This is a genomic window from Pseudomonas sp. RIT-To-2 (genome assembly GCF_029623465.1).
Taxonomy (GTDB): Bacteria; Pseudomonadota; Gammaproteobacteria; order Pseudomonadales; family Pseudomonadaceae; genus Aquipseudomonas; species Aquipseudomonas silvicola.
The window spans coordinates 1-55,703 of sequence record NZ_JAPYKM010000013.1; the positions used below are offsets into that span (position 1 = coordinate 1).

Below are 55,703 nucleotides of genomic sequence, written 5' to 3' on the forward strand. Positions count from 1 at the left end.
CCTCTGTGGGACCGGGCGACAGCTCGGGAAGCGGGCGCCGCGGTGCGTCAGGTGGAACGCGGCGTGGCCTTCCCGAGCTTCGCCCGGTCCCACAAGGTAATTCCCACCACCGCCGCCATCCTCGGTAGGACCGGGCGACAGCTCGGGAAGCGGGCGCCGCGGTGCGTCAGGTGCAACGCGGCGTGGCCTTCCCGAGCTTCGCCCGGTCCCACAAGGTAATTCCCACCACCGCCGCCAGCCTCTGTGGGACCGGGCGACAGCTCGGGAAACGGGCGCTGTGGTGCGTCAGGTGCAACGCGGCGTGGCCTTCCCGAGCTTCGCCCGGTCCCACAAGGTAATTCCCACCACCGCCGCCATCCTCTGTGGGACCGGGCGACAGCTCGGGAAGCGGGCGCTGTGGCACGTCAGGTGGAACGCGGCGTGGCCTTCCCGAGCTTCGCCCGGTCCCACAAGGTAATTCCCACCACCGCCGCCATCCTCTGTGGGACCGGGCGACAGCTCGGGAAGCGGGCGCTGCGGTGCGTCAGGTGGAACGCGGCGTGGCCTTCCCGAGCTTCGCCCTGTCCCACAAGGTAATTCCCACCACCGCCGCCAGCCTCTGTGGGACCGGGCGACAGCTCGGGAAACGGGCGCTGCGGTGCGTCAGGGAGAACGCGGCGTGGCCTTCCCGAGCTTCGCCCGGTCCCACAAGGATTCCAACCGCCGCCATCCTGTGGGACCGGGCGACAGCTCGGGAAGCGGGCGCTGCGGTGCGTCAGGTGGAACGCGGCGTGGCCTTCCCGAGCTTCGCCCGGTCCTACCGCGAAACCCGCACGCGGCATCAGCCGTGTGGGACCGGGTGCTGCGGTTCGTCAGACGCTCAGCAACCGCTCGCGCAACTTGGCGATTTCGTCGCGCATCTGCGCCGCGGCTTCGAACTCCAGGTCGCGGGCCAACTGGTACATCTTCTCTTCCAACTGGCGAATACGCTTGGTGATCTCGCTCGGCGACCGCAGTTCGTTTTCGTACTTGGCGTTTTCCTCGGCGGCCTTGGCCATGCCCTTGCGCTTCTTGCTGCGCGAACCCGGCACGGTAGCGCCTTCCATGATGTCGGCGACGTCCTTGAACACCCCCTGCGGGGTAATGCCGTTGGCCTCGTTGAACGCCACCTGCTTCTCGCGGCGCCGCTCGGTCTCACCGATGGCCCGCTCCATGGAACCGGTCATGCGGTCGGCATACAGAATCGCCCGGCCGTTCAGGTTGCGCGCAGCCCGGCCAATGGTCTGGATCAACGAGCGCTCGGAACGCAGGAAGCCTTCCTTGTCGGCATCCAGAATGGTCACCAGCGACACTTCGGGCATGTCCAGGCCCTCACGCAGCAGGTTGATGCCCACCAGTACGTCGAAGGTGCCCAGGCGCAGGTCGCGGATGATCTCCACGCGCTCCACGGTATCGATGTCCGAGTGCAGGTAGCGCACCTTGACGTCGTGGTCGGCCAGGTAGTCGGTCAAATCTTCGGCCATGCGCTTGGTCAGCACCGTGACCAGTACCCGCTCTTCCTTGGCCACCTGCTTGCGGATCTCCGACAGCAAGTCGTCCACCTGGGTCAGGGCCGGGCGCACTTCCACCTGCGGGTCCACCAGGCCGGTAGGCCGCACCACCTGCTCGATCACGCGGCCCGCGTGCTCGCCTTCGTACGGGCCGGGCGTGGCCGACACGAAGATGGTCTGCGGGCTGACACTCTCCCACTCGTCGAAGCGCATGGGCCGGTTATCCAGCGCCGAAGGCAGCCGGAAGCCGTATTCCACCAGGGTCTCCTTGCGCGAGCGGTCGCCTTTGTACATGGCGCCGACCTGGGGAACGCTGACGTGGGATTCATCAATCACCAGCAGCGCGTCGGGCGGCAGGTAGTCGTACAGCGTCGGCGGCGGTGCGCCCGCCGGGCGGCCCGACAGGTAGCGGGAGTAGTTTTCGATACCGTTGCAGTAACCCAGCTCCAGGATCATCTCCAGGTCGAAGCGGGTGCGCTGCTCCAGGCGCTGGGCCTCTACCAGCTTGTCCTTGCCACGCAGGTACTCCAGGCGCTCCTGCAACTCCACCTTGATGCCCTCGATGGCGTCCAGCAGGGTTTCCCGGGGCGTCACGTAGTGGCTCTTCGGGTAAAAGGTGAAACGCGGCAGCTTGCGGATGACTTCGCCGGTCAACGGGTCGAAGGCCGACAGGCTCTCCACTTCATCGTCGAACAGCTCGATGCGGATGGCTTCCAGGTCCGATTCGGCCGGGTACACATCGATCACGTCACCGCGCACACGGAACGTCGCACGGGCGAAATCCATCTCGTTGCGGGTGTACTGCAGATCGGCCAGGCGGCGCAGCAGCGCGCGCTGGTCAAGCTTGTCGCCACGGTCCACATGCAGGACCATTTTCAGGTAAGTCTCTGGACTGCCCAGGCCGTAGATACACGACACGGTGGTGACGATGATGGCGTCCTTGCGCTCCAGCAACGCCTTGGTCGCCGACAACCGCATCTGCTCGATGTGGTCGTTGATGGATGCATCCTTCTCGATGAAGGTGTCCGACGACGGCACGTATGCCTCGGGCTGGTAGTAGTCGTAGTAGGAAACGAAGTACTCCACGGCGTTATTGGGAAAGAACGCCTTGAACTCGCCATACAGTTGCGCGGCCAACGTCTTGTTCGGTGCCAGCACCAGCGTCGGGCGCTGCACCTGGTTGATCACGTTGGCGATGCTGAAGGTCTTGCCCGAGCCAGTCACGCCCAGCAGAGTCTGGTGCGCGAGGCCGGCCTCGATACCTTCGACCATCTGGCGAATGGCTTCCGGCTGGTCGCCGGCGGGCTGGAAACGGGTGACGAGCTGGAACTCGGACATGACGAACCTCTTGGTCATCCGCCAGATCAAGCCTGCGGACGGAAACGATCACAGAGCGAAACCACGCCTGTATTTATAGACAGTACTTATACCTGAAGTAGGGCCTTGCTGCGCCGGTTTCAAGACGATGCCTACAAGGTTATTGGACCGCGCCTACTTGAAAATGACTAACGGTCGGAAAAAAAACCTCATTTGCCAGGGAAAACCTGCAGCAACCTGTCGCAGGCCCCAGAAAGGATCTCTATACTGACTCCCCGTTTGTGCACCGCTCTAGTGCATGTCTGGAGCTGTGCACCCCCCTCACTCTCCAATCAGAGCTACGGTAAAAATGAGCCTGTTTTCCGCTGTCGAATTGGCACCCCGCGATCCTATCCTGGGCCTCAACGAAGCCTTCAACGCTGACACCCGTACCGACAAGATCAACCTGGGCGTAGGCGTTTACAGCAACGAAGAGGGGCGAATTCCCCTGCTGCGCGCCGTCGTCGAAGCCGAGACCGCCCGCGTTGCCCAGCACGCAGCCCGTGGCTACCTGCCGATCGACGGCATCGCGGCCTACGACCAGGCCGTGCAGAAACTGCTGTTCGGCGCCCAGTCGCCACTGCTGGCCGAAGGCCGCGTGGTCACCGTGCAGGCCGTTGGTGGCACTGGCGCACTGAAAATCGGTGCCGACTTCCTCAAGCAGCTCTCGCCCAACGCCACCGTGGCCATCAGCGACCCGAGCTGGGAAAACCACCGCGCGCTGTTCGAAACGGCCGGTTTCCCAGTGCAGAACTATCGCTACTACGATGCCGCCACCAATGGCGTGAACCGTGCCGGCCTGTTCGAAGACCTGAACGCACTGCCCAACGGTTCCATCGTGGTGCTGCATGCCTGCTGCCACAACCCGACCGGCGTGGACCTGACCCCGCAAGACTGGAAACAGGTCCTGGAAACCGTCAAGGCCAAGGGCCACGTGCCATTCCTGGACATGGCCTACCAGGGCTTTGGTGATGGCATCGACGAAGACGCCGCCGCCGTGCGCCTGTTCGCCGAATCGGGCCTGACCTTCTTCGTCTCCAGCTCGTTCTCCAAGTCGTTCTCGCTGTATGGCGAGCGCGTTGGCGCGCTGTCGATCGTCACCGAGTCAAAAGACGAAAGCACCCGCGTCCTGTCCCAGGTCAAGCGCGTGATCCGCACCAACTACTCCAACCCGCCTACCCACGGCGCCATGATCGTCGCTACCGTGCTCAACAGCCCGGAACTGCGCGCCCAATGGGAAGCCGAACTGGCCGAAATGCGCCTGCGCATTCGCGGCATGCGCAACCAGATGGTCGAAGGCCTGGCTGCCGCCGGCGCCAACCGTGACTTCGGTTTCGTGGGCCTGCAGCGTGGCATGTTCTCCTACTCGGGCCTGACCGCCGAACAGGCCCAGCGCCTGCGCAGCGACTTCGGCATCTACGCCCTGGACACCGGCCGCATCTGCGTGGCCGCACTGAACCAGAGCAACATCGACCGAGTGATCAAGGCGATTGTTGCTGTCCTGTGATCCGATTTTTTTGCGGGAGGTCACTGAAAGGTTGACTTCCCCTTTTGAATCAGTAACATAGGCAGCAGATTCCGCGATAGCTCAGTCGGTAGAGCAAATGACTGTTAATCATTGGGTCCCAGGTTCGAGTCCTGGTCGCGGAGCCAAACATCACGAAGCCCCTCTTTCAGAGGGGCTTTGTCGTTTCTGGGGCATGGCCCCACCTTGGCCTGAGCCCATCTGTCATTTGGGTGCGTAAGGCTCCAACACCGGCTGCCCCTCGTCCTTCAGCACCCACACCAACAGCTTGGCCGGCCGGCTGGCGCTGGCATTGCGCGACACCAGATGCACGGTGCCAGCGGGTTCGTACCAGTATTGCCCGGCCTTGTAGGTCACCGGTGGCTGCCCTTGCAGCTGCGACACCACACTGCCTTCGAGCACGTATGCCATGACCGAACCGGGGTGGCTATGGGCGGCGGAGGCTTGGCCCGGGGCGTAGGTCACCGTCAACATCATGGCCTGTTTGCCAGGGGCGTTGGGCAGCGCCTGCTGCTGCAGAACCTCAACGTTGTCATGCCCCGCCTCATGGGCGCCGGCCAGGGGGCTGGCGCACAGGATGGCAAGGGTGAGCGCGGTGATGGCTTTCATCTTCGGAACCTCGAGTGGAGAATGAGGTTGAAGTTAGGCCCAATCACCCCGAGGGCAAAGAGCCAATGAAGCGGAAGATCAGGTAGCCATTGTGGCCGAGTGCATGGCAGCGAACCCTCAATCGGCGGGGCATGGGCCGATGGGGAAGAACTGGCCGCTGCTCCACACACCTAGCCAGCGCTGCCCTTGCCGTTCATGCACCACGGCCAGCTCCACCAACTGGTAGAAGACGTTGCGGTGCACCAGCGCTTCCAGGTTGCTGCGTACCAATACGTACGGGGCAGGCTCCTGGGTGTCGGGGTCGATCTCGACCCGCAGGGGGTGGTCGGCGTCAGCTGTCACGCTGTCTTCGACGTTGGTGACGAAGCGTAGCACCTGAGCCTCGCCCTGCCCTTGCACGTCCAGGGTCACTGCTACGAATGGCGCGTCGTCGACGGTGATGCCGACCCTTTCCACCGGGGTCACCAACACGTAATCGTCGCCATCACGCCGCAAGATAGTGGAGAACAGCCGCACCATCGGCTTGCGGCCTATCGGCGTGCCCAGGTAGTACCAGGTACCGTCCCGGGCGATGCGCATGTCGATGTGGCCGCAGAAGTCGGGGTTCCACAGGTGCACGGGCGGCAGACCCTTTTCGCTCTTGGGGATCTGGGCCAGCAGATCATTGGCCTTGCCTGTGCCACTCATGGGGTGCTCCTGTACGACGTTAGGGGCGGCTCATGCCCAGGAGGATACGAGCGTAATCCTCCAAGGGTGGCTGGAGCAAATCTTCCGGCTTCTGGTTGTGGATCGAGAACAGACCGCCGCGCATGCGAATGGTGGCGCTGTCGATCAGGTAGCGGGTGTTGGTTTCGATCAGCATGACCTGGATGATGCCGTTGTCCACGCCCTGGCGGTCGACCGCTTCCTGGTCGGACCATTCATCGAAGTTGCCGATGCGGTCGTCCGCAGCGGCGAAGCGGGTGTACAGCAGGTAGCTGGCACCGGCGCTGCGGGCTTCACCCAGTGCTTGCTCCAGGCCCAGCGGGGCACGGGCGCGACGGACCATGGGGAAGTACTGGATGAAACCGTCGAAGGCAGCTTCAGCCACGACATTGGGCTTTGGGTAAGCACTGCCCGGCGGGGCGAAGGCCCCCTGGCCGATGTAGATGAACGAATCGGGCTGCAGGCGGAAATTGTTCAGGCGCCGGGTGTTGCTGTGGTTCAGCACACCGGCGTCGCTCAACTGTTCGCGGGTGGCTTCACCCATGTCACTGACACTCATGCAGCCGCTCAGCGCCAACAGGGCGAGCAGCAGGACCAGGCTACGCATCTTTCCTCCAGAGGCCGGTGACGGAAAACCGGCGAATAGGCGCGTGATGCAGCTTTTGCGCCAGAATGAGGAAAGGCAAGGGTGAATCACAGGCCAGCCGCTGAGGGGGACTCGCCCGTGGCAACCCCGGAGCCTCAACCGCCGGTCGGCTCGCTGTCGCGTTTGCGCTTGTTGCCCATGCGCACGCCGATGTCCATCAGGAATTGGAAGAAGCCTTCCTGGTCTTCCAGCACGTTGCTCCAGAACGGCGAGTGGTACAGCGCCACGGCGCCGTGTACCAGAGCCCACGAGGCGCAGTAATGGAAGTACGGCGGTACGTCTTCGAGCTTGCCCTCGCTGATGCGGCCCTTGATGAGCAAGGTCAGGCGTTCGAAGTTCGAGGCGCGGATCTTGTGCAGCTCCTCGACCATTTCCGGCACCTGATTGCCCTTGACCACCTTCTCTTCCAGGCGGTCGAACAGCCGGTAACGCTGGGGGTCGCGCATGCGGAATTCGAAGTAGGCGCGCGACAGCGCTTCCTTGTCGCGGTCAACGTCGGCCGAGTGCAGCAATTCGTTCAAATCGCGCTCGTAGTCGAGCATCAGGCGCAGATAGATCTCCGCCTTGGACTTGAAGTGCTTGTAGATCGTGCCTTTGCCGATACCCACGGCGTCCGCGATCATCTCGACGGTGACACTGTCTTCACCCTGGTCGAGGAACAGCTTGAGCGCGGTGTCGAGGATTTCCTGCTCACGGCGACGAAATTCACGGACCTTGCGAGGTTCTTTCTGCATAAGATGAACTGGATCGAAATCGAAGCCCGGTATTATGCCTAAATCGCAGCAAATTGCACGCAAGTTCCAACCCGTTTACTGAGGATTGGCCAAAGCGCGGCAGGCTTGACCATCAAGTTTTTGACGCGCCGCCGGCCATCCTCGCCAAGCGGACTCAATGAACGGCGACGTATTCCAAATCTGTTTAAAAAATAATCAATCACAGGTGGAATAGTGTGAAAGGTAGCCAATACTTGAAGTGTCGGCGCGCTCATACCCCCCCAAGTGACACGCCGATAAAGGTGTCAAGGGAACGCACGCCTTTGTTTTACTCCTAATGGTCTTAACCCGGATTCACCCCCCAGAACCCGGGTTTTTTTTGCCTGTGATTCCGGCGAGCCCTGCCCCTACAGGTGGGCCAGGGGAAACAGACGCTTGAAGTTGGCAGTGGTCTGTTCGGCCAGTTGCTCATAGCTCTCGCCACGGACCAGCGCCAGGAATTCGGCGACTTCGCGCACGTACTGGGGCAGGTTGGGCTTGCCGCGGTACGGGATAGGCGCCAGGTAGGGCGAGTCGGTTTCCACCAGCAGACGATCGGCGGGCACTTGGCGCGCCACATCGCGCAGGGCCTCGGCGTTGCGGAAGGTGACAATGCCGGACAGGGAAATGTAATAGCCCATGTCCAGGGCCGCCTTGGCCATGTCCCAGTCTTCAGTGAAACAGTGCAGCACGCCGGCCTGGGGCAGTTGCGCTTCGCGCAGCAACTCGAGGGTGTCGGCGCGAGCGCCGCGGGTGTGGATGATCACCGGTTTGCCGGTGGCCTTGGCCGCTTGCAGATGCAGGCGGAACGAGGCCTGCTGCAGCTCGGCCGCTTCCGGCTCGTAGTGGTAGTCCAGGCCGGTTTCGCCGATGGCCACCACGCGGGGGTGGTCCAGTTCGTCCAGCAGCCACTGCAGCGCCGGGGCTTCACCGGGCTTGAGGTCAAGGGGGTGGATACCGACCGAGCAGTCCACGTCGCTGTAGCGCTCGGCCAGGGCCTTGACGGCGCCGGCGTTGTCGGCGCTGACGCCGATGCACAGGAAGTGCCCTACCCCGCGGTCACGGGCTGCCTGCAGGGCCGCATCAAGGGAACCGTCGTGCTGGGCCAGGTCCAGACGATCGAGGTGGCAGTGGGAATCGACAAGCATGGGCATTGGGCAACTTACATCGTATGGGTGGGGCGGTCGGACTTGATGGCGCCCGCCAGGTAGGTTTCGATCTTGTTGCGCGCAGTGTTGTCACCATCGTTGAACTGCACGCCGACGCCCGCGGCACGGTTGCCCTGGGCGCCCTTGGGGGTGATCCAGGCCACACGGCCGGCCACCGGGATCTTTTCCGGCTCATCCATCAGGTTCAGCAGCATGAACAACTCATCACCCAGCTTGTAGCTCTTGGTGGTGGGAATGAACAGCCCGCCGTTCTTGATGAAGGGCATGTACGCTGCGTAGAGCACCGACTTGTCCTTGATGGTCAGGGACAGGATGCCGTTGCGCGGGCCGGGACTGACTGGCTGATTCATGAGTACTCCTTGATTGCGCCTGGTTGCAAGGGCCCGCCTGGGCGCGCCCCGCCACGCTTTTTCATGCCTGGCCGGGCAGACCCGCCCAGGACACCAGCAACGCTTCGAGCAACAGCACACGGTTGAGGTTAGCCTTGGACAGCACCTTCTGGCGCTGAGCGAGAATCCAGTCCTGCACCGCCAGTACCTTGCCCTGCCCACTCTTCTGCGCCAGGTACTGCACCACCTTGCGCATGTCCTGCAAGCCTAACCCCTCCTCATCCTGCGTCAACTGGTAACGCAGGATCAGGTTGGACCAGTCGCAGAACCAGTCGAACAGCAGCAACAACGGGATGGCGTTCCAGCTTTCGGCCAACTGGGTGGGCGAGGCCTGCTGCTTGAGCAGTTTCTTCACGCCCTCGACCACCAGTGCCCGCTGTTCGACCACGCCCTGGGCCTGCAAGCTGACCGCCACCAGGGGCGACCCCGCGGCCAGGGTCAGCAGGTCCTCGCGCTGTTCGTCACTGCTATCCGGCAGTGCCGTGCCCAGCCACGCCAGGCTCATGGCGTGGCTGGGCAGCGGACAGGCCTGCTGCACGCAGCGGCTCTTGATGGTCGGCAGCAAACGGCTGGGCTGATGGCTGACCAGCAGCAGCACGGTATTGCCAGACGGCTCTTCGAGGCTTTTGAGCAAGGCGTTGGCAGCGTTGATGTTCATCGCCTCCACCGGCTCGATCAGTACTACCTTGCGCCCGCCCAACTGCGCGGTCTGCACCACGAAACCGACCAGGTCGCGTACCTGGTCGACCTTGATGGCCTTGTCGGCCTCTTCCGGCTCCAGAATGTAATTGTCCGGATGGCTGCCCGCGGCCAGCAGGTGGCAGGATTTGCACTGGCCACAGGCCGCCAGACCCACCGGGTGCTGGCACAGCAGCAACGCCATCAGGCGCTCGGCCAGGGCGCGCTTGCCGATACCCTGGGGGCCATGCAGCAAATAGGCGTGGGCGTGCTGGCTACGGCCGGCCAGGTGCTGCCAGAGGCTGTCTTGCCACGGGTAGGCCTCAGCCACGGCAGCGTGCCTCGATGGCCGGCAGCAGGCCGTCCAGTTGCTGCTGTACTTCGGCCAGGGTCAGCGCCGCGTTGACCAGGGTGTAGCGCTCTGGCGCAGCCTGGGCACGGGCCAGGTAGGTGTTGCGCACAGCCTCGAAGAAGGCGCGCCCTTCCTGTTCGAAACGGTCCAGGCGGCCGCGGGCGGTGGCGCGAGCCAGGCCGACTTCCACCGGCAGGTCGAACACCAGGGTCAGGTCGGGGCGCAGGCTGCCCTGAACGAAATCTTCGAGGCTGGCGATGCGCGCCTGGCTGAGGCCGCGGCCGCCGCCCTGGTAGGCGTAGGTGGCGTCCGTGAAACGGTCGCACAGCACCACCGCGCCGCGCGCCAGCGCCGGGCGAATCACTTCGCTCAGGTGCTGGGCGCGGGCAGCGAACACCAGCAGCAGCTCGGTGTCGGCGTGCATGGCTTCGTCGCTGGGGGCCAGCAGCAATTCGCGAATGCGCTCGGCCAGCGGCGTGCCGCCGGGTTCACGGGTCAGCACCACGTCCAGCCCGGCAGCGCGCAGGCGTTCGGCCAGGTACTCGCGGTTGGTGCTCTTGCCCGCGCCTTCGGGCCCTTCTAGGGTGATGAATAAACCGGTCACTGGCTGTCCTTCTGAGAATCATGGGGCGCATCGGCGCTGTTGTCCGTGGCCGTGTCAGGGCTGCCCGGGGGCTGAGTGCCCTGCTCCTGGCCCGGCTGCGGTGCCGGCAGCGGCACGGGCGCGGGGCTGGAGCGGTAGTCGGCGCGGCGCTTGAGCTGAAATTCGCGCACGGCGTTGTTATGGGCTTCCAGGTCATCGGAAAACACATGACTGCCGTCGCCACGGGCGACGAAATACAGGCTGGTGCCGCTGGCTGGGTTCAGGGCCGCGTGCAGCGCCTCGCGACCGACCATGGCGATCGGCGTCGGCGGCAGCCCGGCGTTGGTGTAGGTGTTGTAGGGCGTGGCCTCGTGAAGGTCGGCGCGGGTCAGCTTGCCGGTGTAGCGTTCGCCCATGCCGTAGATCACGGTGGGGTCGGTCTGCAACAGCATCCCGGTCTGCAGACGGCGCACGAACACACCGGCGATCTCGGCGCGTTCCTGCGGCACACCGGTTTCCTTTTCCACCAGGGACGCCATGATCAGCGCCTGGTAGGGCTCGGTGTACGGGGCCTCGGGGGCGCGGTCGGTCCACTCCTTGGCCAGCACTTCGTCCAGGCGGCTGTAGGCCTGGCCCAGCAAGTCGGCGTCGGTCACGCCGCGCACGTACTTGTAGGTGTCAGGGAAGAAACGCCCTTCGGGGAACACGCCTTCGTGGCCCAGGCGGGTCATGACTTCGGCGTCGCTGAGGCCGGCCAGGGTGTGCTTGAGCTTTTCCTGCTTGTCCAAAGCGGCGCGCACCTGGCGGAAGTTCCAGCCTTCCACCAGGGTCAGGTTGTACTGCACCACTTCACCGCGCTTCCATACGCCCAGCAGGTCCTGCAGGGTCATGCCGGGCGTCAGGCGGTACTCGCCGCTGTGCAGCGGTTGGCCGGCCAGGTTGAAACGCCAGTACAGGCGCAGCCACAGAGCATCACGCAACGTGCCCTTGGCCTGCATGCGGTTGAAGGTACCGGTCGGGGTGGAGCCGGCGGGCACATCCAGCAGCTCTTCCTGGCTGACGTTCAGGGTTTGCTCAAGTGCGCTGTGCACCTTCCAGGCAGCGGCACCCAGGGTAAGGCCTGCCAGAATCACCAGGGTTTCCAGCAGCACCAAGAATTTACGTCTCACGAATCACACATCCAATACTGCGCGGGCAAGGCTCTGCAGTTTACGGGTGAGCGGCCCGGCAGACCAGTTCAGGGAAACAAAAGCATACACAGGCCAGATCCCGTACACGCTGTTGCAGACAAAGACCTCGTCAGCGCGCTCGAGGTCGGCCGGCCACAGGTCGCGCACCTGCACGCTGATGCCCAGGCGTTCGGCCTGGGCCAGCAGTTCGGCACGCATCACGCCCGCCACGCCACAGCGGCTCAGGTCGGCGGTCAGCAGGTGGCCGTCGTGCACCAGAAACAGGTTGCTGAAAACACCTTCGATCAACCGACCGGAGGTATCGCGCATCAGGCCTTCGGCAAAATCCGGGCTGCTCCATTCGCCGCGCGCCAGCACCTGCTCCAGACGGTTGAGGTGCTTGAGGCCGGCGAGCAACGGCTGCTCGGCCAGGCGGGTCTGGCAGTCGAACAGGCGAACGCCCTGCTCGGCATAGGAAACGGGGTAGGCAACGGGCGGGTTGCCCAGCACCAGGCGCCGGGGTGGCGCCAGGGGATCGGCGGCGTAACCCCGCTGGCTATCGCCGCGGGTGACGACGAGCTTGAGCACGCCTTCACCCAGCTGCGCGGCCGCGGCCAGCAGTTCGCCCTCCACCAGGCCGACATCCAGGGCAATCGCAAGGCGCGCACCACCTTCCGCCAGGCGGTGCAGGTGACGCGCCAGCAGAACCGGCTTGCCCGACGTGACAGCGATGGTTTCGAACAACCCATCGCCGTAGGCCAGCCCCCGGTTCTTCACCGCGAGGGTGTCGGCCGGCTGGCCGTCGACCCAACTGAACATCAACCGTTGAACCGGCGGAACACCAGCGAGCCGTTGGTACCACCAAAGCCGAACGAGTTGGACAGCACCACATCGATGGGCATGTTGCGCGCCTGATGCGGGACGAAGTCCAGGTCGCAGCCTTCATCGGGCTCGTCCAGGTTGATGGTGGGCGGCGCGACCTGGCTGTTGATGGCCAGGACACTGAAGATCGCTTCCACCGCGCCCGCGGCACCCAGCAGGTGACCGGTCATCGATTTGGTCGAACTGACCGCCAGCTGGTAGGCGTGGTCGCCGAACACCGACTTGATCGCCGACGCTTCCGCCAGGTCGCCGGCCGAAGTCGAGGTGCCGTGGGCATTGATGTACTGCACGTCGCTGCCATTGACACCGGCATCGCGCAGGGCGTTGGCCATGCAGCGTGCCGCGCCGGCGCCATCTTCGGGCGGCGAGGTCATGTGGTAGGCGTCGCCGCTCATGCCAAAACCGATCAGCTCGGCGTAGATGGTCGCGCCACGGGCCTTGGCATGCTCCAGCTCTTCGAGCACCAGCGCGCCGGCGCCGTCGGACAATACGAAGCCATCACGGCCCTTGTCCCACGGGCGGCTGGCCCGGGTAGGCTCGTCATTGCGGGTGGACAGCGCGCGCGAGGCACCGAAGCCGCCCATGCCCAGGCCACAGGCCGCCATCTCGGCGCCGCCGGCGATCATCACGTCGGCTTCGCCGTAAGCGATGTTGCGCGCAGCCATGCCGATGCAGTGGGTGCCGGTAGTGCACGCCGTGGCGATGGCATAGTTAGGCCCCTGCACACCCAGGTGGATGGACAGGAAACCGGAAATCATGTTGATGATCGAACCCGGCACGAAGAACGGCGAAATCCGACGGGGCCCGGAGGCGTGCAGGATCTTGCAGGTTTCCTCGATGTTGGTCAGCCCGCCGATACCCGAGCCCATGGCCACGCCAATGCGCTCACGGTTGGCATCGGTCACTTCCAGGCCGGCGTTACGCACGGCTTGAAAACCGGCCGCCAGGCCGTACTGAATGAACAGGTCGAGCTTGCGGGCTTCCTTGACCGACAGGTACTCCTCGACGTTGAAGCCTTTGACCGAGCCGCCAAAACGGGTGGAGTAGGCAGAAAGGTCGGTATGCTCGATCAGACCAATGCCACTGCGGCCAGCCAGAATGCCCTGCCAACTGCTCGGCACGTCCGTGCCCAGTGGCGACAGCATACCCATACCGGTGACCACGACGCGTCTACGCGACACAGCGCTCTCCTTATTCTAGGAACAACTCTTTACGTCTCATCTAAAGAAAAAACCGCACGCCAGCAATGGCAGTGCGGTTTTTCCATGCAAGAAGCTGCGATTACACAGTCTTAAGCCTGGTGGCTGGTGACGTAATCGATAGCGGCTTGAACAGTAGTGATTTTCTCAGCTTCTTCGTCAGGGATTTCAGTCTCGAATTCCTCTTCCAGAGCCATCACCAGCTCAACGGTGTCAAGGGAATCGGCACCCAGATCTTCAACGAAGGAAGCAGTGTTCACGACTTCTTCTTCTTTAACGCCCAGTTGCTCGGCGACGATTTTCTTGACGCGTTCTTCGATGGTGCTCATACCTTGTTTTCACTCCTAAATGGACATAAGTCAGGCAGCTGGCCGGTGTGTAAGTTTATAGGAAGGCTTCGGCATTTCAAGCTGAAAGCGTCACCACCCGATCACACCTGCCCGCTGTCTAGAATTTGGTTGCAGCTTTATAACGGATTTTAGACAGCACGTATGACATTTTTTTGAAGCAATCCGTCACATTTCACTTACATGTACATGCCGCCGTTCACCGGGATAGTAGCACCGGTGACATAGGCTGCACCTTCCGAGGCCAGGAAAGCCACCACTTTCGCGATTTCTTCGGCCTGGCCCAGGCGACCCAGGGGAATCTGGGTCTGCAAGGCTTCACGCTGCGCTTCGGGCAGTTCACGGGTCATGTCGGTGTCGATGAAGCCAGGGGCCACCGAGTTGACCGTGATCGCACGCGAGCCGACTTCACGGGCCAGCGCGCGGCTGAAGCCCTCCAGGCCCGCCTTGGCGGCAGCGTAGTTGACCTGGCCGACGTTGCCCATGGCACCGACGACCGAACCAATGCTGATGATACGACCCCAGCGTGCCTTGGTCATGCCGCGCAGCACGCCCTTGGACAGCCGGTACAGGCTGTTGAGGTTCGTATCGATGACATCATGCCATTCGTCGTCCTTCATGCGCAGCATCAGATTGTCGCGGGTGATGCCGGCGTTGTTGACCAGAATGGCAGGGGCACCGAACTGTTCGGTGATGGCAGCCAGGACTGCGGCGACGGATTCGTCGCTGGTCACATTCAGCTCGAGGCCGGTGCCCTGCACGCCATTTTCCTTGAGGGTGGCGGCAATGCGCTCGGCACCGGAAGCCGAGGTGGCGGTACCGATGACGGTAGCGCCCATGCGGCCCAGTTCCAGGGCGATGGCCTGGCCAATGCCACGGCTTGCGCCGGTAACCAGTGCGACTTTACCTTGCAGGCTCATGCAGGCTTCTCCTATCTGTATCAGGCCTGCGCCGCGCGGGCGGCGGCGAAGGCGTCTGGGGTATTCAGGTTTTCAGTGCTCACGCCCTCGGCGCAGCGCTTGTTCAGGCCAGCCAGGACCTTGCCCGGGCCGCATTCGACCAGGCGTGGCGCACCCTGGGCGGCCAGGAACTGCACCGACTCGACCCAGCGAACCGGCTTGTACAGCTGTTCCAGCAGGTCGCGCTTGAGGGTGTCGAGGTCGGCCGGCACGGCGGCGCTGACGTTCTGCACCACCGGGATCTGCGGCACTTGCCAGTCGATGGCGTTGATGGATTCGGCGAACCGCTCGGCGGCGGGCTTCATCAGCGCGCAGTGCGACGGCACGCTGACCGGCAACGGCATGGCGCGCTTGGCACCAGCGGCCTTGCACAGCTCGATGGCGCGTTCCACGGCCGCTTTCGCGCCGGCGATCACCACCTGGCCAGGGGAGTTGAAGTTCACCGCGCTGACCACTTCGCCCTGGGCCGCTTCGGTGCAGGCATTGACCACCACGGCATCGTCCAGGCCCAGGATCGCCGCCATGGCGCCCTGGCCGGCCGGAACGGCCTCCTGCATCAGTTGACCGCGGCGCTCCACCAGCTTGACCGCGTCGCCCAGCGACAGGCAGCCAGCAGCCACCAACGCGCTGTACTCGCCCAAGCTGTGACCGGCGACGAAGGCCGGCTTTTCGCCGCCCTCGGCCAGCCACAGGCGCCACAGGGCCACCGAGGCGGCCAGGATGGCGGGCTGGGTCTTGTCAGTCTGATTGAGGCTTTCGACCGGACCTTCCTGGATCAACGCCCACAGGTCGTAACCCAGCGCGTCGGAAGCTTCCTTGAACGTTTCCAGCACAAGCGGGTACTGGGCGCCCAGCTCGGCGAGCATGCCCAGGGACTGGGAACCTTGCCCTGGAAAGACAAATGCGAGGGATGCAGACATTTAACAAGCCCTTAATGATCTTGTCGTCGGAGAATTGACGTGCAACCGAAGTTGAACGCAAGAAACTGACAGTTGGATGACAGATAGAACCGGGTGGTCACATTTAAGCACTCCTTGGCGGATCTGCCTAAAGCAACAGCTCCTCCAGCCGCCCATGCAAGCGCTGCGGAAGGTTTTCCTGAATCTCGACCAGCGCGCGGGAAATGGCACTCTGAAAGCCCTGAACCCCGGCAGATCCATGGCTTTTCACCACGATACCCTGCAACCCCAGAAAGCTTGCGCCGTTGTGCCGGGCAGGTGCCAGGTCAGCCTGCAGACGTTTGAGCAGCGGCAGCGCCAGCGCCCCCACGGCACGGGACATGAGGTTGTTCTTGAACAATGCCTCGATGCGCCCGCTGATCATGGTAGCCAGGCCTTCGCTGGACTTGAGCAGGATATTGCCGACAAAACCGTCGCACACCACCACGTCCGCTTCGCCGCGGTACAACCCATCGCCTTCGATGAAGCCGATGTAGTTCAAGCCCTTGGCGCCTTGAAGCAGGCTGGCCGCCAGCTTGACCTGCTGGTTGCCCTTGATGTCCTCGGTACCCACGTTCAACAGCGCCACGCGGGGGCGCACGACGCCCAGCGCCTGCGCCGCCACCGAGCCCATTACCGCGAACTGGAACAGGTTGTCGGCACTGCAATCGACGTTGGCGCCCAGGTCCAGCAACTGGCACGTGCCCACCTGGGTGGGGATGGCTGCCACCATGGCCGGCCGATCAATACCCGGCAGCGTCTTGAGCACATGGCGCGACAACGCCATCAGCGCACCGGTGTTGCCAGCACTGACACAGGCCTGAACCTTGCCATCACGCAACAGTTCCAGCGCCACACGCATGGAGGAATCCGGCTTGCCGCGCAACGCCTGGGAAGGCCGTTCATCCATGCCGATGACTTCACTGGCCGCGGCAATCTGCAGGCGCGAGCGATCCACACCGGGCTGGCTGGCAATCAGTTCTTCTAGAAGGAGTGGGTGACCGACGAGGGTCAGGTACAACGAGGGGGTAGCAGACAGGCAGGCGAGGCTGGCCTGGACAATGCTGCGGGGACCGAAGTCCCCGCCCATTGCGTCAATCGCGATGACTTGAGCGGACAAGGATTACTCGTCAGCGCCCTTGTCGATCACTTTACGGCCACGGTATACGCCTTCTGGCGATACGTGGTGACGCAGGTGTACTTCACCGGTGGTCTTTTCGACCGACAGGGTGCTAGCCGACAGGGCGTCGTGCGAACGGCGCATGTCACGGGCAGAGCGGGATTTTTTGTTCTGCTGAACAGCCATAATTGATTAACTCCTAAACGTTTGGGTCACGCTTTAACTGCGCCAATACACTGAACGGGTTGGACCGCGTTACCTCGTCCTCGCTCGGCTCGGGCTCATCTGTGCCCGCCGGCTGCTGGCATTCTTCCGGATGATGAGCAGGCACAATGGGCAAGGCGAGCAGAAGCTCCTCCTCGATCAATGCCTGCAGATCCAAAGGATCTTCGCCCAGTTCCAGCACGTCATAACCTTTCGGTAACGACTGGGTGTTCGCACCCTCCTTCACCACAGCGTAACTGCATTCGCTGTGGATCGGCAGGGTCACCAGCTCAAGACAACGCTGGCAAACCATCTTGACTTCGACGTCGAGATGGCTGTGTATAACCACTGCCTTTCGCTCGTCTCGTTCGAAAACGAATTTAGCCTGCACCGTACCGACGTTATCGGAAAGCGGGTCGCAGAGTCTCTCCAAATCGGATAATGGCAGCGAACCTTCTAGGGTTACGCCACGATCGGCCAATTTGCGCGGGTCAACGTGAGGTGGAATCGGGTCATTCAACATAGGCGCAGCATTCTAGGGACGACCCCCTCCCCTGTCAAAGGAAATTAGGTCTCAAGGCAATGATAGAATGACCGTTCATCTTCAGGAGACCGCCATGCAGCCCTTGCTACTCGCCTCAAGCTCGCCGTACCGCCGGGAATTGCTGGCCCGCCTGCACCTGCCGTTCATTTGCGCCTCGCCCGATATCGACGAAAGCCGCTTGCCGGACGAGCCCGCCGAAACCCTGGTCAAGCGCCTGGCCGAGCAGAAAGCCCAAGCGCTGGCATCCAGCCACCCGGGCCACCTCATCATAGGCTCCGACCAGGTGGCCGTATTGGGCGAACAGATCCTGGGCAAGCCGCACACCTTCGACAACGCCTGCACGCAACTGCTGGAAGCCAGCGGCACCAGCGTGACCTTCCTTACCGGGCTGGCCCTGCTCAACAGCGCCACAGGGCAGTGCCAGGTCGATTGCATCCCTTTTACCGTACACATGCGCGAGCTGGACCTGGCGACCATCCAGCGCTACCTGAGGGCCGAGCAGCCTTATGACTGTGCAGGCAGCTTCAAGGCAGAGGGGCTGGGCGTGAGCCTGTTTCAAAGCACTCACGGGCCGGACGCGACGAGCCTGGTGGGGCTGCCGTTGATTCGCCTGGTGGATATGCTGTTGCAGGAAGGGGTGCAGGTGCCCTGACACCCCAGCAAATGCAGGAACTCACCCCTGCGGGACCGGGCGAAGCTCGGCCCCACGCAAGCAACACCCAAGACCATTCGGTCAGCGCAAGGACGGGCCGTTGAAGCCCATGTAGATCGCCAGCTTCTCGGCCACGCTGGCCCCCAGCTTCTTGGAGAAGCGATCAAGGGCCGAGTCTTCGACAGTGAAGTCGACCAGTTCTTTCTCACCGACCACGTCACGCGCCACCGAGCTGGCGTTGCCCAGGCCATCGATCAAGCCCAGCGGCAGCGCCTGCTCACCGGACCAGATCAAGCCTGAGAACAGTTCCGGATGCTCCTTATCCTTCAAGCGGTCACCACGCCCCTGCTTGACCACACTGATGAACTGGTTGTGAGTGGTGTCCAGCACCCCCTGCCAGAACTTCGTCTCATCCGGCTTGGCCGGCTGGAAGGGATCAAGGAACGACTTGTGCTCACCCGACGTATACGCACGACGCTCCACGCCCAACTTGTCCATGGTGCCCACGAACCCGTACCCGGCCGCCGTGACCCCGATGGAGCCCACCAGGCTGGCCTTGTCGGCGTAAATCTGATCAGCGGCGCTGGCGATGTAGTAGGCGCCCGATGCACCCAGGTCACTGATCACCGCATACAGCTTGGTATCAGGATGCTCCTTGCGCAGGCGACGAATCTCATCGACCACGTAGCCAGCCTGCACGGGGCTACCGCCCGGGCTGTTGATGCGCAGCACCACGGCCTTGACCTTGGGGTCCTTGAAGGCCGCGCGCAGGCTGCCAATGATGTTGTCGGCGCTGGCGGCCTCCTGGTCGGCGATCATGCCGCGCACTTCGATCAGCGCCGTGTAGTGGTCACCGCGGGTCGCGCTCTTTTCCATGTCCATCAGGGGCGTGAACATGGCCAGGGCGAAGAACAGGTAAATGAAGGTCAGCAGCTTGAAGAAAATGCCCCAGCGCCGGGTGCGCCGGTGCTCGATCACATTGGCCTGGAGCGTGCGCTCCAGCAACTGCCAGCTTTTATCATCGCTGCGCTTTTCGGCGTCGGGCGCTTTCCATTCATCAGACATCGTTCAGCTCCCTTGGAAAAGTCAGGTCGTCGCGCCTGTCAGCCAGGCATGCAGTTCAGTGAAGCGTTCGATGGCCAGCACCGGCTCGTGCACCAGCAGAGCACCCAGCGGCATGGCGCCATAGCCCACGGCCACTGCGTCGATGCCGGCGTTGCGCGCCATCAGCAGGTCGAACGAGGCATCACCCACCATCAGCGCGCGCTCGCGCGGCACCTGGCAATGAGCAAGGATCTCCTCGAGCATCAGCGGGTGCGGCTTGCTGCGGGTTTCGTCAGCGGCACGGGTGATGTCGAAATACGCCTCCCACCCATGAGCCTTGAGCACCCGATCCAAGCCACGACGCGCCTTGCCCGTCGCTACCGCCAGGCGGTAACCGGCCGCCCGGAACGCGGCCAACGACTCTGCCACACCCGGAAACAGCGGCGAAGGCTCGCTGTCCATGGCCATGTAGCAGTCAGCATAGTGCTGGCGGAATTCCACCACCTGCGCGTCGCTGAGCTGCGGGTACAGGGTCAGGATGGCTTCCGGCAACGCCAGGCCAATGATGCCCTTGATGGCCTCGTCATCACGCTCCACATAACCGGCGGAGCGCGCCGCCACTTTCATGGCCTCGACAATCCGACCGATGGAATCGGCCAGAGTGCCGTCCCAGTCGAAGATCAGCAGGTCATAGTCAGGGTGCACTGGCGAGGCGCTCCACGGTCTTGGCCCACATGTCGTCCACGGGCGCTTCGAGCTTCAGCGCGCCGCCGTCGGGCAGCGGCACGGTCAACTGATAAGCGTGCAGGAACAGGCGCTTGCCGCCCAGCTCGCGAATCTCGCGGCTGAAATCCTCATCGCCGTACTTGCTGTCGCCGGCGATGCTGTGCCCGGCATGCAGGGCGTGCACGCGGATCTGATGGGTACGACCGGTGATCGGCCGCGCCTCGACCATGGTGGCGAAGTCGCCGAAGCGGCGCAGCACCTTGAACAGGGTCAGGGCCTCCTTGCCTTCTTCGTCGATCTCGACCATGCGCTCGCCCGAACGCAGGTTGCTCTTCTGCAACGGGGCGTTGACCTGCTTGCGCGCCGTGGCCCAATGGCCGCGCACCAGCGCCATGTAGCGCTTGTCCACGCCGTCGCCGCGCAGGGCAGCGTGCAGGTGGCGCAACATGCTGCGCTTCTTGGCGATCATCAGCAGGCCAGAGGTGTCGCGGTCAAGCCGGTGCACCAGCTCCAGCTCCTTGGCGTCGGGGCGCAACTGACGAAAGGCCTCGATGACCCCGTAGTTGAGGCCGCTGCCACCGTGCACGGCGATACCGGCGGGCTTGTTGATCACGATCAGCGCCTTGTCTTCGAAGACAATCGAAGCCTCCAGGCGCTGCAACAGCCCCTGGGCCAGCGGCACGGGCTCATCGCGCTCGGGCAGGCGCACAGGTGGAATACGGACGATGTCCCCGGCCTGCAGCTTGTATTCGGGCTTGATCCGCCCCTTGTTCACCCGCACTTCGCCCTTGCGAAGAATGCGGTAGACCAAGGTTTTGGGCACACCCTTGAGCGCGGTGATGAGGAAATTGTCGATGCGTTGGCCGGCATATTCCGGCGCAACCTCGAGCAGCTGGACGCCGGAGGTTGGAGGGGTTGTAGTCGTCATTTCCCCATGATAACAATTTTTTATGGATTTGAAGCACTTAATGATTGCTGCTATAGTCGCGAACGCCGCCAAAAGTGGCGGGCAAGCGGATATGCGGTAGTAGACCGGCCCTTGCCTACGCAATTCATGAGGACGCGAGGCCGTCCGACGGGGTTTTCGCTTGATTACGGGGTGGTATGCAACGTAACCGGCGCAGATGTGAGAAGACCGAGAGAAAGCCAAAAAGAGCGGTGTTTCTGCACTCATTTTCAGTTTTTTTTCGATGCCACTCCCATCCATCGCGGTCGTTGTCACTCGGTACCGGCGAATGCTTCGGAAACACAAAGCCTTAGCCATAAATGCGCAAGCGCCCTGTCGGCACTTGCGATAAATGCCAACCCGTTGCGGATTCAGCGCGCGGCAGCACCCGAATTATCAGGGATACGTGTAGGGTGGAGATGCACAATCGTCGGACCGTGTAGCACCGCGTCATGTCGAGAACTGCCACAGGCGCCTCACGACACGACAAGGGCTTGATCAAGACGCTTACGGGCGTCCACGCAGGACAATTGATTCCTCCTCCTGACTGAGTGCTTTTGACACCACAGCAAGCAGGAAGCGTCGTCGCGACTTCATCCCCGTTGGATGAACCTCGCTGGACACTGCAGTGGCCCCGCCACCGCTGACGCACCTGACACCGACCGTGAGAAGTCGTGTGTGCCGAACGCCGTTTCCGGCAGCCCGGAAACCGACGGTACTACATGAAAAGAATGCTGATTAACGCAACTCAACCCGAAGAGTTGCGTGTTGCCCTGGTAGACGGCCAGCGCCTCTACGACCTGGACATCGAGTCCGGTGCACGCGAGCAGAAGAAGGCCAATATCTACAAAGGCCGCATCACTCGCATCGAGCCGAGCCTGGAAGCCGCGTTCGTCGACTTCGGCTCCGAACGCCATGGCTTCCTGCCACTCAAAGAAATCTCCCGCGAATACTTCAAGAAATCCCCCGAAGGCCGCGTCAACATCAAGGACGTCCTGAGCGAAGGCCAGGAAGTCATCGTCCAGGTCGAGAAAGAAGAACGTGGCAACAAGGGCGCGGCCCTGACCACCTTCATCAGCCTGGCCGGCCGTTACCTGGTGCTGATGCCCAACAACCCGCGTGCCGGCGGCATCTCGCGCCGCATCGAAGGCGAAGAGCGCAACGAACTGCGTGAAGCGCTGAATGGCCTGGTGGCCCCGGCCGACATGGGCCTGATCGTTCGCACCGCCGGCCTGGGCCGCAGCAGCGAAGAAATGCAGTGGGACCTGGACTACCTCCTGCAACTGTGGACCGCGATCAAGGAAGCCTCCCTGGACCGTTCCGCGCCTTTCCTGATCTACCAGGAAAGCAACGTGATCATCCGCGCCATCCGCGACTACCTGCGCCAGGACATCGGCGAAGTGCTGATCGACAGCATCGAGGCCCAGGAAGAAGCCCTGACCTTCATCCGCCAGGTCATGCCGCAGTACGCCAGCAAGATCAAGCTGTACGAAGACAGCGTGCCGCTGTTCAACCGTTTCCAGATCGAAAGCCAGATCGAGACCGCCTTCCAGCGCGTGGTCGAACTGCCGTCCGGCGGCTCGATCGTGATCGACCCGACTGAAGCCCTGGTGTCCATCGACATCAACTCGGCGCGCGCCACCAAAGGCAGCGACATCGAGGAAACCGCCCTGCAGACCAACCTGGAAGCGGCCGAGGAAATCGCCCGCCAGCTGCGCTTGCGTGACATCGGCGGCCTGATCGTGATCGACTTCATCGACATGACCCCCGCCAAGAACCAGCGCGCCGTGGAAGAGAAAGTCCGCGAATGCCTGGAAGCCGACCGTGCCCGCGTGCAGATCGGCCGCATCTCGCGCTTCGGCCTGCTGGAAATGTCCCGTCAGCGCCTGCGCCCATCGCTGGGTGAAAGCAGCGGCATCGTCTGCCCACGCTGCAGCGGCACCGGCATCATCCGCGACGTGGAATCGCTGTCGCTGGCCATCCTGCGCCTGATCGAAGAAGAAGCCCTGAAGGACCGCACCGCCGAGGTCCGCGCCCAGGTGCCGATTCCGGTCGCCGCCTTCCTGCTGAACGAGAAGCGCAACTCGATCACCAAGATCGAACTGCGTACCCGTGCTCGCATCGTCATCCTGCCGAACGACCACCTGGAAACGCCGCATTTCGAAGTGCAGCGCCTGCGCGACGACAGCCCAGAAGCCCAGACCAACCAGTCGAGCTACGAGATCGCCGCGGCCGAAGCCGAGGAAGCTCAGCCAGTGGCCGCCACTCGCACCCTGGTTCGCCAGGAAGCAGCCGTGAAGACGGCCCCGGCCCGCGCCAACGCCCCGGTCCCGGTGGAAGTACCCGCAGCCCCGGTTGCCGCGCCTGCGCCTGCCCCGGTCGTGCCTGAGCCAAGCCTGTTCAAAGGCCTGGTGAAGTCGCTGGTCAGCCTGTTCGCCACCAAGGAAGAGCCTGTAGCGCCTGCCGTGGTCGAGAAGCCAGCCACCCCCGAGCGCCCACAGCGCAACGAGGAACGCCGCAACGGCCGCCAGCAGAGCCGCAGCCGCAACGGCCGTCGCGACGAAGAACGCAAGCCGCGCGAAGAGCGTGCGCCACGTGAAGAGCGCGCACCACGCGAAGCACGCGAGGAAGCACCGGCCGCCCGCGAGGAACGCGCCCCGCGCCCACCACGCGAGCCACGCGCCCCTCGTGAAGAGCGTCGCAGCCGTGAAGACCGCCCGGTTCGCGAACTGCGCGAGCCGCTGGACGCCGTGGCCCCGGCCGTACGCGAAGAACGCCCTGAGCGCGCGCCACGTGAGGAACGTGCACCGCGTGAAGAGCGTGCACCACGCGAAGAACGCGCCCCTCGTGAAGAACGCGCTCCGCGCGAAGAACGTGCCCCTCGTGAAGAACGCGCTCCACGCGAGGAACGCGCCCCTCGTGAAGAACGTGCGCCTCGTGAAGAACGCGCTCCCCGCGAAGAACGTGCCCCACGTGAGGAACGTGCTCCACGCGAACGCACCCTGCGCCCGGAAGTAGAGAACGAAGCGACTGAAGTAGCCGCGGCTGCCGACGAAGCGTTGCCAAATGAAGAGCTGTTGCAGGACGAGAACCACGAAGGCGCCGAAGGCGAACGCCCTCGTCGTCGCTCCCGCGGCCAGCGTCGTCGCAGCAACCGTCGTGAGCGTCAGCGTGATGCCAACGGCGACGTCGTGGAAGGCAGCGAAGAAGGTCAGGAAGAAGGCGCCGAGCCATCGACCACCGAACTGGCTGCCGGCTTGGCCGTCACCGCCGCTGTCGCCAGCACCGTGATCAGCGCACCGGCAGAAGCCCAGGCCGCTGCCCAGGCTGAACGTGCCAACGCCAGCGCCCAGGACGTCGCCCCTGCTGCTCCTGAAGCAGTGGACGCTCCGGCTGCCGAAGCCGCACCTGAAGCAGCAGAAGCCCCGGTTGCCGAAGCCGCACCTGCTCCTGCGCAAGAAGCCGCGCCAGCCGTTCACGCCGAAGTCGTCGCCGACGAGCCTGTGGTCGTGACCCCGGTGTTCGAAACCCCGGCCGCCGAAGCCCCGGTCGAAGTGACCCCGGTTGTAGAGGCCGCCCAGGTCGCCGAACCCGTGATCGAGCCATTGGTTGAAGCAGCCCCGGTAGTTGAAGCCCAACCAGAGCCTGAAGTGTTCGCCGCACCAGTGGTCGAGCAGCCTGCCCCGGTGTTTGAAGCGCCTGCGCCGAAAACCGTCGAGGAAGTCGCCGCCCCGGTGGTCGACATCCAGCCGCAGCCAGTGCCTGAGCCGGTCAAGGCCGAAAGCGTCGAAGCCGCCCCAGCCGCCGTGGTTGAAGCCGCCCCCGTGGCCGAAGCACCGGCCGCCGAGTCCGTGGTGCAAGCCCAGCCGGTTGTCGAAGCCAAGCCTGAAGAAGCGCCAGCCCCGGTTGCAGAAGCCCCTGCGGTCGCATTGACCAGCAACGGTCGCGCACCGAACGACCCGCGCGAAGTGCGTCGCCGCAAGCGCGAAGCTGAAGCCGCTGCAGCCGCAGCAGCCCAGGCCGCTGAAGCCGAACCGGTGGTTGAACACCAACCGCACGCAGTAGAAGAACAGCACGAGCACAAGCCGTTCGTCTGATCTTGAAGCAATGAAAAAGCCCCCGCTGCAGCGATGCAGCGGGGGCTTTTTTTTGCATCGCTTATGACCTCGTAGCAGCGGACCTGGCCGCGTCACCAACGCCGCGCAGCAGCAGGCAAACCGCATGCACCGCCGACGCGGCCGGGTCCGCTACTACAGGTCCTGGGGCAGGTCGATGTCGCGGTAGATGCCGGGGTCGTCCACGGGCACTTCGATGACGTGCGCGCCGGCGAAGAGGCGCCGGGCACCCTGGTCACCGGTCAGCGCCATCAAAGGCGCGGCGAAAGCCCGCCCGAAGGCGACGGGGTGGCCGTAGCCCTGGCCCGTCACCGGCACGCAAATACACTCATCATTGAGAAGAGAAAGCACCGCCCAACACGTCTGCGGCCGTATGAAGGGCATGTCGCCCAACACCACCAGCCAACCTGCCGCTTCGGGCATGAATGCCACGCCCGCCGCCAGGCTATCGCCCAGGCCAGGGGAATGGGCCAGGACAACGGTGAAACCATACTGACGGGCCAACGCGATAATTTCGTGGCGCTCAGGACGGGTGACCAGCAGCCGATGCGCTGACAGGCCTTCGAGGTTGCGCAATGTGTGCTCGAGCACCGGCCGCTCGACACCCTCAAGCCCTGCGCAGGGCGCCAGCAACTTCTGCTGCCCCGCCCCTGCCTGCGCCTGAAACCGCGCACCCAGCCCTGCTGCCAGCACCACCACGCACGGTTGCATGCCACCCCCTAGTAGAGATTGGGCTCCATCTCCAACTGCACGCCGAAGCGCGCGAAGATATCAGCCTGAATCCGTGTCGCCAGATCCTGCAACTGCTGACCAGTGGCGCTGCCATAGTTGACCAGCACCAGTGACTGCAGGCGATGCACCCCCGCATCACCTTCACGAAAACCCTTCCAGCCCGCCCGCTCGATCAACCAGCCAGCGGCCAGTTTCACCTGCCCATCGGCCTGTGGGTAAGCCACCAGGTCGGCGTGGTCGGCCTTGATCTGCTCGGCCAACGCAGCCGGCACCACCGGGTTCTTGAAGAAACTGCCGGCATTGCCCAGTTCGGCCGGGGCCGGCAGTTTTTCCCGACGGATGCTGCAAATGGCGGCACTGACGTCGCTGGGGGTAGGCTCGCTGATACCCTGCTCGGCCAGGCGTTGGCGCACCGGGCCGTAATCCAGGTGCAATTGAACTGCCCGGGCAAGCCTGAAACGCACCCGCAGGATCAACCAGCGGCCCGGTTCGCGCTTGAATAGACTGTCGCGGTAGCCGAACCCACACTGCGCCAAGTTGAAGTCGCGCAGCTCACCGCTCTGGCGGTCCAGCGCAGTCAGGCCAGCGAACACGTCCTTGATTTCAACGCCATACGCGCCAATGTTCTGCATGGGCGCGGCGCCGACCGTGCCAGGGATCAGGCTGAGGTTTTCCAGCCCCGCCAGCCCCATGGCCAATGTCTGCTGAACAAAGGGGTGCCAGGGCTCCCCCGCTTGGGCCTCGACCACCACCTGCAGGCCATCATCGCTCAATACCTGCACGCCGTGGCTGGCCATGCGCATGACCAGTGCATCCAGGTCACCGGTCAGCAGCAGGTTGCTGCCACCACCGATGGGCAACAGCGCGACCTGATGTTCGTGGGCCCAGGCCAGCGCCTGACGCACCTGCTCGTCACTCTCGACCTCGACGAACCAGCGTGCCTGGACGTCAATGCCAAAGGTGTTGAACGGCTTGAGCGATACCTGCTCACGGATGTGCAGGCTCATAGCCGCCCCTTCAATTCGTTGACCAGGCCTTCACAGGCTTGCTCGATCAGGTCCAGTACGTGTTCGAAACCCTGCTCGCCGCCGTAGTACGGGTCGGGCACCTCATCGACCGGGCCGTGGTAGCGGCGCAGGAACAAGTCCAGTTCAGCACGGCCGTTGGCAGGCTGCAGGCGCTTGAGGTTGCCCAGGTTGCTGTGGTCCATGGCCAGGATCAGGTCATAGCGGCTGAAGTCGGCGGCGCTGACCTGCTGGGCACGCTGGGCCGACAGGTCATACCCGCGCGCCAGTGCCGCACGGCGGGTACGGCCGTCCGGCGGCTTGCCCACGTGCCAGTCGCCGGTACCGGCCGAGGCCACTTCAATGCGCTCGGCAAGGCCGGCCTTGAGCAACTGATGGCGCAGTACGCCTTCGGCGGTGGGCGAGCGGCAGATATTGCCCAGGCACACGAACAGGACGCGCATCAGGCCTCCAGCAGGCGCCGAACGCGCTCCAGGTCATCGGGGGTGTCGACACCGGCAGGCGGGGCCTGGACCGCGTCGGCGACATGAATGCGTACGCCATGCCACAACGCCCGCAACTGCTCCAGGCGCTCGGTCTCTTCCAGCCAGCATGGCCCCCAGGCCACGAAGTCCTGGAGGAAGCCGGCACGGTAGGCATAGATGCCGATATGGCGCCGGAACGGCACACCCGCTGGCAGCGCGTCACGGTCGGCGGCGAACTGATCGCGAGCCCATGGCAGCGTGGCACGGCTGAAAGTCAGAGCCAGGCCGTTGATGTCGCTGACGACCTTGACCACGTTCGGGTTGAACAGGGAAACGACATCCTCGATGGGCTCGGCCAGGGTAGCCATGCCCGCTTCGGCGTGGGCCGCGAGGTTAGCCGCGACCTGGTCAATGACCACCGGGGGAATCAGCGGCTCGTCACCCTGCACGTTCACCACGATGGCATCGGCGGCCAGGCCCAGGGCCTGGGCGACTTCCGCCAGGCGGTCGGTGCCCGACTCGTGATCGGCACGGGTCAACAGCACCTCGGCGCCAAATGCCTGGCAAGCCTCGACGATGCGTGCATCGTCAGTGGCCACCACCACGCGCTGGGCGCTGCTCTTGCGCGCTTGCTCCCAGACGTGCTGAACCATGGGCTTGCCGGCAATCATCTGCAGGGGCTTGCCGGGCAAGCGCGTGGAGGAAAAACGCGCCGGGATGACAACCGTGAAAGCCTGGCTCATTTATCCAGACGCTCCTCGTCGGTCAGGGTGCGCGCTTCGCTTTCCAGCATCACCGGGATGCCGTCGCGGATCGGGTAGGCCAGGCCGGCGCCCTTGCTGATCAGCTCGGTCTTGTCCGCACTGAGTTTCAACGGGCCTTTGCAGATCGGGCAGGCGAGGATGTCGAGCAGTTTGGTGTCCATGATAGATCCTTGGCAAAAGGTGCAGCGTGAAGGCAATAGGGTCAGGTGCGCGCCAGCAGGCTCGGCAAGCGTGCGTCGAACCAGTCGACGAAGGCTGGCGAAGGCTGCGCGTCGACCGCCAGGTACCACCAGTCGTCACGGGCGAAAGCGCGGCATTTGACGGCGTCTTTCTCGGTCATGACCAGCGGCAGCGACGGTGTGAATGTCAGCGCCGCCAAACTGTAGTGGGCATGGTCGGCGAACGCGTGGGCCTGTGGCCGCCAGTGTAGCGCCTGGAGGGTGTTGAAGAAACGTTGGGGGTTGCCGATACCGGCCACCGCATGCATGGCCTGCCCTTCGGGAAAGAGGTCGAGGCCGCGGCGCTCGCCCGTGCGCACGTTGACCAGGGCCGTGGGCCGCAGGGCAAACGAGAAGCCATCGTCCCGGTCATCGGCAGCGCCGTTGAACAGCACCGCGTCCACGGACGCCAGGCGCTCGACAGGCTCGCGCAACGGCCCCGCCGGCAGGCAACGGCGGTTGCCCAGGCCACGGACGGCATCGATGAGCACCAATTCAAGGTCCCGCGCCAGGCGGTAATGTTGCAAGCCGTCGTCGGAAAAAATCAGGTCCAGCGGTTCAGCGGCGGTCAGGGCCTGTACCGCGCGGCTGCGGTCGGGATCGATCATCAGCGGCACGCCGGTACGCTGTACGATCAGCAGCGGCTCGTCGCCCGCCACGCTGGCGTCCTGGTCCGCCAGCACCCGCCACGGCAACTGCGGCGGCCTGGCGCCGTAGCCACGGCTGACCACGCCAACCTTGAGGCCCTGGCGCCGACAATGCTCGACCAGCCACAGGATGAGCGGGGTCTTGCCGGTGCCGCCGACAGTGATGTTGCCCACCACCACCAGTGGCACCGGGGAACGGTAGACGGTGCCCTGGCCGTGCACAAAGCGCTGACGCTTGTTCTGCACCACACGGCGGTACAGGCACTCCAGCGGGCGCAACAGCGCCAGGGCCGGGTGGCCGGTGTACCAGGCAGCCAGCAAGCGATCGGAGAAAGCCATCAGTTTGCGCCCTGCGCCTCGACGGTGGTCATGCTCAGGTGGCTGAAGCCCAGCTTGCCCGCGGCGTCCATGGCGGTGATGACAGCCTGGTGCGGGGTCTTGCCGTCGGCGCTGATGGACAGCGGCAACTTGGTGTCGCCGCCCGACTCGGCCTGCACGGCATCCATCAGCGTGCTCAGGTCACTCTTGGGCAGTAGCTTGTTGTTCACCGAATACACGCCATCGGCGCTGATGGCGATGTCGACGGTCTTGCCCGCATCCTGCTCGGGGCTGCCACTGACCGCCTCCGGCAAGTCGACGCGCAGCTGGGTCTGCTTGGTGAACGTGGTGGTGACCACGAAGAACAGCAGCAACACGAAGACCACGTCGATCAGCGACACCAGGTTGATGTCGATCTGCTCTCGCTGCTTGCGGCGGAACTTCACGCTTTGTCCTCGGCCAGATCGACTTCACGGTCGCCTTGTACCATTTCCACCAGCTTGATGGCTTCCTGCTCCATGCCCACCACCAACTCATCGATGCGGCGCTGCAGGAAACGGTGGAAGAACACCGCGGGAATGCCGACGATCAAGCCCGATGCCGTGGTGACCAGGGCCTTGGAGATACCGCCGGCCAGCACGGCAGGGTTGGTGGCCATGTTGGCGCCCATGAACGAACTGAAGATCTCGATCATGCCCAGCACCGTGCCCAGCAGGCCCAGCAGCGGTGCCATCGCAGCGATGGTGCCGAGGGTGCTGATGTAGCGCTCCATTTCGTGGATGACGCGGGCAGCAGCCTCTTCGATGCATTCCTTCATGATTTCACGGCCGTGGCGCGAGTTGGCCAGGCCGGCGGCGAGGATCTCGCCCAAGGGGGAATCGGCGCGCAGTTCCTTGAGCTTTTCCTTGTTCAATTGCTTGTCACGAATCCAGACCCACACCTGGCCGAGCAGGTGCGGCGGGGTCACACGGTTGGCACGCAAAGTCCACAGGCGCTCGGCGGTGATGCCCAGGGCAGCGATGGAACTCAGAATGATCGGCAACATCATCCAGCCGCCGGATTTGACCAATTCCCACACAGTAACGACCCCCTCGAAAAAGTCCGCCACTCTAACATAGGGGGGCAACGGGTCGTAGACCGTCATGTCGGATCACGCCAGAAGCGGCGCTGCTGACGCTCGCCGCGCACACCGTCGAAACGCCCCAGGCGCAGGTGCAGGGCCCCCTGCAGGGCGTTGTCGTGCACCTCCATGCCATTGGCTCGGTAACGCTGCACCACCTGCGGGTGCGGGTGGCCGAAGGTGTTGCCATGGCCACGGGAAATCAGCGCCCCGCGCGGGGCCATGGCGTCGAGCAGGCGCTGGGACGAAGAGGTGCGGCTGCCATGGTGAGGCGATTGCAACCAGTGCCCGCGCAGGTCCAGGCCACTGGCGACCAATGCACGCTCGGCGGCGGCGTCGATATCACCCCCCAGCAACAGGCGTTCGCCCTGGGCTTCCACCAGCAACACGCACGACGACGGGTTGCTGTCACGGGCCGCGGCCCAGCGCCACACGGTAAACCTCACGCCATCCCACTGCCACTGCCGACCGGACTCACACTGCAGCGCCTGCAGGCCGGGCGCCAACTGGTCGGCCTCGCCACCCCAGACGGCGGCGACCGGCAGCCCCCGTTGCACCGCCGCCGCGCCGCCTGCATGGTCCTGGTGGGCATGGCTGATCAGCATCAAGTCCAGGCGGCGCACGCCCATGGCCAGCAAGTTGGGCAGCACCACCCGCTCACCGGCATCGTGCCCAGGGGTGCGTGGGCCCGCGTCGTACAACACGGTGTGGTGCCGGGTTCTTACAACCACCGCCAGACCTTGACCGACATCCAGCTGGGTGACTTCGGCCTGCCCATGGGGCACGGGTGACAGCGGCGGCCAGGCGGCCAGCAGCACCAACGGCCACCCCAGCGGGCGCATCGGCAACCCGGCGGGCAACAGCAACAACAGGGCACCCACCAGCACCAGCACCCATAGCCAGAGCGACAAGCGCGCCGGCACCCACGCAGGCGCCTGCTGCGATAACCAGGCCAGCCCTTCGAACAACAGCGCCAGCAAGCCGCCCACCAGCCATAACAGCGACTCGCCCAGCCAAGGGACCGGTAACAGAACCGCCCCGAGCAAGGCCGCTGGCAACACGGCGATGCTCACCCACGGCACCGCCAGCAGATTGGCCAGCGGGCCGCTGAGGCTCACCGGCAAACCCAGGGCCAGCAATGCGGGCAACAGCCCCACCGCCATCAGCCACTGGGCCCGCGTCCAGGCCCGCCACCACCGCCACGCCCCCAGCCGCCCGGAGAACACCAGCATCAATACCCCGACGGCCGCGAACGATAGCCAGAAACCCGGCAGCAGGCTGACCAACGGGTTGGCCAGCAGCACCGCATTCAACGCCACCAGCCAGGGCAACCCCACCCCAAGATGACGGAAGCGCAGGCGCCACAACAGCACCAACCCCAGCATGATGCACGCCCGCTGCACTGGCACGCCGAAGCCGGCCAGGCCCCCATACCCGAGGGCGGCGCCGAACGCCAGTGCACACGCCCAAGGCAACCACGGCAAACGTGCCGGCCACAGTCCCAGGCGCGCCAGCCCCGCCACCAGCCCGTAAACAAGGCCCGCCAACAGGCCGATGTGGGTACCGGAAATCACCAGCAGATGCACGGTACCGGTGGCTTGCAGCACCGCCCATTGTTCACGGCTGATAGCCGAGCCGTCGCCCAGCACCAGCGCCACCAGCACGCCCTGATAACCCTGGGCATCCACCGCCAGCAACCGCTGGCGCAGGGTATCGCGCCAACTGCCCGGGGCCGTGCGCAGCAATTGACCGTCCTTCACGCTGCCGGTGGCACCAATGCCACGGGCCAGCATCCACGCCTCGGCGTCCATGCCGGCGGGGTTCACTACCCCTCTGGGGCGTTTGAGGGTCACGGCCAGGCGCCAGCGCTCACCGCGGCTGACGGCCGGGCCGTTGAACCAGGACAGACGCACGGTGCGGGGTAGCGCATGGCGCATGCTATCGATATCAGTCAGTTCGAAGCGCACCGATTGGCCCTGGTTGTCAGGCAACCCACCGACGCGCCCCTCGAGCCACACGGTACGGCCATCAAGGTCAGGCGACAGGCGGTCATCCAGCGCCCAGTGCCCCTGCACGCAGGCACACGCCAGCCCGAGCAGCACCAGCCCCGGCCGTCGGGCACGACGCCAGAACTGAAGCCCGACCGCCAAGGCAAACAGGCCCGCCAGCCATGGCCACGGGGGCAGCAGAGGCAAGAACCGCAGGGAGACCAGGCCAATGGCCAGCGCCAGCAACGCAGTGCGCATACACTCATCCTTGAGTTTTCCTGCACGCAGCATCAGGGCAAAACCCCAGGGGCGCCGCTAAATATTTGTCACAAAGTCTGAAACTGATTGTCAGGCAATCCGGGCATACTGCGGCCATCCTCTTCTGGCTTGCCTGCGAGAAACCTGCATGCCGCGCCGCTTTTTCCAACGCTACATGCCCGACCCTGAGCGCCTGCGCCGGCACACGTCGTTACGCGTTCTTGGCCGCCTGCTGCAGGACCCCTACCTCTGGCACCTGAACCGCCACGGGGTGTCACGGGCCATGGCGGTGGGGCTGTTCGCGGCATTCCTGCCTATCCCTTTGCAGATGCTGGTGTCGGCCGCACTGGCCACGCTGGTTCGCGGCAACCTGCCCATCGCCGTCAGCCTGGTCTGGCTGACCAATCCGCTGACCATGGCCCCCGTGTTTTTCGTCACATACCAGGTTGGGGCGTGGCTGATGGGCACCCCGCCGCGTGGCTTGCCTGACGACCTGACGTGGGAATGGCTGAGCGGGCAGTTTGCCACGCTGTGGCAGCCCTTCCTGCTAGGCTCGGTGGTGACGGGGCTGGTGATGGGCGCACTCGGCTATGTGGCGACCCAGGTCTATTGGCGCTGGTGGGTGATGCGCCAGTGGCGCAGCCGCAAGGCTCGCGGCTGCAAGCCGCCTTCGGACCTGTAGCAGCCGCGTCACGAACACCGCGCGGCATCAGGTACACCGCGGGTACCGCCGACGCGGCCTGAACCGACTGCTACACCTGTGGGAACTGGAGGGTCAGCTGCGCATGCCGCGGCCGCTGACCAGCAGCCGGGCACAGCCCACGTACAGCACCACGGTGGCGACCAGCATGAACGCCACGGCTACGCTGATGCGAATATCCGACACGCCGAGAATACCGTAGCGAAAGGCATTGACCATGTGCAGCACCGGGTTGGCCAGCGACACCGCCTGCCAGAACGGCGGCAGCAAGGTGATGGAGTAGAACACCCCACCCAGGTAGGTCAATGGCGTCAGCACGAAGGTGGGGATGATCGAAATGTCATCGAAGTTGCGCGCGAATACCGCGTTGATGAAGCCCAGCAGCGAGAAGATGGTTGCCGTCAGGATTACCACCAGCAAGGTGATGCCCAGGTGGTGCACCTGCAGATGGGTGAAGAACAACGACAGCAGGGTCACGATGACGCCCACCGCCAGGCCACGCAGCACGCCACCGACCACGTAGCCAGTGAGGATGATGTGGGGCGACACCGGTGACACCATCAACTCTTCGATGGAACGCTGGAACTTGCTACCGAAGAAGCTCGACACGACGTTGCCGTAGGCATTGGTGATCACTGACATCATGATCAGCCCGGGCACGATATATTCCATGTAGGTAAAGCCACCCATGTCACCGATCTGTCGGCCGATCAGGTTACCGAAGATGACGAAATACAGGACCATGGTAATGGCCGGGGGCAGCAGCGTCTGCGGCCAGATGCGCATGAAGCGCCGCACTTCGCGGTAGACGATGGTGTTGAGGGCGACCCAGTTGGCTTTCACTTCGAAACTCATTGAGCCACCTTCGCCAGGTTTTTTTCCACCAGGGACACGAACAGCTCCTCAAGACGGTTGGTTTTGTTGCGCAGGCTCAGCACCTCGATGTTCTGCAGGGCCAACTGGCCGAACAGTGCGGTGATGCCCACTTCCTTGTCCACCTGCACTTCCAGGGTGTGGCCGTCGACCAGCCGGCAGGGGTAGCCGTGCAGAACAGGTGCCTCGGCAAGGTTCGCCTTGAGGTCCAGCAGGAAGGTTTCCACATGCAAAGTGCCCAGCAGCTTGCGCATGCTGGTGTTCTCGACGATGGTGCCGTGGTCGATGATGCCGATGTTGCGGCACAGTTGCTCGGCTTCTTCCAGGTAATGGGTGGTGAGAATGATGGTGATGCCTTTCTGGTTGAGCTCGGTCAGAAAGGTCCACATCGAACGGCGCAGCTCGATGTCCACGCCTGCGGTCGGCTCATCGAGGATCAGCAGCCGCGGCTCATGAATCAACGCACGGGCGATCATCAGCCGACGCTTCATGCCACCTGACAGGGAGCGCGAAGGCACATCGCGCTTGTCCCACAGCCCCAACTGGGTCAGGTACTGCTCGGCACGCTCCTTGGCGATGCGCGGGGGGATACCGTAGTACCCGGCCTGGGTGACGACGATATCGAAGGTCTTCTCGAACTGGTTGAAGTTGAACTCCTGAGGCACTACACCGATGCAGCGCTTGAGCGCCGCCGGGTCGCGATCCAGGTCGTGGCCGAAGACATTCACCGTGCCCCCGGACTTGTTCACCAGGGTGGAGAGGATACCGATGGTGGTGGACTTGCCGGCCCCGTTGGGGCCCAGCAGGGCGAAGAAATCGCCTTCGGCCACGTCCAGATCAATGCCCTTCAGGGCCTGGAAACCGTTGCCGTAGGTCTTGGTCAGCTGCCGAATGGACAGAGCAGAACTCATAGATAAACCATGCACCGAAATAAGAAAGAAAGGGGACAGAAGCTTTAATAAAGACACCACGCGTACTTCCGAAGTGCGGTGGTTTTGACTAATGGTGCTAGCAAGAAGCGCACATGTACAGTGGTCCGTATCGATATTGCTTATCAGCCTGGGGCTAGCACCCGAACTCGCCTGCTCGCGCGGGGTCACTAATCTGAAGCTGCATCGCCCCATCATCATGGAGGACTGAATATGCTGTTGTTGTGGATCGTGGTTCTGGTCGTCGGCAGTGCCTGGCTGGCCCATCGTCGCGTAGCACCCCTGCCCGCCTTGGGCATTATCGCCGTGTACCTGTTGGCCATGGGCATCTTCAGCCATGCACCGGGCTGGCTGCTGGCCATTTTCTGGGTGCTGCTGATCGCCGGCACCCTTCCCCTGCTGCTGCCGGACCTGCGCCGCAAACTGTTCACTGCCCCGCTGTTCAACTGGTTCCAGCGCACCCTGCCGCCCATGTCCCAGACCGAACGCGAAGCCATCGACGCCGGCACCGTGTGGTGGGATGGCCAGCTGTTCAGCGGCCGCCCCGACTGGAACACCCTTCTGGCCTACCCCAAGGTGCAACTGACGGCAGAAGAACAGGCCTTCATCGACGGCCCCACCGAGGAACTGTGTGCCCTGGTCAGCGACTGGCAGATCGGCCAGGACATGGACCTGCCGCCCGAAGCCTGGGCGCATATAAAGGAGCACGGCTTCTTCGCCCTGATCATCCCCAAGGAATACGGTGGCAAGGGCTTCTCCGCCTACGCCCATTCTCAGGTGGCGATGAAATTGGCCACCCGCAGCGGCGACCTGGCCTCCACCGTCATGGTGCCCAACTCCCTGGGCCCGGCCGAACTGCTGCTGCACTACGGCACCGATGAACAGCGTAATCACTACCTGCCACGCCTGGCGCGCGGCGACGATATTCCCTGCTTCGCACTGACCGGGCCGCTGGCAGGCTCGGACGCCGGCGCCATGCCTGACACCGGCGTTATCTGCAAGGGCCAGTGGCAGGGCGAAGAAGTGATTGGCCTGCGCCTGAACTGGGAAAAACGCTATATCACCCTGGGGCCCGTCGCCACGCTGCTGGGCCTGGCCTTCAAGGCCCACGACCCTGACCACCTGTTGGGCGACGAGGAAGACCTGGGCATTACCCTGGCGCTGATCCCCACCGACACCCCCGGCGTGACGATCGGGCGCCGCCACCTGCCGCTGGGCGCCGCTTTCATGAACGGCCCCAACGCCGGCAAGGACGTGTTCATTCCGCTGGATTACCTGATCGGCGGCCAGGCCATGCTCGGCAAAGGCTGGATGATGCTGATGAACTGCCTGTCGGTAGGCCGCTCCATCTCCCTGCCCGCGGTAGGCACTGGCGCCGCCAAGTACACCAGCCTGGTCACCGGCCAGTACACCCAGGTGCGTGAGCAGTTCAACGTGCCACTGTCGGCATTCGAGGGCATCCAGGCCGCCATGGCGCGCATCGGCGGCAACGCCTGGCTGATGGACGCCGCGCGCATGCTCACCGCCAACGCCGTGGACCTGGGCGAGAAGCCTTCGGTGCTGTCGGCCATCCTCAAGTACCACCTGACCGAGCGCGGCCGCGAGTGCATCACCCACGCCATGGACGTACACGGTGGCAAGGGCATCATCATGGGCCCCAATAACTACCTGGGGCGCAGCTGGCAAGGCGCGCCGATCTTCATCACCGTGGAAGGCGCCAATATCCTTTCGCGCAACCTGATGATCTTCGGCCAGGGCGCTATCCGCTGCCACCCCTTCGTGCTCAAGGAGATGGCCTTGGCCAGCCGCGAGGACAAAGGCCAGGCGCTGGTGGAATTCGACGCCCTGCTGCTCAAGCACATCGGTTTCGCCATCAGCAATGCCGCCAGTACCTTCGTGCTCAACCTGGGCCTGGGCCATTTCGAACACGCCCCCGGCGACAGCCTCAGCCAAGGCTACTTCCGCGCCCTCAACCGCCAGGCCGCCGCTTTCGCGCTGCTGGCCGACCTGAGCATGATGTTGCTGGGGGGCGAGCTGAAACGTCGTGAACGCCTGTCGGCGCGCCTGGGCGATGTGCTCAGCAACCTGTACCTGGGCTCGGCGGCGCTCAAGCGCTACCACGACCTGAACTCGCCCGATTACCTGGAACCGCTGGTGCGCTGGGCCCTGGAAGAAAGCCTGGGCCAGGCGGAGCGAGCCCTGGACGAGTTGCTGAAAAATTTCCCGAGCCGCGTGCTGGGCTGCGCGCTGCGCGCACTGGTGTTTCCGTTTGGCCGCCGCCACACGGGCCCCTCCGACCGCCTGGACGCCGAAGTCGCTGCCGTGATTGGCCGCGCCAAAGGCGACCCAGCGCTGGAAGAACTGCTTGCCGGCTGCTACCGGCCGCAGGGCGAGGATGATCCAGTAGGGGCCCTGCAGGTGGCCAGCGACCTGCTCGCGGCCAGCCACCCGCTGCAGAAAAAGCTGCACACCGCCTACAAGGGTGGCCAGTTTACCCCAGCGCCGGAGCAAACCCTGATCGACGCGGCCCTGGAAGCCGGTGTATTGCAAGCGGGCGAAGCCGAGACCCTGCGTCAGGCCGAAGCGGCGCGGCGCAAGGTGATCGACGTGGACGACTTCGACAAGGAAGCCCTCAAACCCACCGAAGGCCGCACTCGGTGACGGGCGCTGCACACGCCGTAGCGCCCATCGGGCAATCGGCATGAGACACAACGCAACGGGCGCCGTATACTCCCGCGCCCGTTTTGCTCATGAGGACCCTCAACATGGCCACCCCTTACATCGACCACCAGCTTGTCCTGCTCGACCACCTGCGCGGCATCCTGGTCGCCCTGGGTGAAGCCGAACAGGTGCCCGACGAGAGCCATGCCCTGTTTCTGGAACGCTACGACGAATTGCGCCTGGAGTTGCCCATCGACCCGGTCAGCAGTGCCTACCTGGGCCAGGACCTGATGTGCCAGATCATCCAGCGCTACCCGCAGATCGCCCACCTGGTCCCGCGGGACCTGTTGTGGTTCTTCGGCGGCGACTGCCTGCACTTCATGCCTGATGAAGAAATCGATCTTTACCAGGCACTGGAAGAACGCCGCTTTGAAGCCGAAGAGAACGACGAACCGTTCGACTGGAATCAGGAAAAGCAGTTGATGGCGATGTCGCTGCAGGACAGCAACAAGCACTGATGCCTTCGCAGGTGCAGAAAAGCCGCTCATCGAGCGGCTTTTTCTTTAGCCCTGTATCTGCTTTTTCAAGCACAAACAAAAACGCCGCTCAATGAGCGGCGTTCTTGATTAATTTGGAGCGGGAAACGAGACTCGAACTCGCGACCCCGACCTTGGCAAGGTCGTGCTCTACCAACTGAGCTATTCCCGCAAAAGACAACTTACTAAGCAGCTATCTTGTTGAAATCGTTGATGTTTCATCAACGTTTCGATGGGGCAGATTTTGAATCCATTTGGATTGTTTGGCAAGCCCTTTTTGAAAATATTTTTCAAATTCATGCATTTAGCGCTTTTCGGACGCGCTCTTCCCTTCGCGGCGAATGCCGACCGAGGGCAAATCGCGCGCAAACAAAAACGCCGCTCAGTGAGCGGCGTTCTTGATGAATATGGAGCGGGAAACGAGACTCGAACTCGCGACCCCGACCTTGGCAAGGTCGTGCTCTACCAACTGAGCTATTCCCGCAAATGGCGTCCCCTAGGGGACTCGAACCCCTGTTACCGCCGTGAAAGGGCGGTGTCCTAGGCCACTAGACGAAGGGGACACGCTGCCCGGAACACATGGTGTGTGTTCCAGTGCCCAGCCCCGCATCCGAAGACTTGGTTCTGGTTTCACTCAGCCCCGCCCGAAAGCAAGACCGTTTAAAATTGGAGCGGGAAACGAGACTCGAACTCGCGACCCCGACCTTGGCAAGGTCGTGCTCTACCAACTGAGCTATTCCCGCATTGGCGTCCCCTAGGGGACTCGAACCCCTGTTACCGCCGTGAAAGGGCGGTGTCCTAGGCCACTAGACGAAGGGGACACACTACAACATTCACTCCCTGCCGCGCTTCGCTGTGTGCTTTACGCTGCAAGTGGCGCGCATTCTAGGGGTGGTTTGAAGAATCGTCAACCCCCTGTGATAAATTTATTTAAATCAATGACTTCCCGGCCGATAACCTGATTGGGAACGGCATCGGGCGCCCTGCCCGACAGGCTCCCGGGGCAAACGCCACTATCCGGGTGGGGGCGAAGCCACTACACTCAAATGGACGATAACCTGACGAGGCTTACACGGTGACACCACTCATGATCACCCTGCTTATAGTAGCGGGGATCGTTATATTGATTGCCATCGGCTACCTGAACAATGTGGTGGAGAACAACAAGCTGGAAAAGAAGAAGCTCAAGCTCGAGCTTCATGACCGCTTGCGCCGCTGCGGCGAAATCACCGAGACCTTTCCGGGGCAGTTGATGACCCCGGCGCTGAAGCTGTTGCTGACGCGCCTGGAACTGAACCTCAACCAACGCATCCTGGCCCAGGACAAGGGCAACGCAGGCGTTCGCGCCCGCCTGGGTGAACTGGAAGCGGAAATCGCCAAGGGTGAAGGCATTTCAGTGAACAACCCGCCCACGCCGATCCAGACAGAAGCCAAGGCCAAGGACGTGCGTTTTCTGCTTGAAGCGCTGCACAGCCAGGTGACCCGCGCGGCACAGGACGGTTTTCTGCCGGCCAATGAAGCCAAACACTGGATCCGCGAGATCCGCCACATCCTGGTGCTGTTGCATATCGAGTTCTTCAACAACCTGGGCCAGGCGGCGTTGCAGGCCGAGCAGCCTGGGCAGGCGCGGCTGGCATTCGAACGTGGCGTACAGTACTTGCGCAAGCAACCGGAACCGGCGGTTTACCAGGAGCAGTTGCACTACATGGAGAAGTTGCTGGGGCGCGCCAATGCCATGGTGCTGGACAAGACAGCGCCCAGCGAAGATGACCATAACGAACTGACCGACGGGCTCAAGGAAGTCGAGCCGGAATGGAAGAAGAAGGTCATCTACGACTGACTGCGTTAATAGAGGACCTGGCCGCGCGGTACAGGTAGACCGCGTGCACCGCCGACGCGGCCGGGTCCGCTGCATTCCTGGTCAGCAGTCGGTCAGGCGCAGGAATACGTTCACCAGTTTTTCGATGCCGGCTTGATCCGCTTCGGCGAAGCGTGCCAGCTTCGGGCTGTCCAGGTCCAGTACGCCAATCAGGCGCCCTTCCTTGATCAACGGAATCACCAGCTCACTGTTCGATGCGCTGTCACAGGCAATGTGGCCGGGGAAGGCGTGCACGTCTTCCACGCGCTGGGTCTGGCGGGTGGCCGCCGCGGCGCCGCACACGCCCTTGGCGAACGGAATGCGCACACAGGCTACCTGGCCCTGGAACGGGCCCAGTACCAGTTCCTCGTTGCGGTTCAGGTAGAAACCCGCCCAGTTCAGGTCATCCACGGAGTGGTAGAGGAATGCTGAAAACTGCGAGGCGTTGGCAATGAAGTCACGCTCGTCGGCGAGCAGCGATTCCAGTTGCGCGGTCAGCATCGCGTAGCCTTCGAGGCCCTGGCCGGTGCTGTTCAAATCAATCATTGCGGTTGCTCCAGTAATTTGAGGCCCACCCAGTAACGGGCGAATTGGTAGGCGCAGCGGCCGTTGCGGTTGCCGCGGCCAGTGGCCCAGCGTGCCGCGAGGATATCCAGCTCCTCGGTGCGTTGCCAGACAAGGCCGGCCTGGCTGGCGAACTGGCCCACCCAGTGCTCGACCACGTCGAGAAAATGTTCCTGATTGAACGGGTAGAACGACAGCCACAGGCCGAAACGGTCGGACAGGGCAATCTTGTCTTCCACCGCCTCGCTGGGGTGGATTTCGCCATCCACGTTTTGCCAGTGGGCGTTGTCGCTCTCTTTTTCCGGCACCAGGTGCCGGCGGTTGGAGGTGGCGTACAACAGCACGTTCTCCGGTGCCGATTCCAGTGAACCATCCAGCACGCTCTTGAGGATACGGTAATCACCCTCCCCTGACTCGAATGACAAATCGTCGCAGAACAGCACAAAGCGCTGGGGCAGGTGCACCAGTTGCTCCACCACTCGCGGAAGGTCGGCCAGGTGGTCGCGCTCGATCTCGATCAGGCGCAGCCCCTGCGCCGCGTGCTCGGCCAGCAAGGCGCGCACCAGCGATGACTTTCCGGTACCACGCGACCCCCACAGCAGCGCGTGGTTGGCCGGCAACCCCTGAAGAAACTGCCGGGTGTTGGCGCCGAGCTGATCACGCTGGCGGTCCACGCCGATCAAGTCCGTGAGGCGGGTGTCGAGGCTCACCTGCAATGGCATCAGGTAGCCCGACCGGCCATCGCGCTGCCAACGCGCGGCCAGGCACCGGGACCAGTCGATTTCCGGGCGCACGGCCGGCAACAACGGTTCAAGCCGTGCGAGCACTGACTCGGCGCGCTCCAGAAATGCACTCAAACGCGCGTCCATGGCTTCTCCTTTTTTTCACAATCACAGTAAAAGGCGTCCGCGCGCTGTCGATATACTCCACTCACAGCGCCGAAACGAACAGGACTTCAGCTATGCTTGCCCAGCGCGCACGGAACGAAACACTGGCCCGGACCATATGGATATAAAGTTTACCCAGCGGCTGTCGTACAAGCAGGCTCGACTGACGGTAGTGGTCGGCTTCATCATCGGGACATTGCTGAGCATTGTGCAGATCGGCATCGATTATGCCAACGTCGATCTGGCCATCAACCGCGAGATGGTGTCGTTGCTGGAGATCAGCCACAACCCCGCCTCGCGCATCGCCTACAACATTGATGCCGAACTGGCCAAGGAACTGACCGCCGGCCTGTTGCACTCCGAGTCCATCGTCGGCGCACGCCTGTCCGACAACAACAATACCGTGCTCGCCAACGTCAGCCGCCCGCGCACGGAAAGCCGCTACCGGATGATCAGCGACTTCCTCTTCGGTGAGCGCCGCACGTACGATGACCCCCTGTTTCTGAGCCATATGCCCAGTGAACGCCTGGGTACCCTGCACCTGGACGTGGACACCTTCGCGTTCGGGCTGCGCTTTCTGCGCCGCGCCGAAATCACCCTGTTTTCCGGCTTCCTGCGCAGCCTGCTGCTGGCGGGGATCATGCTGGGGCTGTTCTATACCATGCTGACCAAACCGCTGGTGCGGGTGATCAGCGCGCTCAGCAACTCCAACCCGCACGCAGCCAAGCCCACCAAGCTGGACTACCCGCCCGGCCACGAGCACGACGAAATCGGCGTGCTGGTGCGCGCGGCGAACCAGCAGTTCGTTAGCATGAGCACCGAGATCCAGCAACGGCGCACCGCCGAAAACCGCCTGACCGAGTACCTGGCCGAGCTGGAAAACATTGTTTCGGCGCGCACCACTGAGCTCAAGGCCAGCAACATCCGCCTGAGCCTGTCCAACGAGGAACTGGAAAACGCCCGGCGCACGGCCCTGGACATGGCACAGGCCCGTGCCGCGTTCCTGGCCAACATGAGCCATGAGATCCGTACCCCGCTCAACGGCCTGCTGGGCATGATCGCCCTGTCCCTGGACAGCCCCCTGACCGCCGAACAGCGCCAGCAGCTGTCCATCGCCCATGACTCGGGCAAGGTGCTGGTGGAACTGCTCAACGACATTCTGGACCTGTCGAAATTCGACGCGGGCCAATTGGAGCTCGAACGCATTCCGTTCGACCTTGGCGCGCTGGTGGAAGACACCGCCAACCTGTTGTCACAGAACGCTGCCCCCAGCGTGGAGTTGACGTGCCTGATCGCCCCCACCTTCCCCTCCATGGTGCTGGGCGACCCCACACGCGTGCGGCAGATCGTCAGCAACCTGTTGTCCAACGCCCTGAAGTTCACCCGCTTCGGCCGTGTCGATGTGCGCCTGAGCACCTACCCGGGGGGTGTCAGCATCGAGGTGTGCGACACCGGCATCGGTATTGCCCAGGAAGCCCAGGTGAAGATCTTCCAACCCTTCACCCAGGCGGGCGCCGGCATTACCCGTCAGTTCGGCGGCACCGGCCTGGGGCTGGCGCTGACCAACAACCTGTGCGAAGCCATGCAGGGCCGCCTGAGCATCAGCTCCGAAGCGGGCTTTGGCAGCCGATTCAGTGCCGACCTGCCCTTGCTGACCCACACCCCGGCCATCGCCCCGCCACCCCTGAAGGGCAAGGTACTGGCCATCAGCCCGGCCAGCAGCGGCCTGGCCGAACTGCTGGAAAACCTGCTGCCCGGCTGGGGGCTGGAGTACCAGCGCCTGGGGACCGACGCGCCCCTGGAGGGCTTGAAGCCCGACCTGCTGATCACCGACTGCCTGGACTGCCTGTTCGGCCTGCGCCCCGCCATCGACGCGCCGATATTGCTGGTGACCGCCTACGGCAACTTCCTGCCCACCGAGCAGGCCACCGCCCTGAGCCCCCTGCAACAGCAGGCCCGCCCGCTGGCGCGCAACGCCCTGTACCAGACACTCAAACGCACCCTGCTGGGCGACGAGCCGACCCAACAGCAAGCGCTGGAGCGCGGCGAAGCCCCCCAGCGGCGGGCGCGCATCCTGTTGGTGGAAGACAACCCCGTCAACCAGCTGGTGGCCAAGGGCATGCTCAGCAAACTGGGGTGCGAGGTGACGGTGGCGGCCCATGGCGGCGAAGCACTGGCAGCGCTGGAAGACCGCGAGTACGACCTGGTGCTGATGGATTGCAACATGCCGGTGATGGACGGCTATGAGGCCAGCCGCCGCATACGCCAGAGCGGCCGCTGGCCGCAAATGCCCATCGTCGCCCTGACTGCCAACGCCATGCCCGAGGAGCGCGAGCGCTGCCGAGCCGCGGGCATGAGCGACTACCTGGCCAAACCGTTCCGACGCGAGGAACTGGTCACCCTGATCGACCACTGGGTGCCGATCCCCCCAGCACCATGAGCCTGGCCAACAGTTGCTCCAACCCCGCTTGCAGGGGCTGCAGCTCGTTGAGGTCCAGGCCACTGGCGCAAATCAACTGCTGGCGCAACTCGCTTGCCTTGCGGCTCAGGGCCAGGCCCTCGGCGCTGAGGCTCAGGTGCACCTCGCGCTCATCCCGGGCCGCACGACGACGCCTCACCAGGCCCATCTGTTCGATACGCTTGAGCAACGGCGTCAGGGTGCCGGAGTCCAGCATCAGACGCTCCCCCAGCGCCTTGACCGTTGGCTGCTCGGGCTGGCTCTCATGCCATTCCCACAGCACCAGCAGAGCCAGGTACTGCGGGTACGTCAGGCCCAGGGCATCGAGCATGGGCTTGTAGCCACGGGTCACCGCCCGGGAAGCGGCGTACAGCTTGAAGCACAACTGGTCATCCAGCAGCAGGCCGTTCATTTGAGCAAGGCTTGGATCTCGCTATCCAGCTCCTGAGGCTTGGTGGTGGGGCCGAACCGCTTGACCAGCTTGCCGTCCTTGCCGATCAGGAACTTGGTGAAATTCCACTTGATACCTTTCGAGCCCAGCAGCCCGGGGGCACGCTGTTTCAACTGCACGAACAGGGGGTGGGCGTCTGCACCATTGACGTCGATTTTCTTGAACAGCGGGAAACTGACACCGAAGTTCAGCTCGCAGAACTGCGATATCTCGCCTTCGTTGCCCGGCTCCTGCTTGCCGAATTGGTTGCAGGGAAAGCCCAGCACCACCAGGCCTTGGTCTTTGTAGTCTTTCCACAACTGCTCCAGGCCCTTGTATTGCGGCGTGAAGCCACACTTGCTGGCCGTATTGACCACCAGGATGGCCTTGCCGTGGAAGTCGGCCAGGGTTTTCTGCTCACCGGTGATGGTGGTGCAGGGAATATTCAGCAGCGCGTCGCTCATGGCAGGTGCCCTCGGGTTGAGAACACGACCATAGCGTGCAATTCAATTGCACACAATCTATTTGCTGCAATTCGCCTCCTGCAGGAGCTGGCTGGTAAGCCAGCCCCTGCGAGTCGGGGGTTACTCGACGGTACGAGGCACCAGGTCCAGGCACACCGAGTTGATGCAGTAGCGCAGCCCGGTGGGCGGCGGGCCATCGGGAAACACGTGGCCCAGGTGGGCGTCGCAGGCGGCGCAGGTCACTTCGGTGCGGATCATGCCGTGGCTGGTGTCGCGAATCTCGACCATGGCGCTGTCTTCGATCGGCGCATAGAAGCTCGGCCAGCCGCAACCGGAGTCGAACTTGGTGGTGGAATCGAACAGCGCGGCGTTACAGCAGACACAGTGGTACACACCGTCGGTCTTGGTGCTGTTGTACTTGCCGGTGAAAGGCCGTTCGGTGGCCTTTAGCCGGCAGACGTTGTATTGCTCGGGGTCGAGCATCGCCTTCCATTCTTCTTCGGTCTTGGTGAACGTGGTCATCGGGTTACCTCGGCAGCGGAAAAACCCCGATCTGTCCCTTTTCCGGGGATCGGGTGGCACGTATGATTGCGCCTTGTTCAGACCCCAGTCTGTCACCCACGCCAGGCGCATTCAATTTCATTTTCATGGCGCCACTTCGCGGCACTTTTTTCCTTGGGACTCCATCATGCAGGTCAGCAAATCGAACAAGCTCGCCAACGTCTGCTATGACATTCGCGGGCCAGTGCTCAAGCACGCCAAACGCCTGGAAGAGGAAGGCCACCGCATCCTCAAGCTGAACATCGGCAACCCGGCCCCCTTTGGCTTCGAGGCGCCGGAGGAAATCCTCCAGGACGTGATCCGCAACCTGCCGACCGCGCAGGGCTACAGCGACTCCAAGGGCCTGTTCAGCGCCCGCAAGGCCGTGATGCAGTACTACCAGCAGAAGCAGGTGGAAGGCATCGGCATCGAGGACATCTACCTGGGCAACGGTGTTTCCGAGTTGATCGTGATGGCCCTGCAGGCCCTGCTCAACAACGGCGACGAGGTGCTGGTACCGGCACCCGACTACCCGCTGTGGACCGCCTCGGTGGCCCTGGCCGGTGGCCATGCCGTGCACTATCTGTGTGACGAGCAGGCCAACTGGTGGCCTGACCTGGACGACATCAAGGCCAAGATCACCCCCAACACCAAGGCCATGGTGATCATCAACCCGAACAACCCGACCGGCGCGGTGTATTCGAAGGAAGTGCTGCAAGGCATGCTGGAAATCGCCCGCCAGCACAACCTGGTGGTGTTTTCCGACGAGATCTACGACAAGATCCTGTACGACGACGCCGTGCACATCTGCACCGCGTCCCTGGCACCGGACCTGCTGTGCCTGACCTTCAACGGCCTGTCCAAGTCCTACCGCGTGGCGGGTTTCCGTTCCGGCTGGATCGCCATCTCCGGGCCCAAGCACAATGCCCAGAGCTACATCGAAGGTATCGACATCCTGGCCAACATGCGCCTGTGCGCCAACGTACCGAGCCAGCACGCCATCCAGACGGCGCTGGGCGGCTACCAGAGCATCAACGACCTGGTACTGCCCAATGGTCGCCTGCTGGAACAGCGCAACCGTACCTGGGAACTGCTCAACGACATTCCCGGCGTGAGCTGCGTCAAGCCCATGGGCGCGCTGTACGCGTTCCCGCGCATCGACCCCAAGGTGTGCCCGATTCACAATGACGAGAAGTTCGTGCTCGACCTGCTGCTGTCGGAAAAGCTGCTGGTGGTGCAGGGTACGGCGTTCAACTGGCCGTGGCCGGACCACTTCCGCGTCGTCACCCTGCCGCGGGTCGATGACCTGGAGCAGGCCATCGGGCGTATCGGCGGCTTCCTGAAGAACTACCGCCAGTAACCGAGTCGTCGAAACACTTTCCTCTGCCTCCTGTGGGGGCTGGCTTGCCAGCTCTCACGGATGCAGCCGCCTGAAGGGGGCTGCTACGCATCCGGTAACACATCTCCTCACAACCGTTGATCCCGCCACCCCACGGCGGTAGCGCTCCGCTGTCTAGAATCCAGGTTGTGACACAGTTTGAAATAGTCGCCTTGTTGAATCGCCGGTCCCCTCCCCTTATATACCGGACAACGCGACAATTTCTTCCGTCAGGAGTACGTAACAACCATGATGCGCATCTTGCTGTTTCTTGCCACCAACCTTGCGGTCGTGCTGATTGCCAGCATTACCCTGAGCCTTTTCGGCTTCAACGGGTTCATGGCGGCCAACGGCGTGGATCTGAACCTCAACCAATTGCTGGTCTTCTGCGCCGTGTTCGGCTTTGCCGGCTCGCTCTTCTCGCTGTTCATCTCCAAATGGATGGCGAAGATGAGCACCAGCACGCAGATCATCAGCCAGCCGCGTACCCGCCATGAGCAATGGCTGCTGGCGACCGTGGAGCAACTGTCTCGCGAAGCGGGCATCAAGATGCCCGAGGTGGGCATCTTCCCGGCCTACGAGGCCAACGCCTTCGCCACCGGATGGAACAAGAACGACGCCCTGGTAGCGGTCAGCCAGGGCTTGCTGGAGCGTTTCTCGCCCGAAGAAGTGAAAGCGGTGCTGGCCCACGAGATCGGCCACGTGGCCAACGGCGACATGGTCACCCTGGCGCTGGTGCAAGGCGTGGTGAACACCTTCGTGATGTTCTTTGCCCGCATCATCGGCAATTTCGTCGACAAGGTCATCTTCAAGAATGAAGAAGGTCAGGGCATGGCCTACTTCATCGCAACCATCTTCGCCGAAATCGTGCTGGGTATCCTGGCCAGCATCATCGTCATGTGGTTCTCGCGCAAACGCGAATTCCGCGCCGACGACGCCGGTGCCCGCCTGGCCGGCACTGGGGCCATGATCAGCGCGCTGCAGCGCCTGCGCTCGGAACAGGGCGTGCCGGTGCACATGCCTGACACCCTGACCGCCTTCGGCATCAACGGTGGCCTGAAACACGGGCTGGCCGGGTTGCTGATGAGCCACCCACCACTGGAAGACCGCATCGAGGCACTGCGCCGCCGCGGCTGAAGCCCTGCCCTCCCCCTGTGGGACAGGGGGAGATCCACAAGCGCCTGGGCTACCTGGACAACCGATAGACCCGCTCATTGAGGAAATCCGCGCCTGCATTGCGCTGCTTGGGGCTCTCGGCCAGCACATCCCGGCACTCGACCTGTTGTACCGTCCAATCCCTGCCATACAACGCCCGCACCTCTTCCTCAGCCACGGCGAATGGCGGCCCGGGCAACAACGACTGGTCATATTCCAGCGTCACCAGCAGCCCCGCGCGGGCGTGCGGCAGGATGTCGGCGAGGTGGCGCACATAACGCTCACGCATGGGCGGCGGCAAGGCGATCAGCGCCGCACGGTCGTAAAGCGCCGTGCAACTGGCCACGTCGGCAGCCGTCAGCGCAAAGAAATCGCCGCACCACACCTGTACATTGCCGGCCTCATAGCACCTGAAACCGCCGCGGGCCCGAATCTCAGGCTCAAGCCCCTGCTCGGCAAAGAACGCCTCCACGGCTTTCTGCGCCAGCTCCACGCCGATCACGCGCAACCCCTGCCCTGCCAGCCAGGCCAGGTCCAGGCTCTTGCCACACAGGGGCACAAGCACCCCGACACCCGATGCCAAACCCAGGCCTGGCCAATGAGCCTGAAGATAGGGGTTGACCGCCGCCTGGTGAAAACCAATCTGGTTGTGGTGCCAGCGCTCCTGCCAAAAATCCGCCTGCATGCTTGCTCCTGAAAAAATCGATCAAATGGCACTAAAACTTATATTAGATTTAGATCATTCAGTGGCCGAAGATAATCCCATCTTAACGCTCAGGACTTCCATCATGCTCCCCAGCCTGTTCATCTCCCACGGTTCGCCCATGCTTGCCCTGGAGCCTGGTGCCAGTGGCCCGGCACTGGCCAGGCTGGCCGCCGAACTGCCCCGCCCCACTGCCATCGTGGTGGTGTCAGCGCACTGGGAAAGCCATGAGCTGCTGGTTACCGGCAGCCCCCACCCGGAAACCTGGCACGACTTCGGCGGCTTCCCGCCAGAGCTGTTCGCCGTGCAGTACCCGGCCCCGGGTGACCCTGCGCTGGCGGCACGCATCGCCCAGCGCCTGACTGACGTGCGCCTGCCCGCGCGCCTGGACCCCAAGCGGCCTTTCGATCACGGCGCCTGGGTACCGCTGTCGCTGATGTACCCGGCAGCCGACATTCCCGTGGTGCAGGTCTCACTACCCAGCCGCCTGGGGCCACAATTGCAGCTGCTGGTTGGCCAGGCCCTGGCCGGGTTGCGCAGTGAAGGTGTGCTGCTGATCGGTTCTGGCAGCATCACCCATAACCTGCGCGAACTTGACTGGCACGCCGGCCCTGAACACGCCACGCCCTGGGCCAAGGCGTTCCGGGACTGGATGCTGGAGAAACTCGAGGCAGACGATGAAGCCGCGTTGCTCGACTACCGCCAGCGGGCGCCCCACGCGGCGCGAAACCACCCGAGCGATGAACACTTGCTGCCGCTGTACTTTGCGCGCGGGGCGGGTGACCGGTTCAGTCTTGCCCATGCCGGCTGGACGCTGGGGGCACTGGGGATGGACATCTACCGATTCGATTGAGGGCAAGCCAGCACCTGTAGCTGGACAAAAAAAATCCCCGGCACCAGGCCGGGGATTTTTCATTTCAGATCAGCCGCAAGGCAGGATCAGTCTTCGCGATAGCGACGCAGCTTCAGCTGCTTGCCAGCAACGCGAGTGTCCTTGAGCTTGGCCAGCAGCTTCTCCAGGCCTTCCTCAGGCAGTTCGACCAGGCTGAAGCTGTCACGTACCTGAATACGGCCGATCGCTTCGCGGGCCAGGCCGCCTTCGTTGAGGATGGCACCCAGCAGGTTTTTCGCGGCGATACCGTCACGTGCACCCAGGGCGGTACGGCAACGGGCACGGCCTTCGCCCAGCGGCATTGGCGCGCGACGCTCGCGGTCACCACGCTCAGGACGGTCACCGGTGGTGCGCTCGCGTGGCGCGCTGGTAGGCACCAGCGGCTGCTCGCGCTCCACTGCTTCCAGGGTCAGCGCCTGGCCATTGGTGGCCTTGCGCAGCAGCGCAGCGGCCAGGGCACGCGGCGAGCAACCGATGTCGGCCGTCAGGCGGTCCAGCAGGTCGCCGTGGGTAGCTTCCGCATCACCGACCAGTGGCGCCAGGCCGTTGGTCAGTTTCTTGATGCGGGCATCCAGTACGGCCTGGGCGTTCGGCAGGCGAACTTCAGCAACCTTCTGGCCGGTTACACGCTCGATGACCTGCAGCATGCGGCGTTCACGCGGGGTGACCAGCAGCAGCGCGCGGCCTTCGCGACCGGCACGGCCAGTACGGCCGATACGGTGAACGTAGGATTCCGGGTCGTACGGCATGTCAACGTTGAACACGTGAGTGATGCGCGGTACGTCCAGACCACGGGCAGCGACGTCGGTAGCGACGACGATGTCCAGGCGGCCATCCTTCAGCGAGTCGATGACGCGCTCACGCTGGTTCTGGGCAATGTCGCCGTTCAGGGCGGCGGCCTTGTAGCCTTTGGCTTCCAAGGCGCTGGCCAGGTCCAGGGTAGCTTGCTTGGTACGCACGAAGGCGATCAGCGCATCGAATTCTTCCACTTCCAGCAGGCGCAGGACGGCGGAAGTCTTCTGGTCGGCGTGAACCAGCAGGTGAGCCTGCTCGATCGCGGTGACGGTCTGGGTCTTGCTCTGGATCTTGACGTGTTTCGGGTCTTTCAGGTGACGCTCGGCGATCGCACGGATGGACTGCGGCAGGGTAGCCGAGAACAGTACGGTCTGACGGCTTTCAGGCATGGCCTTGAAGATGACTTCCAGGTCATCCATGAAGCCCAGCTTGAGCATTTCGTCGGCTTCGTCGAGAACCAGGTGGTTCACGGTGGCCAGGACCTTCTCGTCACGACGCAGGTGGTCGCAGAGACGGCCAGGGGTAGCCACGACGATTTGCGCGCCGTTACGGATAGCTTTCAATTGCGGGCCCATCGGGGCACCGCCATACACGGCCACTACGGTTACGCCAGGCATCTGCTTGGAGTAGGTTTCGAATGCAGTGGCTACTTGCAGCGCCAACTCACGGGTTGGCGCCAGGATCAGGGCTTGCGGCTCGCGCTTGCTCGGGTCGATGCGATTCAGAATCGGCAGTGCGAAGGCAGCGGTCTTGCCGGTACCTGTCTGCGCCTGGCCGATCATGTCATGACCTTCCAGGATGATCGGGATCGATTGCTGCTGAATAGCCGACGGCTCTTCATAGCCGGTCGCGATGACGGCTGCAACAATATTCGGGTTAAGTCCGAGAGCGGCGAAGCCGCCGGTTTCCTGGGTCATGGGTCTGCCTCTAAGTGCATCCGCAAAGACCCATGCTCCAAAGCTGCGCATGCCTTGTAAGACTCGAGAGTCACCCTGGCAGCTTTGTCGGCGGGGATTTGCGAAAACGATTGAATGAAAAAAAAGAATCGTCAGGGAGAGTCCGTGAAACGGACGTGCAGTCGAAGTTGTCTTCGGGGGATTGCGCTACCTGAACGCGGCCTGATTAAAGACCGGCGCGCACTATACCTGAAAACGCCGTGCACGTGAGAGTTTTTTATCAGCGGCAGACGGCTGAAGCCACGGTGGTCACAGGCTTCGCGCGCCGCCGCCCCGCAGGGGACGGCGCCCCGGCTTAATCGTTTCACCTACCGCCCGTCCGCAAGCCCCCGAATCAGGACGCCGGGCGCAACTGAGCGATCAGCCCCTGCAATGAATAACCCAAGCGCGGCATCAGCGCATCGGCGCGGGTCTTCAGGGCCTCCAGGTCCAACTCCTGATCCAGCTCGGCCGGGATGATCAGTATGACGTTGCCTTCGGTCACCGGCAGCTCCCAGTAGTGGCGGTGGTACAACCCGCGCAACAGGGCCGCACCCAGTGGCTTGCCGTCATCACCGGCCCACTGGTTGATGATCAGCCAGCCACCCGGGTTCAGGCGTTTCTGGCAGTCTTCCAGAAAGCGCCAGGCCAGGTGGCCGACACCGGGGCCGTGGTCGGTGTACAGGTCGACGAAGATCAGGTCCGCCGGTTCTGCCGTGGGCAGCAGCTCCAGCGCGTCACCGGTGCGGATATAAAGGCGCGGGTCGTCATCCAGGCCCAGAAACTCGATGGCCAGGCGCGGCACGTCCGGACGCAGCTCGATGGCCTCGACGTCTTCCAGGGGCAGGAACTTCAGGCAAGCCTGGGTCAGGGTGCCAGCACCCAGGCCCAGGAACAGCGCGCTTTCAGGTTGTTCATGGCACAGCGCGCCGATCAGCATGGCGCGGGTGTAGTCGTATTCCAGCCAGCTGGGGTCGGCAGTGAACACACAGCTCTGCTCGATGGCATCGCCAAATTCCAGGAAGCGGTAATCCTCCACTTCCAGCACGCGAATCATGCCAAATGGGTCATGCACTTCAGCCAGCACACGCTCGACGCGCTCGCGGGGTACTTCGGGTTCGTTGTCTTGCACCACGGGCGCTCATCAAACTGGAAAAAACCGATTGTCGCATCTGGGGGGAAAGCTGCAAGCTGCGAGCTTGCAGTTCCCACTCCCTGAACAAGAAGAGCCCGTGATGAGCCAACCCTGGACCCCCGAGAGCTGGCGCGCCCTGCCGATCCAGCAACAACCCCATTATCCCGACGCCGGCCGCCTGGCGCAGGTCGAACAGACCCTGGCCAGCTACCCGCCGCTGGTGTTCGCCGGGGAGGCCCGGGAACTGCGCCGCCAGTTCGCTGAAGTCACCCAGGGCCGCGCCTTTCTGCTGCAAGGCGGCGACTGCGCGGAGAGCTTCGCCGAATTCTCCGCCGCCAAGATCCGCGACACCTTCAAGGTGTTGCTGCAAATGGCCATTGTCATGACCTTCGCCGCAGGCTGCCCGGTGGTCAAGGTGGGCCGGATGGCCGGACAGTTCGCCAAGCCGCGCTCGGCCAACGACGAAACCATCGACGGTGTGACGCTGCCGGCCTACCGCGGTGACATCGTCAATGGCATCGGCTTCGACGAAAAAAGCCGCACCCCGGACCCCGAACGCCTGCAGCAGGCTTACCACCAGGCCACCGCCTCCCTGAACCTGCTGCGCGCCTTCGCCCAGGGCGGTTTTGCCGACCTTCATCAGGTGCACAAGTGGAACCTGGACTTCATTGCCAATTCGGCGCTGGCCGAGAAATATCACCAACTGGCCGACCGCATCGACGAAACCCTGGCCTTCATGCGTGCCTGTGGCCTGGACAGCGCCCCGCAACTGCGCGAGACCAGCTTCTTCACTGCCCATGAAGCGCTGCTGCTCAACTATGAGCAAGCCTTCGTGCGCCGTGACAGCCTGACCAACGACTATTACGACTGCTCGGCGCACATGCTGTGGATCGGCGACCGCACCCGCCAGCTCGACGGCGCCCATGTGGAGTTCCTGCGGGGCGTGCACAACCCCATCGGCGTCAAAGTGGGCCCCAGCATGAAGCCAGAGGACCTGATCCGGCTGATCGACACCCTCAACCCCGACAACGATCCTGGCCGCCTGAACCTGATCGCCCGCATGGGCGCCGGCAAGGTGGGCGACCATTTGCCGCCCCTGATTCGCGCCGTCCAGGCCGAAGGCCGCCAGGTGCTATGGAGCAGCGACCCCATGCACGGCAACACCATCAAGGCCAGCAGCGGCTACAAGACCCGCGACTTCGCGCAGATCCTCAGTGAAGTGAAGCAGTTCTTCCAGGTGCACCAGGCCGAAGGCAGCTATGCCGGCGGCATTCATATCGAGATGACCGGGCAGAACGTGACGGAGTGCATCGGCGGCGCGCGGCCGATTACCGAAGATGGTTTGTCAGACCGGTACCACACCCATTGCGACCCGCGCATGAATGCCGACCAGTCGCTGGAACTGGCATTCATGATTGCCGAGACGCTCAAGCAGGTTCGGCGCTAGAGCCGCGTCGCGGCCTTCCCGGATTTCGCCTGGCCCTGTGGGGCCGGGCGAAGCTCGGGAAAAGCGCGACACCGATTCAATTGACCAGCCCCTGCAACCCATGTCCGCGCTGGCACTCAACCCGCACCCTCTCCAATCCCAGCCACCCCGCCATCGCCTTTAATTGCACCGCCAACCCCTGCAGGGCGGCTTCATCCACCCCCCCAGCTTCCTCGTGCACCGCCAGCACGCGCAACTCCCCCGCTGCCCGCGCCGCGCGCACATCCACCCGCGCCACGATGCGCTCACCGTGCAGGAACGGCAGCACGTAGTAGCCGTACACCCGCTTGTGCGCCGGGGTGTAGATTTCCAGCCGATAGCGAAAATCGAACAGGCGCTCGGTGCGGTCCCGCTCCCATACCAACGAATCGAAGGGTGACAACAATGCGCTGGCGCTTACCTGCCGGGGAATACGCACCTGGCGCAAGCAATAGGCCGGCTGCCGCCACCCTTGTACCTCGCAGCGTTGCACCTGCCGGTTTTCCACCAGCTCGGCCAGGTGCCGCCGCGCATCGCCGGGGTCCAGGCGAAAGTAATCGCGCAGGTCCCGTTCGGTCGCCACCCCCAAGGCCGTGGCAGCGTGCAGCAACAACTGCCGGTGGGCTTCACCGACTTCCAGCGCCGGCAGCTTCAGCACGGCACTGGGCAGCACACGCTCGGGCAGGTCATACAGGCGCTCGAAGCCACGGCGGCCGGCCACGGTGACCAGGCCGGCGGCGAACAACCATTCCAGCGCATGTTTCTCGGCACTCCAATCCCACCAGGGCCCCGCGCGCTCTTGCCGGGTAGACAGGCTGCCTGCCCCCAACGCACCTCGTTCGCGCACCGTGTCCAGCACCCGCGCCACCACGGTTTTCTGCTCGACACCAAAGCGCGCCAGCTCTTTATAGATGCCCTTGCCCTGCGCTGCCCTTGCCATGCGCCAGGCCATGGCCGGGTACAGCGCCAAGGGCATCAGCGAGGCCTCATGGCCCCAGTATTCGAACAACTTGCGCTGGCGCCCACGCCCCCAGGCCAGTTCGTCGAACAGGGCCTGGGGGTAATCGCCAAGGCGGGAAAACAGCGGCAGGTAATGGGAACGCACCAGGGCGTTCACCGAATCGATCTGCACCACGCCCAGGCGCTGCACCGTCTGCAGCAGGTGGTTCGGCGCCAGCGCCGATTGCCGTGGGCGCGGGGCGAAACCCTGGGCGGCCAGGGCCAGGCGCCGGGCCTGGGCAATCGACAGGGACAGGGGCTGGGGCATGCACGACTCCTTGTGGGCTTGCCCTACAGTAGCCCCGCCCCTCGCAGCTTGCCAAGGTTACTTCTTCAGCGGGTCGTCCCAGAACCGCCGTTCGGTTTCCTGAGCAACATCGGCACGGCTCATGCCGATATCCTTGAGCATGTCGTCGCTCATCGACGCCAGTTGTTGACGTTCCCACGCCAGTTGCCGCCAGCGCCGCACCCTGCTTATCAGGCGCTGCCACACGCCCGTGATAGAGCCGCCGCCGAACGGTACCCGCACCACCAGTACATACCCTTTTTGACCTTTCATCATCCGACCCTCCAGTTGGGGATGACTGAGTGTCGCGCCGGGCTTAAGATCAATCCAACGAATGTTTCTTATGGCTCCCATCTTGGAGTTTGATGAATGTCCCATTATCAAAGTA

General features: G+C 63.5%; 54 protein-coding genes, 6 tRNA genes and 1 pseudogene (1 of these 61 running past the window's edge). 14 read left to right on the forward strand and 47 right to left on the reverse strand.

The genetic code is table 11. From position 1 onward, the window contains the following. Positions 1-851: 851 nt before the first annotated feature. Entirely contained in the window at positions 852-2,867 is a 2,016-nt protein-coding gene (gene uvrB / locus QBK88_RS13615; protein WP_277962410.1) for an excinuclease ABC subunit UvrB, read from the reverse strand. A 328-nt stretch (positions 2,868-3,195) separates the two neighbouring features. Between uvrB and QBK88_RS13620 the strand changes: the two genes are divergently transcribed. Together QBK88_RS13620 and QBK88_RS13625 are read left to right on the forward strand one after the other, a co-directional pair. After that, entirely contained in the window at positions 3,196-4,392 is a 1,197-nt protein-coding gene (locus tag QBK88_RS13620) for an amino acid aminotransferase (RefSeq protein WP_277962411.1), read from the forward strand. A gap of 70 nt (positions 4,393-4,462) precedes the next feature. Next, positions 4,463-4,538: transfer RNA gene (locus QBK88_RS13625), tRNA-Asn, on the forward strand. A 76-nt stretch (positions 4,539-4,614) separates the two neighbouring features. On the opposite strand, the gene QBK88_RS13630 is transcribed toward QBK88_RS13625, so the two are convergent. The 17 genes from QBK88_RS13630 to QBK88_RS13710 all read right to left on the reverse strand — a co-directional run bounded on the left by QBK88_RS13630 (position 4,615) and on the right by QBK88_RS13710 (position 17,634). Next, a complete protein-coding gene (locus tag QBK88_RS13630; RefSeq protein ID WP_277962412.1) occupies positions 4,615-5,019 on the reverse strand; it encodes a cupin domain-containing protein in 405 nt (134 codons plus the stop codon). A gap of 117 nt (positions 5,020-5,136) precedes the next feature. After that, positions 5,137-5,706 carry a DUF1285 domain-containing protein gene (locus QBK88_RS13635; protein ID WP_277962413.1) on the reverse strand — a complete coding sequence of 190 codons (570 nt, stop codon included), beginning with the start codon at positions 5,704-5,706 and terminating at the stop codon, positions 5,137-5,139. 19 nt (positions 5,707-5,725) lie between these two features. Next, positions 5,726-6,331, reverse strand: a complete 606-nt coding sequence (locus QBK88_RS13640; RefSeq protein WP_277962414.1) for a DUF4823 domain-containing protein — start codon at positions 6,329-6,331, stop codon at positions 5,726-5,728. Between the two features lie 134 nt (positions 6,332-6,465). Next, a complete protein-coding gene (locus QBK88_RS13645) occupies positions 6,466-7,104 on the reverse strand; it encodes a TetR/AcrR family transcriptional regulator (protein ID WP_158155969.1) in 639 nt (212 codons plus the stop codon). A 386-nt stretch (positions 7,105-7,490) separates the two neighbouring features. Beyond that, positions 7,491-8,270, reverse strand: coding sequence for a TatD family hydrolase (locus tag QBK88_RS13650; RefSeq protein WP_277962415.1), 780 nt, complete (start codon positions 8,268-8,270; stop codon positions 7,491-7,493). Between the two features lie 14 nt (positions 8,271-8,284). Beyond that, on the reverse strand, positions 8,285-8,641 hold the full coding sequence (locus tag QBK88_RS13655) for a PilZ domain-containing protein (RefSeq protein ID WP_027977476.1): 357 nt from the start codon (positions 8,639-8,641) through the stop codon (positions 8,285-8,287). 61 nt (positions 8,642-8,702) lie between these two features. Continuing rightward, positions 8,703-9,689, reverse strand: a complete 987-nt coding sequence (locus tag QBK88_RS13660) for a DNA polymerase III subunit delta' (protein WP_277962416.1) — start codon at positions 9,687-9,689, stop codon at positions 8,703-8,705. Then, the gene (tmk, locus tag QBK88_RS13665) at positions 9,682-10,314 is read right to left on the reverse strand and encodes a dTMP kinase (protein ID WP_277962417.1); all 633 of its coding nucleotides are present in this window, start codon (positions 10,312-10,314) and stop codon (positions 9,682-9,684) included. Before tmk ends, QBK88_RS13660 begins: the two co-directional genes overlap by 8 nt. Then, positions 10,311-11,462: an endolytic transglycosylase MltG gene (gene mltG, locus QBK88_RS13670; RefSeq protein ID WP_277962418.1), complete on the reverse strand. Its 1,152-nt coding sequence runs from the start codon at positions 11,460-11,462 to the stop codon at positions 10,311-10,313. The genes tmk and mltG overlap by 4 nt, the downstream gene beginning before the upstream one ends. Before the next feature lie 3 nt (positions 11,463-11,465). Continuing rightward, positions 11,466-12,281, reverse strand: coding sequence for an aminodeoxychorismate lyase (pabC, locus tag QBK88_RS13675; RefSeq protein ID WP_277962419.1), 816 nt, complete (start codon positions 12,279-12,281; stop codon positions 11,466-11,468). After that, positions 12,281-13,525, reverse strand: coding sequence for a beta-ketoacyl-ACP synthase II (gene fabF / locus QBK88_RS13680; RefSeq protein ID WP_277962420.1), 1,245 nt, complete (start codon positions 13,523-13,525; stop codon positions 12,281-12,283). Before fabF ends, pabC begins: the two co-directional genes overlap by 1 nt. Positions 13,526-13,635: 110 nt before the next feature. Beyond that, positions 13,636-13,872: an acyl carrier protein gene (gene acpP, locus QBK88_RS13685; protein ID WP_003175607.1), complete on the reverse strand. Its 237-nt coding sequence runs from the start codon at positions 13,870-13,872 to the stop codon at positions 13,636-13,638. Positions 13,873-14,069: 197 nt separating this feature from the next. Beyond that, a complete protein-coding gene (gene fabG / locus QBK88_RS13690) occupies positions 14,070-14,810 on the reverse strand; it encodes a 3-oxoacyl-ACP reductase FabG (protein ID WP_268149675.1) in 741 nt (246 codons plus the stop codon). 20 nt (positions 14,811-14,830) lie between these two features. Then, positions 14,831-15,769, reverse strand: a complete 939-nt coding sequence (fabD, locus tag QBK88_RS13695) for an ACP S-malonyltransferase (RefSeq protein WP_277962421.1) — start codon at positions 15,767-15,769, stop codon at positions 14,831-14,833. 127 nt (positions 15,770-15,896) lie between these two features. Then, a complete protein-coding gene (plsX, locus tag QBK88_RS13700) occupies positions 15,897-16,907 on the reverse strand; it encodes a phosphate acyltransferase PlsX (RefSeq protein ID WP_277962422.1) in 1,011 nt (336 codons plus the stop codon). Between the two features lie 3 nt (positions 16,908-16,910). Next, positions 16,911-17,093, reverse strand: coding sequence for a 50S ribosomal protein L32 (gene rpmF / locus QBK88_RS13705; RefSeq protein ID WP_008375086.1), 183 nt, complete (start codon positions 17,091-17,093; stop codon positions 16,911-16,913). Positions 17,094-17,106: 13 nt separating this feature from the next. Next, positions 17,107-17,634, reverse strand: a complete 528-nt coding sequence (locus tag QBK88_RS13710) for a YceD family protein (RefSeq protein ID WP_268149671.1) — start codon at positions 17,632-17,634, stop codon at positions 17,107-17,109. Positions 17,635-17,728: 94 nt separating this feature from the next. On the opposite strand from QBK88_RS13710, the gene QBK88_RS13715 reads away from it, so the two are divergent. Further along, positions 17,729-18,307, forward strand: a complete 579-nt coding sequence (locus QBK88_RS13715) for a Maf family protein (protein ID WP_277962510.1) — start codon at positions 17,729-17,731, stop codon at positions 18,305-18,307. Between the two features lie 81 nt (positions 18,308-18,388). On the opposite strand, the gene QBK88_RS13720 is transcribed toward QBK88_RS13715, so the two are convergent. The 3 genes from QBK88_RS13720 to rluC are packed head-to-tail and all read right to left on the reverse strand — an operon-like array spanning position 18,389 to position 21,005. Continuing rightward, entirely contained in the window at positions 18,389-19,372 is a 984-nt protein-coding gene (locus QBK88_RS13720; protein WP_277962423.1) for a S49 family peptidase, read from the reverse strand. 21 nt (positions 19,373-19,393) lie between these two features. Beyond that, complete coding sequence (locus QBK88_RS13725) at positions 19,394-20,056, reverse strand: HAD-IA family hydrolase (protein WP_277962424.1); 663 nt, start codon at positions 20,054-20,056, stop codon at positions 19,394-19,396. Beyond that, the gene (rluC, locus tag QBK88_RS13730; RefSeq protein WP_277962425.1) at positions 20,046-21,005 is read right to left on the reverse strand and encodes a 23S rRNA pseudouridine(955/2504/2580) synthase RluC; all 960 of its coding nucleotides are present in this window, start codon (positions 21,003-21,005) and stop codon (positions 20,046-20,048) included. The genes QBK88_RS13725 and rluC overlap by 11 nt, the downstream gene beginning before the upstream one ends. 740 nt (positions 21,006-21,745) lie before the next feature. Here rluC and rne point away from each other — a divergent pair. Then, positions 21,746-25,120: a ribonuclease E gene (gene rne / locus QBK88_RS13735; protein ID WP_445764931.1), complete on the forward strand. Its 3,375-nt coding sequence runs from the start codon at positions 21,746-21,748 to the stop codon at positions 25,118-25,120. A gap of 153 nt (positions 25,121-25,273) precedes the next feature. Here rne and QBK88_RS13740 read toward each other — a convergent pair whose 3' ends face one another. The 9 genes from QBK88_RS13740 to QBK88_RS13780 form a co-directional block, all read right to left on the reverse strand. Continuing rightward, entirely contained in the window at positions 25,274-25,849 is a 576-nt protein-coding gene (locus QBK88_RS13740; protein WP_277962427.1) for a nucleotidyltransferase family protein, read from the reverse strand. Between the two features lie 8 nt (positions 25,850-25,857). Next, positions 25,858-26,877, reverse strand: a complete 1,020-nt coding sequence (murB, locus tag QBK88_RS13745; RefSeq protein ID WP_277962428.1) for a UDP-N-acetylmuramate dehydrogenase — start codon at positions 26,875-26,877, stop codon at positions 25,858-25,860. Then, on the reverse strand, positions 26,874-27,338 hold the full coding sequence (locus QBK88_RS13750; protein WP_277962429.1) for a low molecular weight protein-tyrosine-phosphatase: 465 nt from the start codon (positions 27,336-27,338) through the stop codon (positions 26,874-26,876). The genes murB and QBK88_RS13750 overlap by 4 nt, the downstream gene beginning before the upstream one ends. Continuing rightward, the gene (gene kdsB / locus QBK88_RS13755; protein WP_268149655.1) at positions 27,338-28,102 is read right to left on the reverse strand and encodes a 3-deoxy-manno-octulosonate cytidylyltransferase; all 765 of its coding nucleotides are present in this window, start codon (positions 28,100-28,102) and stop codon (positions 27,338-27,340) included. Before kdsB ends, QBK88_RS13750 begins: the two co-directional genes overlap by 1 nt. After that, positions 28,099-28,284, reverse strand: coding sequence for a Trm112 family protein (locus QBK88_RS13760; RefSeq protein ID WP_027977460.1), 186 nt, complete (start codon positions 28,282-28,284; stop codon positions 28,099-28,101). The genes kdsB and QBK88_RS13760 overlap by 4 nt, the downstream gene beginning before the upstream one ends. A gap of 41 nt (positions 28,285-28,325) precedes the next feature. Further along, the gene (gene lpxK / locus QBK88_RS13765) at positions 28,326-29,327 is read right to left on the reverse strand and encodes a tetraacyldisaccharide 4'-kinase (RefSeq protein ID WP_277962430.1); all 1,002 of its coding nucleotides are present in this window, start codon (positions 29,325-29,327) and stop codon (positions 28,326-28,328) included. Then, on the reverse strand, positions 29,327-29,752 hold the full coding sequence (locus tag QBK88_RS13770) for a biopolymer transporter ExbD (protein WP_277962431.1): 426 nt from the start codon (positions 29,750-29,752) through the stop codon (positions 29,327-29,329). The genes lpxK and QBK88_RS13770 overlap by 1 nt, the downstream gene beginning before the upstream one ends. Next, complete coding sequence (locus QBK88_RS13775) at positions 29,749-30,384, reverse strand: MotA/TolQ/ExbB proton channel family protein (RefSeq protein ID WP_277962511.1); 636 nt, start codon at positions 30,382-30,384, stop codon at positions 29,749-29,751. Before QBK88_RS13775 ends, QBK88_RS13770 begins: the two co-directional genes overlap by 4 nt. 62 nt (positions 30,385-30,446) lie before the next feature. Then, positions 30,447-32,672, reverse strand: a complete 2,226-nt coding sequence (locus tag QBK88_RS13780) for a DNA internalization-related competence protein ComEC/Rec2 (RefSeq protein WP_277962432.1) — start codon at positions 32,670-32,672, stop codon at positions 30,447-30,449. A 148-nt stretch (positions 32,673-32,820) separates the two neighbouring features. Here QBK88_RS13780 and QBK88_RS13785 point away from each other — a divergent pair, with 148 nt between their 5' ends. Then, positions 32,821-33,354 carry a DUF2062 domain-containing protein gene (locus QBK88_RS13785; protein ID WP_277962433.1) on the forward strand — a complete coding sequence of 178 codons (534 nt, stop codon included), beginning with the start codon at positions 32,821-32,823 and terminating at the stop codon, positions 33,352-33,354. A gap of 93 nt (positions 33,355-33,447) precedes the next feature. Here the strand turns inward: QBK88_RS13785 and QBK88_RS13790 are convergent, their stop codons facing one another. Then, on the reverse strand, positions 33,448-34,227 hold the full coding sequence (locus QBK88_RS13790; protein ID WP_268149645.1) for an ABC transporter permease: 780 nt from the start codon (positions 34,225-34,227) through the stop codon (positions 33,448-33,450). After that, complete coding sequence (locus tag QBK88_RS13795; protein ID WP_277962434.1) at positions 34,224-35,156, reverse strand: ABC transporter ATP-binding protein; 933 nt, start codon at positions 35,154-35,156, stop codon at positions 34,224-34,226. Before QBK88_RS13795 ends, QBK88_RS13790 begins: the two co-directional genes overlap by 4 nt. 231 nt (positions 35,157-35,387) lie before the next feature. On the opposite strand from QBK88_RS13795, the gene QBK88_RS13800 reads away from it, so the two are divergent. Continuing rightward, positions 35,388-37,835: an acyl-CoA dehydrogenase gene (locus tag QBK88_RS13800; protein WP_277962435.1), complete on the forward strand. Its 2,448-nt coding sequence runs from the start codon at positions 35,388-35,390 to the stop codon at positions 37,833-37,835. 104 nt (positions 37,836-37,939) lie between these two features. Further along, entirely contained in the window at positions 37,940-38,353 is a 414-nt protein-coding gene (locus tag QBK88_RS13805) for a PA2817 family protein (protein ID WP_277962436.1), read from the forward strand. A gap of 114 nt (positions 38,354-38,467) precedes the next feature. Here QBK88_RS13805 and QBK88_RS13810 read toward each other — a convergent pair. From QBK88_RS13810 to QBK88_RS13830, 5 genes are all read right to left on the reverse strand, one after another. Then, positions 38,468-38,543: transfer RNA gene (locus QBK88_RS13810), tRNA-Gly, on the reverse strand. A gap of 236 nt (positions 38,544-38,779) precedes the next feature. Beyond that, positions 38,780-38,855 (reverse strand) — tRNA-Gly (locus tag QBK88_RS13815). A gap of 3 nt (positions 38,856-38,858) precedes the next feature. Then, positions 38,859-38,934, reverse strand: a tRNA-Glu gene (locus QBK88_RS13820). Positions 38,935-39,038: 104 nt separating this feature from the next. After that, a tRNA-Gly gene (locus QBK88_RS13825) sits at positions 39,039-39,114 on the reverse strand. Between the two features lie 2 nt (positions 39,115-39,116). After that, a tRNA-Glu gene (locus QBK88_RS13830) sits at positions 39,117-39,192 on the reverse strand. A 254-nt stretch (positions 39,193-39,446) separates the two neighbouring features. On the opposite strand from QBK88_RS13830, the gene QBK88_RS13835 reads away from it, so the two are divergent. Further along, complete coding sequence (locus QBK88_RS13835; RefSeq protein ID WP_268149635.1) at positions 39,447-40,211, forward strand: hypothetical protein; 765 nt, start codon at positions 39,447-39,449, stop codon at positions 40,209-40,211. An 81-nt stretch (positions 40,212-40,292) separates the two neighbouring features. On the opposite strand, the gene QBK88_RS13840 is transcribed toward QBK88_RS13835, so the two are convergent. Together QBK88_RS13840 and QBK88_RS13845 are read right to left on the reverse strand one after the other, a co-directional pair. After that, complete coding sequence (locus QBK88_RS13840) at positions 40,293-40,775, reverse strand: GAF domain-containing protein (protein WP_277962437.1); 483 nt, start codon at positions 40,773-40,775, stop codon at positions 40,293-40,295. Next, positions 40,772-41,662, reverse strand: coding sequence for an ATP-binding protein (locus tag QBK88_RS13845; protein WP_268149631.1), 891 nt, complete (start codon positions 41,660-41,662; stop codon positions 40,772-40,774). The genes QBK88_RS13840 and QBK88_RS13845 overlap by 4 nt, the downstream gene beginning before the upstream one ends. Positions 41,663-41,798: 136 nt before the next feature. Between QBK88_RS13845 and QBK88_RS13850 the strand changes: the two genes are divergently transcribed. After that, a complete protein-coding gene (locus QBK88_RS13850; protein ID WP_277962438.1) occupies positions 41,799-44,120 on the forward strand; it encodes a response regulator in 2,322 nt (773 codons plus the stop codon). Here the strand turns inward: QBK88_RS13850 and QBK88_RS13855 are convergent. The 3 genes from QBK88_RS13855 to msrB form a co-directional block, all read right to left on the reverse strand. Further along, a complete protein-coding gene (locus tag QBK88_RS13855; RefSeq protein WP_277962439.1) occupies positions 44,077-44,550 on the reverse strand; it encodes a transcriptional regulator, SarA/Rot family in 474 nt (157 codons plus the stop codon). The genes QBK88_RS13850 and QBK88_RS13855 overlap by 44 nt on opposite strands. Beyond that, a complete protein-coding gene (locus QBK88_RS13860) occupies positions 44,547-45,032 on the reverse strand; it encodes a glutathione peroxidase (protein WP_268149625.1) in 486 nt (161 codons plus the stop codon). Before QBK88_RS13860 ends, QBK88_RS13855 begins: the two co-directional genes overlap by 4 nt. Positions 45,033-45,152: 120 nt before the next feature. After that, positions 45,153-45,554 carry a peptide-methionine (R)-S-oxide reductase MsrB gene (gene msrB / locus QBK88_RS13865; protein WP_277962440.1) on the reverse strand — a complete coding sequence of 134 codons (402 nt, stop codon included), beginning with the start codon at positions 45,552-45,554 and terminating at the stop codon, positions 45,153-45,155. 166 nt (positions 45,555-45,720) lie between these two features. Here msrB and QBK88_RS13870 point away from each other — a divergent pair, with 166 nt between their 5' ends. Next, a complete protein-coding gene (locus QBK88_RS13870; RefSeq protein WP_158155573.1) occupies positions 45,721-46,932 on the forward strand; it encodes a pyridoxal phosphate-dependent aminotransferase in 1,212 nt (403 codons plus the stop codon). Between the two features lie 267 nt (positions 46,933-47,199). Next, positions 47,200-48,087: a protease HtpX gene (gene htpX, locus QBK88_RS13875; RefSeq protein WP_268149621.1), complete on the forward strand. Its 888-nt coding sequence runs from the start codon at positions 47,200-47,202 to the stop codon at positions 48,085-48,087. A 49-nt stretch (positions 48,088-48,136) separates the two neighbouring features. Here htpX and QBK88_RS13880 read toward each other — a convergent pair whose 3' ends face one another. Continuing rightward, positions 48,137-48,790 (reverse strand): thiopurine S-methyltransferase, encoded by a 654-nt coding sequence (locus tag QBK88_RS13880; RefSeq protein WP_277962441.1) that lies wholly within the window; start codon positions 48,788-48,790, stop codon positions 48,137-48,139. Positions 48,791-48,893: 103 nt separating this feature from the next. On the opposite strand from QBK88_RS13880, the gene QBK88_RS13885 reads away from it, so the two are divergent. Then, positions 48,894-49,661, forward strand: coding sequence for a DODA-type extradiol aromatic ring-opening family dioxygenase (locus tag QBK88_RS13885; RefSeq protein WP_277962442.1), 768 nt, complete (start codon positions 48,894-48,896; stop codon positions 49,659-49,661). Positions 49,662-49,747: 86 nt separating this feature from the next. Here the strand turns inward: QBK88_RS13885 and QBK88_RS13890 are convergent. Both QBK88_RS13890 and QBK88_RS13895 read right to left on the reverse strand, forming a co-directional pair. Continuing rightward, positions 49,748-51,446: pseudogene (locus tag QBK88_RS13890) on the reverse strand (DEAD/DEAH box helicase). Positions 51,447-51,785: 339 nt separating this feature from the next. Beyond that, a complete protein-coding gene (locus QBK88_RS13895) occupies positions 51,786-52,487 on the reverse strand; it encodes a spermidine synthase (RefSeq protein WP_268151409.1) in 702 nt (233 codons plus the stop codon). A 178-nt stretch (positions 52,488-52,665) separates the two neighbouring features. On the opposite strand from QBK88_RS13895, the gene QBK88_RS13900 reads away from it, so the two are divergent. Beyond that, positions 52,666-54,012 carry a class II 3-deoxy-7-phosphoheptulonate synthase gene (locus QBK88_RS13900; RefSeq protein ID WP_277962443.1) on the forward strand — a complete coding sequence of 449 codons (1,347 nt, stop codon included), beginning with the start codon at positions 52,666-52,668 and terminating at the stop codon, positions 54,010-54,012. A 76-nt stretch (positions 54,013-54,088) separates the two neighbouring features. Here QBK88_RS13900 and QBK88_RS13905 read toward each other — a convergent pair whose 3' ends face one another. After that, complete coding sequence (locus QBK88_RS13905; RefSeq protein WP_277962444.1) at positions 54,089-55,297, reverse strand: DNA glycosylase AlkZ-like family protein; 1,209 nt, start codon at positions 55,295-55,297, stop codon at positions 54,089-54,091. 57 nt (positions 55,298-55,354) lie between these two features. Then, positions 55,355-55,588 (reverse strand): DUF1127 domain-containing protein, encoded by a 234-nt coding sequence (locus QBK88_RS13910; protein ID WP_277962445.1) that lies wholly within the window; start codon positions 55,586-55,588, stop codon positions 55,355-55,357. Between the two features lie 96 nt (positions 55,589-55,684). On the opposite strand from QBK88_RS13910, the gene QBK88_RS13915 reads away from it, so the two are divergent. After that, on the forward strand, positions 55,685-55,703 hold the 5' end (the start) of the coding sequence (locus tag QBK88_RS13915; RefSeq protein ID WP_277962446.1) for a LysR substrate-binding domain-containing protein. It continues 836 nt past the right edge of the window; 19 of the gene's 855 nt are visible here — the first part of the coding sequence; it begins with the start codon at positions 55,685-55,687; its stop codon lies beyond the right edge, outside the window.

Coding starts and splice junctions, on each gene's coding strand:
- uvrB (WP_277962410.1), bottom strand. CDS start 2,867: ATGTCCGAGTTCCAGCTCGTCACCCGTTTCCAGCCCGCCGGCGACCAG.
- QBK88_RS13620 (WP_277962411.1), top strand. CDS start 3,196: ATGAGCCTGTTTTCCGCTGTCGAATTGGCACCCCGCGATCCTATCCTG.
- QBK88_RS13630 (WP_277962412.1), bottom strand. CDS start 5,019: ATGAAAGCCATCACCGCGCTCACCCTTGCCATCCTGTGCGCCAGCCCC.
- QBK88_RS13635 (WP_277962413.1), bottom strand. CDS start 5,706: ATGAGTGGCACAGGCAAGGCCAATGATCTGCTGGCCCAGATCCCCAAG.
- QBK88_RS13640 (WP_277962414.1), bottom strand. CDS start 6,331: ATGCGTAGCCTGGTCCTGCTGCTCGCCCTGTTGGCGCTGAGCGGCTGC.
- QBK88_RS13645 (WP_158155969.1), bottom strand. CDS start 7,104: ATGCAGAAAGAACCTCGCAAGGTCCGTGAATTTCGTCGCCGTGAGCAG.
- QBK88_RS13650 (WP_277962415.1), bottom strand. CDS start 8,270: ATGCTTGTCGATTCCCACTGCCACCTCGATCGTCTGGACCTGGCCCAG.
- QBK88_RS13655 (WP_027977476.1), bottom strand. CDS start 8,641: ATGAATCAGCCAGTCAGTCCCGGCCCGCGCAACGGCATCCTGTCCCTG.
- pabC (WP_277962419.1), bottom strand. CDS start 12,281: ATGTTCAGTTGGGTCGACGGCCAGCCGGCCGACACCCTCGCGGTGAAG.
- acpP (WP_003175607.1), bottom strand. CDS start 13,872: ATGAGCACCATCGAAGAACGCGTCAAGAAAATCGTCGCCGAGCAACTG.
- fabG (WP_268149675.1), bottom strand. CDS start 14,810: ATGAGCCTGCAAGGTAAAGTCGCACTGGTTACCGGCGCAAGCCGTGGC.
- fabD (WP_277962421.1), bottom strand. CDS start 15,769: ATGTCTGCATCCCTCGCATTTGTCTTTCCAGGGCAAGGTTCCCAGTCC.
- rpmF (WP_008375086.1), bottom strand. CDS start 17,093: ATGGCTGTTCAGCAGAACAAAAAATCCCGCTCTGCCCGTGACATGCGC.
- QBK88_RS13710 (WP_268149671.1), bottom strand. CDS start 17,634: ATGTTGAATGACCCGATTCCACCTCACGTTGACCCGCGCAAATTGGCC.
- QBK88_RS13715 (WP_277962510.1), top strand. CDS start 17,729: ATGCAGCCCTTGCTACTCGCCTCAAGCTCGCCGTACCGCCGGGAATTG.
- QBK88_RS13720 (WP_277962423.1), bottom strand. CDS start 19,372: ATGTCTGATGAATGGAAAGCGCCCGACGCCGAAAAGCGCAGCGATGAT.
- rluC (WP_277962425.1), bottom strand. CDS start 21,005: ATGACGACTACAACCCCTCCAACCTCCGGCGTCCAGCTGCTCGAGGTT.
- rne (WP_445764931.1), top strand. CDS start 21,746: ATGAAAAGAATGCTGATTAACGCAACTCAACCCGAAGAGTTGCGTGTT.
- QBK88_RS13740 (WP_277962427.1), bottom strand. CDS start 25,849: ATGCAACCGTGCGTGGTGGTGCTGGCAGCAGGGCTGGGTGCGCGGTTT.
- murB (WP_277962428.1), bottom strand. CDS start 26,877: ATGAGCCTGCACATCCGTGAGCAGGTATCGCTCAAGCCGTTCAACACC.
- QBK88_RS13750 (WP_277962429.1), bottom strand. CDS start 27,338: ATGCGCGTCCTGTTCGTGTGCCTGGGCAATATCTGCCGCTCGCCCACC.
- kdsB (WP_268149655.1), bottom strand. CDS start 28,102: ATGAGCCAGGCTTTCACGGTTGTCATCCCGGCGCGTTTTTCCTCCACG.
- QBK88_RS13760 (WP_027977460.1), bottom strand. CDS start 28,284: ATGGACACCAAACTGCTCGACATCCTCGCCTGCCCGATCTGCAAAGGC.
- lpxK (WP_277962430.1), bottom strand. CDS start 29,327: ATGGCTTTCTCCGATCGCTTGCTGGCTGCCTGGTACACCGGCCACCCG.
- QBK88_RS13780 (WP_277962432.1), bottom strand. CDS start 32,672: ATGCGCACTGCGTTGCTGGCGCTGGCCATTGGCCTGGTCTCCCTGCGG.
- QBK88_RS13785 (WP_277962433.1), top strand. CDS start 32,821: ATGCCGCGCCGCTTTTTCCAACGCTACATGCCCGACCCTGAGCGCCTG.
- QBK88_RS13790 (WP_268149645.1), bottom strand. CDS start 34,227: ATGAGTTTCGAAGTGAAAGCCAACTGGGTCGCCCTCAACACCATCGTC.
- QBK88_RS13795 (WP_277962434.1), bottom strand. CDS start 35,156: ATGAGTTCTGCTCTGTCCATTCGGCAGCTGACCAAGACCTACGGCAAC.
- QBK88_RS13800 (WP_277962435.1), top strand. CDS start 35,388: ATGCTGTTGTTGTGGATCGTGGTTCTGGTCGTCGGCAGTGCCTGGCTG.
- QBK88_RS13805 (WP_277962436.1), top strand. CDS start 37,940: ATGGCCACCCCTTACATCGACCACCAGCTTGTCCTGCTCGACCACCTG.
- QBK88_RS13840 (WP_277962437.1), bottom strand. CDS start 40,775: ATGATTGATTTGAACAGCACCGGCCAGGGCCTCGAAGGCTACGCGATG.
- QBK88_RS13845 (WP_268149631.1), bottom strand. CDS start 41,662: ATGGACGCGCGTTTGAGTGCATTTCTGGAGCGCGCCGAGTCAGTGCTC.
- QBK88_RS13850 (WP_277962438.1), top strand. CDS start 41,799: ATGGATATAAAGTTTACCCAGCGGCTGTCGTACAAGCAGGCTCGACTG.
- QBK88_RS13855 (WP_277962439.1), bottom strand. CDS start 44,550: ATGAACGGCCTGCTGCTGGATGACCAGTTGTGCTTCAAGCTGTACGCC.
- QBK88_RS13860 (WP_268149625.1), bottom strand. CDS start 45,032: ATGAGCGACGCGCTGCTGAATATTCCCTGCACCACCATCACCGGTGAG.
- msrB (WP_277962440.1), bottom strand. CDS start 45,554: ATGACCACGTTCACCAAGACCGAAGAAGAATGGAAGGCGATGCTCGAC.
- QBK88_RS13870 (WP_158155573.1), top strand. CDS start 45,721: ATGCAGGTCAGCAAATCGAACAAGCTCGCCAACGTCTGCTATGACATT.
- htpX (WP_268149621.1), top strand. CDS start 47,200: ATGATGCGCATCTTGCTGTTTCTTGCCACCAACCTTGCGGTCGTGCTG.
- QBK88_RS13880 (WP_277962441.1), bottom strand. CDS start 48,790: ATGCAGGCGGATTTTTGGCAGGAGCGCTGGCACCACAACCAGATTGGT.
- QBK88_RS13885 (WP_277962442.1), top strand. CDS start 48,894: ATGCTCCCCAGCCTGTTCATCTCCCACGGTTCGCCCATGCTTGCCCTG.
- QBK88_RS13895 (WP_268151409.1), bottom strand. CDS start 52,487: ATGATTCGCGTGCTGGAAGTGGAGGATTACCGCTTCCTGGAATTTGGC.
- QBK88_RS13900 (WP_277962443.1), top strand. CDS start 52,666: ATGAGCCAACCCTGGACCCCCGAGAGCTGGCGCGCCCTGCCGATCCAG.
- QBK88_RS13905 (WP_277962444.1), bottom strand. CDS start 55,297: ATGCCCCAGCCCCTGTCCCTGTCGATTGCCCAGGCCCGGCGCCTGGCC.
- QBK88_RS13910 (WP_277962445.1), bottom strand. CDS start 55,588: ATGAAAGGTCAAAAAGGGTATGTACTGGTGGTGCGGGTACCGTTCGGC.